Annotated in this window: 52 protein-coding genes; 20 read left to right on the top strand and 32 right to left on the bottom strand. The window is 51.6% G+C overall.

All coding sequences use genetic code 11. The features are described 5' to 3' along the window. Window positions 1-181 precede the first annotated feature (181 nt). The 6 genes from ABT56_RS04010 to ABT56_RS03985 are packed head-to-tail and all read right to left on the bottom strand — an operon-like array spanning window position 182 to window position 7,742. A complete protein-coding gene (locus tag ABT56_RS04010; RefSeq protein WP_047877580.1) occupies window positions 182-2,002 on the bottom strand; it encodes an extracellular solute-binding protein in 1,821 nt (606 codons plus the stop codon). Between the two features lie 43 nt (window positions 2,003-2,045). Beyond that, window positions 2,046-2,882, bottom strand: a complete 837-nt coding sequence (locus ABT56_RS04005) for an ABC transporter ATP-binding protein (protein ID WP_084722149.1) — start codon at window positions 2,880-2,882, stop codon at window positions 2,046-2,048. A gap of 23 nt (window positions 2,883-2,905) precedes the next feature. Next, on the bottom strand, window positions 2,906-3,772 hold the full coding sequence (locus ABT56_RS04000; protein WP_084722148.1) for an ABC transporter ATP-binding protein: 867 nt from the start codon (window positions 3,770-3,772) through the stop codon (window positions 2,906-2,908). Window positions 3,773-3,787: 15 nt separating this feature from the next. After that, the gene (locus tag ABT56_RS03995; RefSeq protein ID WP_047877579.1) at window positions 3,788-5,641 is read right to left on the bottom strand and encodes an extracellular solute-binding protein; all 1,854 of its coding nucleotides are present in this window, start codon (window positions 5,639-5,641) and stop codon (window positions 3,788-3,790) included. Window positions 5,642-5,667: 26 nt separating this feature from the next. Next, complete coding sequence (locus ABT56_RS03990) at window positions 5,668-6,714, bottom strand: ABC transporter permease (RefSeq protein WP_047877578.1); 1,047 nt, start codon at window positions 6,712-6,714, stop codon at window positions 5,668-5,670. Between the two features lie 2 nt (window positions 6,715-6,716). Then, window positions 6,717-7,742, bottom strand: coding sequence for an ABC transporter permease subunit (locus ABT56_RS03985; protein ID WP_047877577.1), 1,026 nt, complete (start codon window positions 7,740-7,742; stop codon window positions 6,717-6,719). Window positions 7,743-8,560: 818 nt separating this feature from the next. Here ABT56_RS03985 and ABT56_RS03980 point away from each other — a divergent pair. From ABT56_RS03980 to ABT56_RS03950, 7 genes are all read left to right on the top strand, one after another. After that, on the top strand, window positions 8,561-11,134 hold the full coding sequence (locus ABT56_RS03980; protein ID WP_047877576.1) for a TonB-dependent receptor: 2,574 nt from the start codon (window positions 8,561-8,563) through the stop codon (window positions 11,132-11,134). 72 nt (window positions 11,135-11,206) lie between these two features. Further along, window positions 11,207-11,974 (top strand): DUF3450 domain-containing protein, encoded by a 768-nt coding sequence (locus ABT56_RS03975; RefSeq protein ID WP_047877575.1) that lies wholly within the window; start codon window positions 11,207-11,209, stop codon window positions 11,972-11,974. Then, entirely contained in the window at window positions 11,974-13,335 is a 1,362-nt protein-coding gene (locus tag ABT56_RS03970; protein ID WP_047877574.1) for a MotA/TolQ/ExbB proton channel family protein, read from the top strand. The genes ABT56_RS03975 and ABT56_RS03970 overlap by 1 nt, the downstream gene beginning before the upstream one ends. A 9-nt stretch (window positions 13,336-13,344) precedes the next feature. Next, window positions 13,345-13,872 (top strand): MotA/TolQ/ExbB proton channel family protein, encoded by a 528-nt coding sequence (locus ABT56_RS03965; protein ID WP_047877573.1) that lies wholly within the window; start codon window positions 13,345-13,347, stop codon window positions 13,870-13,872. Window positions 13,873-13,897: 25 nt separating this feature from the next. Beyond that, on the top strand, window positions 13,898-14,305 hold the full coding sequence (locus ABT56_RS03960) for an ExbD/TolR family protein (protein WP_047877572.1): 408 nt from the start codon (window positions 13,898-13,900) through the stop codon (window positions 14,303-14,305). Window positions 14,306-14,309: 4 nt separating this feature from the next. After that, window positions 14,310-14,942 carry an energy transducer TonB gene (locus tag ABT56_RS03955; protein WP_047877571.1) on the top strand — a complete coding sequence of 211 codons (633 nt, stop codon included), beginning with the start codon at window positions 14,310-14,312 and terminating at the stop codon, window positions 14,940-14,942. 16 nt (window positions 14,943-14,958) lie between these two features. After that, complete coding sequence (locus tag ABT56_RS03950) at window positions 14,959-16,176, top strand: tetratricopeptide repeat protein (protein ID WP_047877570.1); 1,218 nt, start codon at window positions 14,959-14,961, stop codon at window positions 16,174-16,176. A 284-nt stretch (window positions 16,177-16,460) separates the two neighbouring features. Here ABT56_RS03950 and gmhB read toward each other — a convergent pair whose 3' ends face one another. Next, a complete protein-coding gene (gene gmhB, locus ABT56_RS03945) occupies window positions 16,461-17,015 on the bottom strand; it encodes a D-glycero-beta-D-manno-heptose 1,7-bisphosphate 7-phosphatase (protein WP_047877569.1) in 555 nt (184 codons plus the stop codon). A 327-nt stretch (window positions 17,016-17,342) separates the two neighbouring features. On the opposite strand from gmhB, the gene metN reads away from it, so the two are divergent. The 3 genes from metN to ABT56_RS03930 are packed head-to-tail and all read left to right on the top strand — an operon-like array spanning window position 17,343 to window position 19,929. Further along, the gene (metN, locus tag ABT56_RS03940) at window positions 17,343-18,377 is read left to right on the top strand and encodes a methionine ABC transporter ATP-binding protein MetN (RefSeq protein WP_047877568.1); all 1,035 of its coding nucleotides are present in this window, start codon (window positions 17,343-17,345) and stop codon (window positions 18,375-18,377) included. Continuing rightward, window positions 18,367-19,053 carry a methionine ABC transporter permease gene (locus ABT56_RS03935; RefSeq protein WP_047877567.1) on the top strand — a complete coding sequence of 229 codons (687 nt, stop codon included), beginning with the start codon at window positions 18,367-18,369 and terminating at the stop codon, window positions 19,051-19,053. Before metN ends, ABT56_RS03935 begins: the two co-directional genes overlap by 11 nt. Before the next feature lie 60 nt (window positions 19,054-19,113). Next, on the top strand, window positions 19,114-19,929 hold the full coding sequence (locus ABT56_RS03930) for a MetQ/NlpA family lipoprotein (protein ID WP_047877566.1): 816 nt from the start codon (window positions 19,114-19,116) through the stop codon (window positions 19,927-19,929). A 70-nt stretch (window positions 19,930-19,999) separates the two neighbouring features. Here the strand turns inward: ABT56_RS03930 and ykgO are convergent, their stop codons facing one another. Together ykgO and ABT56_RS03920 are read right to left on the bottom strand one after the other, a co-directional pair. Further along, the gene (ykgO, locus tag ABT56_RS03925; RefSeq protein ID WP_047877565.1) at window positions 20,000-20,143 is read right to left on the bottom strand and encodes a type B 50S ribosomal protein L36; all 144 of its coding nucleotides are present in this window, start codon (window positions 20,141-20,143) and stop codon (window positions 20,000-20,002) included. An 11-nt stretch (window positions 20,144-20,154) separates the two neighbouring features. After that, window positions 20,155-20,412 carry a type B 50S ribosomal protein L31 gene (locus ABT56_RS03920; protein WP_047877564.1) on the bottom strand — a complete coding sequence of 86 codons (258 nt, stop codon included), beginning with the start codon at window positions 20,410-20,412 and terminating at the stop codon, window positions 20,155-20,157. Between the two features lie 130 nt (window positions 20,413-20,542). On the opposite strand from ABT56_RS03920, the gene tsaA reads away from it, so the two are divergent. The 6 genes from tsaA to ABT56_RS03890 all read left to right on the top strand — a co-directional run bounded on the left by tsaA (window position 20,543) and on the right by ABT56_RS03890 (window position 25,923). Then, window positions 20,543-21,232 carry a tRNA (N6-threonylcarbamoyladenosine(37)-N6)-methyltransferase TrmO gene (gene tsaA / locus ABT56_RS03915; RefSeq protein ID WP_047877582.1) on the top strand — a complete coding sequence of 230 codons (690 nt, stop codon included), beginning with the start codon at window positions 20,543-20,545 and terminating at the stop codon, window positions 21,230-21,232. 140 nt (window positions 21,233-21,372) lie between these two features. Beyond that, window positions 21,373-23,088, top strand: coding sequence for a proline--tRNA ligase (locus ABT56_RS03910; protein WP_047877563.1), 1,716 nt, complete (start codon window positions 21,373-21,375; stop codon window positions 23,086-23,088). Window positions 23,089-23,205: 117 nt separating this feature from the next. Continuing rightward, window positions 23,206-24,330 carry a patatin-like phospholipase family protein gene (locus ABT56_RS03905; protein ID WP_047877562.1) on the top strand — a complete coding sequence of 375 codons (1,125 nt, stop codon included), beginning with the start codon at window positions 23,206-23,208 and terminating at the stop codon, window positions 24,328-24,330. A gap of 195 nt (window positions 24,331-24,525) precedes the next feature. Continuing rightward, a complete protein-coding gene (locus ABT56_RS03900) occupies window positions 24,526-25,383 on the top strand; it encodes a GGDEF domain-containing protein (RefSeq protein WP_047877561.1) in 858 nt (285 codons plus the stop codon). Between the two features lie 145 nt (window positions 25,384-25,528). Continuing rightward, window positions 25,529-25,735: a YaeP family protein gene (locus tag ABT56_RS03895; RefSeq protein WP_047877560.1), complete on the top strand. Its 207-nt coding sequence runs from the start codon at window positions 25,529-25,531 to the stop codon at window positions 25,733-25,735. After that, window positions 25,735-25,923, top strand: a complete 189-nt coding sequence (locus ABT56_RS03890) for a DUF4250 domain-containing protein (protein WP_047877559.1) — start codon at window positions 25,735-25,737, stop codon at window positions 25,921-25,923. The genes ABT56_RS03895 and ABT56_RS03890 overlap by 1 nt, the downstream gene beginning before the upstream one ends. 69 nt (window positions 25,924-25,992) lie before the next feature. Here the strand turns inward: ABT56_RS03890 and ABT56_RS03885 are convergent, their stop codons facing one another. The 20 genes from ABT56_RS03885 to rpsB all read right to left on the bottom strand — a co-directional run bounded on the left by ABT56_RS03885 (window position 25,993) and on the right by rpsB (window position 48,847). Further along, window positions 25,993-27,204, bottom strand: a complete 1,212-nt coding sequence (locus ABT56_RS03885) for an aromatic amino acid transporter (RefSeq protein WP_047877558.1) — start codon at window positions 27,202-27,204, stop codon at window positions 25,993-25,995. Between the two features lie 200 nt (window positions 27,205-27,404). Beyond that, window positions 27,405-27,713, bottom strand: coding sequence for a c-type cytochrome (locus ABT56_RS03880; RefSeq protein WP_047877557.1), 309 nt, complete (start codon window positions 27,711-27,713; stop codon window positions 27,405-27,407). A gap of 53 nt (window positions 27,714-27,766) precedes the next feature. Beyond that, window positions 27,767-29,125 (bottom strand): tRNA lysidine(34) synthetase TilS, encoded by a 1,359-nt coding sequence (gene tilS / locus ABT56_RS03875; RefSeq protein ID WP_047877581.1) that lies wholly within the window; start codon window positions 29,123-29,125, stop codon window positions 27,767-27,769. Between the two features lie 133 nt (window positions 29,126-29,258). After that, window positions 29,259-30,218 carry an acetyl-CoA carboxylase carboxyl transferase subunit alpha gene (accA, locus tag ABT56_RS03870; RefSeq protein WP_047877556.1) on the bottom strand — a complete coding sequence of 320 codons (960 nt, stop codon included), beginning with the start codon at window positions 30,216-30,218 and terminating at the stop codon, window positions 29,259-29,261. A gap of 54 nt (window positions 30,219-30,272) precedes the next feature. Next, window positions 30,273-33,752: a DNA polymerase III subunit alpha gene (gene dnaE / locus ABT56_RS03865; protein ID WP_047877555.1), complete on the bottom strand. Its 3,480-nt coding sequence runs from the start codon at window positions 33,750-33,752 to the stop codon at window positions 30,273-30,275. A gap of 131 nt (window positions 33,753-33,883) precedes the next feature. Further along, window positions 33,884-34,489 (bottom strand): ribonuclease HII, encoded by a 606-nt coding sequence (rnhB, locus tag ABT56_RS03860; RefSeq protein WP_047877554.1) that lies wholly within the window; start codon window positions 34,487-34,489, stop codon window positions 33,884-33,886. A 1-nt stretch (window position 34,490) separates the two neighbouring features. Continuing rightward, a complete protein-coding gene (lpxB, locus tag ABT56_RS03855; protein ID WP_047877553.1) occupies window positions 34,491-35,630 on the bottom strand; it encodes a lipid-A-disaccharide synthase in 1,140 nt (379 codons plus the stop codon). Between the two features lies 1 nt (window position 35,631). Then, window positions 35,632-36,420 (bottom strand): acyl-ACP--UDP-N-acetylglucosamine O-acyltransferase, encoded by a 789-nt coding sequence (gene lpxA / locus ABT56_RS03850; RefSeq protein ID WP_047877552.1) that lies wholly within the window; start codon window positions 36,418-36,420, stop codon window positions 35,632-35,634. Continuing rightward, window positions 36,420-36,872 (bottom strand): 3-hydroxyacyl-ACP dehydratase FabZ, encoded by a 453-nt coding sequence (gene fabZ / locus ABT56_RS03845; RefSeq protein ID WP_047875842.1) that lies wholly within the window; start codon window positions 36,870-36,872, stop codon window positions 36,420-36,422. Before fabZ ends, lpxA begins: the two co-directional genes overlap by 1 nt. Window positions 36,873-36,981: 109 nt before the next feature. Continuing rightward, window positions 36,982-38,001 (bottom strand): UDP-3-O-(3-hydroxymyristoyl)glucosamine N-acyltransferase, encoded by a 1,020-nt coding sequence (gene lpxD, locus ABT56_RS03840; protein ID WP_047877551.1) that lies wholly within the window; start codon window positions 37,999-38,001, stop codon window positions 36,982-36,984. Window positions 38,002-38,257: 256 nt separating this feature from the next. Continuing rightward, window positions 38,258-38,767 (bottom strand): OmpH family outer membrane protein, encoded by a 510-nt coding sequence (locus tag ABT56_RS03835; RefSeq protein WP_047877550.1) that lies wholly within the window; start codon window positions 38,765-38,767, stop codon window positions 38,258-38,260. 19 nt (window positions 38,768-38,786) lie between these two features. Continuing rightward, window positions 38,787-41,189 (bottom strand): outer membrane protein assembly factor BamA, encoded by a 2,403-nt coding sequence (bamA, locus tag ABT56_RS03830; RefSeq protein ID WP_047877549.1) that lies wholly within the window; start codon window positions 41,187-41,189, stop codon window positions 38,787-38,789. A 35-nt stretch (window positions 41,190-41,224) separates the two neighbouring features. After that, window positions 41,225-42,580: a sigma E protease regulator RseP gene (gene rseP, locus ABT56_RS03825; protein WP_047877548.1), complete on the bottom strand. Its 1,356-nt coding sequence runs from the start codon at window positions 42,578-42,580 to the stop codon at window positions 41,225-41,227. Next, the gene (ispC, locus tag ABT56_RS03820) at window positions 42,577-43,773 is read right to left on the bottom strand and encodes a 1-deoxy-D-xylulose-5-phosphate reductoisomerase (protein ID WP_047877547.1); all 1,197 of its coding nucleotides are present in this window, start codon (window positions 43,771-43,773) and stop codon (window positions 42,577-42,579) included. Before ispC ends, rseP begins: the two co-directional genes overlap by 4 nt. A gap of 95 nt (window positions 43,774-43,868) precedes the next feature. Then, window positions 43,869-44,717 (bottom strand): phosphatidate cytidylyltransferase, encoded by an 849-nt coding sequence (locus tag ABT56_RS03815; RefSeq protein ID WP_047877546.1) that lies wholly within the window; start codon window positions 44,715-44,717, stop codon window positions 43,869-43,871. 132 nt (window positions 44,718-44,849) lie between these two features. Then, window positions 44,850-45,617, bottom strand: a complete 768-nt coding sequence (locus ABT56_RS03810; RefSeq protein ID WP_047877545.1) for an isoprenyl transferase — start codon at window positions 45,615-45,617, stop codon at window positions 44,850-44,852. A 77-nt stretch (window positions 45,618-45,694) separates the two neighbouring features. Continuing rightward, window positions 45,695-46,252 (bottom strand): ribosome recycling factor, encoded by a 558-nt coding sequence (gene frr, locus ABT56_RS03805; RefSeq protein ID WP_047877544.1) that lies wholly within the window; start codon window positions 46,250-46,252, stop codon window positions 45,695-45,697. Window positions 46,253-46,334: 82 nt separating this feature from the next. After that, on the bottom strand, window positions 46,335-47,063 hold the full coding sequence (gene pyrH / locus ABT56_RS03800; RefSeq protein WP_047877543.1) for a UMP kinase: 729 nt from the start codon (window positions 47,061-47,063) through the stop codon (window positions 46,335-46,337). Window positions 47,064-47,157: 94 nt separating this feature from the next. Further along, window positions 47,158-48,003: a translation elongation factor Ts gene (gene tsf / locus ABT56_RS03795; protein WP_047877542.1), complete on the bottom strand. Its 846-nt coding sequence runs from the start codon at window positions 48,001-48,003 to the stop codon at window positions 47,158-47,160. Window positions 48,004-48,118: 115 nt separating this feature from the next. Further along, window positions 48,119-48,847 (bottom strand): 30S ribosomal protein S2, encoded by a 729-nt coding sequence (rpsB, locus tag ABT56_RS03790; RefSeq protein ID WP_047877541.1) that lies wholly within the window; start codon window positions 48,845-48,847, stop codon window positions 48,119-48,121. Window positions 48,848-49,162: 315 nt separating this feature from the next. On the opposite strand from rpsB, the gene map reads away from it, so the two are divergent. Then, a complete protein-coding gene (gene map, locus ABT56_RS03785) occupies window positions 49,163-50,038 on the top strand; it encodes a type I methionyl aminopeptidase (RefSeq protein WP_047877540.1) in 876 nt (291 codons plus the stop codon). A 142-nt stretch (window positions 50,039-50,180) separates the two neighbouring features. Beyond that, window positions 50,181-52,802: a bifunctional uridylyltransferase/uridylyl-removing protein GlnD gene (gene glnD, locus ABT56_RS03780; protein WP_047877539.1), complete on the top strand. Its 2,622-nt coding sequence runs from the start codon at window positions 50,181-50,183 to the stop codon at window positions 52,800-52,802. A gap of 134 nt (window positions 52,803-52,936) precedes the next feature. On the opposite strand, the gene ABT56_RS03775 is transcribed toward glnD, so the two are convergent. The 3 genes from ABT56_RS03775 to ABT56_RS03765 all read right to left on the bottom strand — a co-directional run bounded on the left by ABT56_RS03775 (window position 52,937) and on the right by ABT56_RS03765 (window position 54,582). Further along, window positions 52,937-53,398, bottom strand: a complete 462-nt coding sequence (locus tag ABT56_RS03775) for a flavodoxin (protein ID WP_047877538.1) — start codon at window positions 53,396-53,398, stop codon at window positions 52,937-52,939. A 116-nt stretch (window positions 53,399-53,514) separates the two neighbouring features. Next, window positions 53,515-54,258, bottom strand: a complete 744-nt coding sequence (gene truC, locus ABT56_RS03770) for a tRNA pseudouridine(65) synthase TruC (RefSeq protein WP_047877537.1) — start codon at window positions 54,256-54,258, stop codon at window positions 53,515-53,517. 6 nt (window positions 54,259-54,264) lie between these two features. Continuing rightward, the gene (locus tag ABT56_RS03765; protein WP_047877536.1) at window positions 54,265-54,582 is read right to left on the bottom strand and encodes a YqcC family protein; all 318 of its coding nucleotides are present in this window, start codon (window positions 54,580-54,582) and stop codon (window positions 54,265-54,267) included. A gap of 202 nt (window positions 54,583-54,784) precedes the next feature. On the opposite strand from ABT56_RS03765, the gene ABT56_RS03760 reads away from it, so the two are divergent. Further along, on the top strand, window positions 54,785-55,828 hold the full coding sequence (locus ABT56_RS03760) for a DUF3549 family protein (protein WP_047877535.1): 1,044 nt from the start codon (window positions 54,785-54,787) through the stop codon (window positions 55,826-55,828). A gap of 35 nt (window positions 55,829-55,863) precedes the next feature. Then, window positions 55,864-56,193 carry a DUF3301 domain-containing protein gene (locus tag ABT56_RS03755; RefSeq protein ID WP_047877534.1) on the top strand — a complete coding sequence of 110 codons (330 nt, stop codon included), beginning with the start codon at window positions 55,864-55,866 and terminating at the stop codon, window positions 56,191-56,193. The last annotated feature ends 60 nt before the right edge of the window (window positions 56,194-56,253 follow it).

The raw sequence follows: 56,253 nt of genomic DNA, 5'->3' as shown, positions 1-56,253 counted from the left end.
CGTTGTCCGTGTCAGTGAGGCGGCATTATAGAGACTTCGAGCGCACTGGCAATACCCAAAATGAAATAAATTCAACGAAACAAACCAAACGAACAATAAACAACCAAAAGTGTTTAATCAGTATAAAAAACAACAGGCGCAGCGATACGCTACACCTGTTGTTTGAACGATATAATAGGATTTACGGCTTGTATCGCTTATCCACCACCGTCACAGGCTCGAACGCTTGCCCCTTCTTAACCGCCTTCAACGTTGCCTTCTTCACATCCTGATCTATCCAATAGACGCCGAAATCATCCAACCGACCGATAGTAAACAGCGCTTCGGTCTTCTTCTGCATCGGATTGGCCGGATATTTCATCCAACGCCAGTAACCCTCTCGAATATACGGAGACATCACACCAGGTACGATTACTGTCGCATCATGAACCTGCTGCTGAATTTCACGAGACAACCTTTCTTTTTCGCTCGTCGAAAAGACACTACGGTATTGCATAATCAACACATCCAACTCAGGCGTACTATAGTTGGTAAAATTATTGTTCTGAGGCTTGCCTGCATTTGCGCTGTGGAAATACTCCCAATACTGTGGGCGGGGGGCGGTTCCCATGCTGTGATAAGATATCTCATGCTTTTTCTCAAGCACGTACTTAAATGCCGACGAACCATCCACGAGATTCATGGTCAACTCCAAGCCGGCCGCCTTCGCTTGCTCTTTCAAATATGCCAATCGCGGGGTGACAATCTGGTGACTATAGGTCACAGCAAAACTCAAACGCTGACCTTTAGCATTGCTCCTGATCCCATCGCTGCCAACATGAGTAAAACCAGCTAATTCAAACGACTTAATTGCCGACGCAATATCAAAAGGCAGAGGAGATAAATCCGTATTCGTAAATGCCCCCTGACCAATACCTAGCCCATTAGGCTTACGGCTATAATCCCCGCGGAAAATATTTTCATTCAAGCCATCTACATTCAATGACAGCGCAATACCCTTACGCACATTGATATCATCAAGCATCGGCCTGGCGGTATTCAGCCAAAAACTTCCGGCTCCGATCTCCATCTGGTTATATCCCCAAAACTTATGGATATAACCTTTCTTGAAAGGTTCAGACTGACTCTTGTCATACCAAAGCTCTGCACGCCCCAGCCTATAGATATCAAGATCGCCCTTTTCAAAGTGCTTAAATGCAATGTCGTTATCACGGATCACTTTGATACGCACTTTTTCTACATTATAGCGATTCTGGTAATACCGGTTACTGTACCCCCACCAATCCTCGCCGACATGCAGCATGGTAATCGACTTACCTTTCTTGATTTTGCCAACGTAATAAGCCCCCATTGTAGGCTCTGGCTTAAAGTTAAATCGGCGGACAAAATTATCATCGACGCCATCGTTATTCTTATCTGCTCTCGGCTTGAGAAAATGTTCGGCGCGTGGTTTCAGGCGGTGCGTAAAGTATAAAAGCGCATCATGATCCATTTCCTTACTGAATACGATTTCAACGGTATGATCATCAAGCGCATCAATGCGTTCAATTTGCGTGCTGTAATAGGTATTGAACCACGGATCAATAATGTCTTTCGAGCGATAGAGCTTAAGCATATAGCTAAAATCTGACGCTTTCAGGGGCTTGCTGTCTGACCATTTCGCCGCTGGATTCAATTTCAGATAAATAGTCTTATCATCGTCCCCAAAAGCCCAGTGAGTAGCAATATCAGGGATGTATTTGAGCGTATCAGGATGGCGCTGCAGCAATTGTGGCTGCTTATCTAACAACCACACCCGAAATGCCCCATTTCCATCAGGACCAACCGTCCGAAATGTTTGGGGGAAACTAGCGATGGAGGTACGCAATGTCCCACCGAACTTCGCCTCTGGAGATGCAAATAACGGCTCATCATTATTGGTCAACCATTCCACATCATCTGGCAAGGCGGACCATGCAACGACGGGGAACAGCAGAGTTGTCGCTAATAACGTCCTTTTCATCTTTTCTCCTTCCTGTTGAAAGCCTGATTTTTATTATTTGCTGTTAAGCGACATTGGGCTTATTTTCCAGACGTCGTTTACGCTTGCGGTTTTTCGGGTGGGTGATCGGTATCGCCGACAACAAGGTCTTGGTGTAATCCGCTTGAGGATTGCTGTAAATCTCCTGAGCAGGTCCCATCTCGACAATTTTGCCAAAATACATAACAGCAACACGATCAGAGATATGCTTCACCACCGACAGATCATGAGAGATAAAGATAATAGCCAGATTCATCTCTTTTTGGAGTTGTAGCAAAAGATTTAGGATTTGCGCTTGCACCGAAACATCCAAGGCCGATACCGACTCATCACAGATCAATAATTTGGGTTTTAATGCAATCGCACGGGCGATACCTATCCGCTGTCGCTGGCCACCGGAGAACTCATGGGGATAACGATTAGCCGCTTCAGCAGGAAGGCCAACCTTGACCAGCAGTTCTTCCACCCACTGCTTGCGCTCTGTCGATGTACCAATTTTATGAATCACAAAAGGCTCTTCAAGAATCATACCTACGGTATGGCGCTGGTTCAGAGACTCCATCGGATCCTGAAAAACGATTTGAAGATCCTTTCGCAAAGGACGCATCTCTTTTGTCGACAAGCCTGTAATATCTTTGCCTTCAAAATAGATCTTGCCCTCCGTCGGTTCATACAATTTGAGGATCGTCCGTCCCAATGTGCTTTTTCCACAGCCTGATTCACCAACCAGCCCTAATGTTTCTCCCTGGGCGACAGAAAACGAAACCCCGTCGACAGCTTTAACTGTATAGCCTTTTTTAAATAATCCTTTACCCGAGACAAAGTGCTGCTTGAGGTTCTCAATCCTTAATAGCTCTGTCATTACATCCTCCCTCTGTCACTAGGCTATCCCTTGAATTCCGGAAACAAGGTGGTATCAATCGGTTTTATTTCTATTGGTTGCTTTGGCTGGCTGTCCAAACTTGGCATCAATCCCATCAACCTCTCGGTATACGGATGCTTGGGGCTATCAAAAAGATCAAAAATATCCGCATATTCCACCACTTTACCGCCATACATCACAGCCACATCATCACAAATCTCGGCAACAACGCCCAAGTCATGGGTAATGAAAATCACCGACATCCCAGTTTCCTCCTGCAACTCATCTATCAGTTCCAAGATAGAAGCCTGAACGGTCACGTCCAGCGCAGTCGTCGGCTCATCACAAATAAGTATGTCAGGTTTGCACGCCAGTGCCATCGCAATCATCACCCGCTGGCGCATCCCCCCGGACAAATTATGCGGATACTCCTTCAGCCTTTTTTCCGGCATAGGAATTTTGACTTTCTTGAGCATATCGAGCGAATACTCGTCACGCTGGGCCTTATCCAAATCAGGGCGATGCAGCTCGAGGACTTCATTAATCTGGCGACCAACCGTATGGACCGGGTTCAGTGCCGTCATCGGATCTTGGAAAATCATCGAAATACGGTCGCCACGCATGGCGTACATTTCCTCGGCGGGCAATGTCACCAGATCTGTTCCTCGATAAAGGATCTGCCCTCCGACAACTCGCCCATAGGGCTTGGGTAGCAACCCCATGATTGACATGGATGTCACGCTCTTACCGCATCCCGACTCACCAACAATCCCAAGAGTACGTCCTTTGCGTACGTCGAAGGTGACTCCATGCAGGATCTTTACCACACCATCATCGGTGGTAAATTCCGTTTCTAAATCCCGCACGCTCAAAATGATATCGTCCTGCATCTTTCCTCTCCTACTCTACGGCTTGTAGGTATCGTCAACGACAACAACCGGCTCAAACGTCTTCCCTTTTTTCATGGCCGACTTCGTTTCTTTTTTTACATCCAGATCAATCCAGTACGTACCCAACGTCAAATACAGAGAATTCGAAAACAGATAGTGGGTCTCCTTTGTCATCGCGGGCGTCGGGAACTTCATCCAGCGCCAATAAGCTTCGCGGGTGAACGGGGCCATATAACCAGGAACGACCAAAAAGGCATCCGCACTCATTTTCTGGATATCATGGGAAATTGCCTGCTTTTTCTTGGTATCAAACTCAGCAAGGTATGCCGCAATCTTCTCGTCCATCTCTGCCGAACGGTAATTGGTATGATTATTGGTTTGAGGCTTGGCATTGGATGAGTGCAAATACTCCCAGTAAGCCGGGATCTTGCCTCCCGACATGGTCAAATATGCCAGCTCATGCTTCTTCTCGAGAATATATTTAAACGCCGACGAACCATCGACCAAATTGAGGGTCAATTCCAATCCGGCTTGCTTGGCCTGCTCTTTCAAATATGCCACACGCGGGGTGCGGGCAGGGCTGCTATAGGTAACTGAAAATGTCAGGCGTTCGCCTTTACCGTTCAGACGGATTCCGTCAGCACCAATCTGGGTAAATCCCGCCTTTTCAAAATAACGAATTGCTTTTTGCGGCGCGAAAGGCGGCGGTGTCAAATTGCTCAGGCCATAGTCACCGTAGCCAGTGCCGAAACCATGCGGTTTACGAAGGTAATCGCCGCGCAATACATTTTTGATCAAGCCATCGAAGTCGGTCGCATAGGTGATCCCGCGACGGACGTTGATGTCGCCCAGCAGGGGGGTGGCGGTGTTCATCCACAAACCTCCGGCGCCCTGCACCACTTGGTTGTAGCCCCAGACTTTATGGATGTAGCCGTTCTGATAAGGTTCCGTATTGGATTTTTCATGCCACAGATCCGGCAAAACCAACATAAAGCTGTCCAAATCACCTTTTTCAAAGTGCTTGTTAGCTATATCCATATCCCGGATAACACGGATTCGGATCTTATCTACGTTGTACCGATGCTGGTAATATTTATTGCTGTACCCCCACCAGTCTTTCCCTACGTGCTTAAACGTAATGCTTTTGCCTTTCTTCACCTTATCGAGATAGTACGGCCCGGTTGTCGGCTCAGCCTTGAAGTTGTATTTTCGAACGAAATTATCATCAATACCGTCGTTATTCTCATCCTTGCCGACCTTAAAGAAATGCTCTGGACGAGGCTGCAAGCCATTGCTCGGCAAGTTGATCATATACATCAACTCATCATGGCTTTTTGCTACCTTGGCGCGGATCACTATGGTGTGATCATCTATTTTCTCAATAGTATCGATATGGTTGGTAAAAAAGTCGTTGTACCAAGGGTCGATGATGTCTTTCGAACGGTAGTACTTGAGCATAAACAGGTAGTCATCGGCCGTTACCCTCTCGCCGTCCGACCACGTCGCATTAGGGTCAAGCTTGAAATATACCGTTTTGTGGTCATCACCAAACGCCCAAGCCAAGGCCAACTGCGGGATCCATTTGCCGGTGATAGGGTGACTATGGGCAAGCTTGGGGACTTCATCCATAAAATAATGGCGCAAGCCCGAGTTGGCATCTGGCCCTACACTGCGAAGCGTCTGGGGAAAACTCCTCATATATGTACGGTAAGTACCGCCGCGTTTGGCCTCTGGCGAAGCAAACAAAGGCTCATCAAGGTTCGAGATCCAAGTCAAATCTGACGGTAATGCGGAGGAAAAGACTGACGGACTCAAAGTCACCATTGCGATTGCTAGCGCTGCAACCGTATGTTTATTGTTATTATTCATAATTACATCCTTGTCTCGCTGAGCTATTAAACATAGCGGGTAAATTTCTTCGGATCGAAAGCCGCACGAATAGCTTCGCCTATAAAAGTCACCATCACCAAAACCAATACAATCGATGCAACGACCGAAGAAACAATCCACGGCGAATCAAGGTTCGACTTACCCTGTTGGAGCAACTCCCCCCAGCTCGGTGTCGGTGGCATCAACCCCAAACCGAGATAGTCCAATGCCGTTAGCGCGGTAATATTGGCTGCAATAGTGAACGGTGCCAGTGTCACAATCATAACCATGGTATTGGGCAATATATGATTGAACAGAATGCGACCTGTCGATGCCCCCAAAGCCTTGGCAGCCATCACGTACTCACGGGCAGATTCCTTATAGGTCATAGTCCGCATGTACCACGTCATTCCCATCCATCCAAACAAGACATTGATGGCGACAAACAACGTAAATGTCGGCTGGGTAATGGACACCAAAATCATGATCACATACAGGAAAGGCACCATTGACCACACTTCGATAAGACGCTGGACAAAAAGATCAAACTTACCGCCGAAAAAGCCCATCGCACACCCTACCGCCGTACCGATAGCATACGAAATCGCCATGGTGAGCAAGGCAAACCCCATTGCGGTACGAAAGCCATAGACAAGTCGAGCAAGAATATCGCGACCAATAACATCCGTACCCAAATAGTGCTTATCCGCCGCACTCGGCGGGTTAGGCGGATAACTGCCTGACGAAAAATCCTGTTCATACGGATTCCAAGGCACTAACGGCATAATGACGTAGTTATCGCCATCTTCCTTGGCAAAGGTTTGTTGCAGGGCACGATAATCAGCCTCGCTCGCCGACGCCTGGCCGAACTCACTGCCGAAGCGGACCCCAGTAAGAACAGGAAAGCTATACTCACCGTTATACTTCACTACCAATGCCTTGCTGTTGATGAGCAATTCGGCAAAAAGAGACAACACCAGCAACACAGACAAAATCAGGAATGACCAATAGCCGCGTTTGATTTCTTTGAAGCGTTTAATCTTCTTCAGGGTAAGTGGATTAAGATTCAGCATGGCTACGCTCCAAACTTCACTCGTGGATCAACCAAGGCAACACACATGTCCGAAATAATATTGCCCACCAATAGCATCGCGGCATTGATAGCCACTATCCCCATCACAACAGGATAATCACGCTCCATGATCGATTCGTATCCCAACAAACCAATACCGTCGATATTAAAAATAACTTCGATGAGGAAAGATCCAGTCATGAAAAACAGCAAAGAATTGCCAAAATGACTTGCAATAGGGATCAGACTGTTTCGCAATGCATGCTTACGCACCGCTTTTTTAAATGGCAACCCCTTGGCAATCGCCGTGCGAATATAATCCGATGACAAATTCTCCATCAGGTTATTTTTCATCGTCATCGTGAGCGTGGCAAAATCACCAATCAAATAACAAATAAGTGGTAATACCGCATGCCACATTACATCCTTGGCACGTTCAACAAACGTTTCGTAATCATCAAAATCATCACCGACAAAGCCTCCCATCGGGAACCATTCCAAGTGATAACTAAATAAAGTAATAAGAAGGACGCCGACCACATACCCAGGCAAGGCATAGCCGACAAATATCAGGACGGAAGATCCAGAGTCAAACACCGAACCGTGCTTGAGTGCTTTGTAATAACCCAGTGGGATTGAAATGAAATAGCTAATAAAGAAGGTCATCCCGCCATAAAATAAAGAAACAGGCAAACGCTCAGCAATCATTTCTGAAACGGGTTCGTAATAACGGGTTGATTCACCAAGATCCAACACCATTAATTTTCCCAACCACTCGGTATATGCCTCAAATGCAGGTTTATCCAACCCATAAAAGGCATTGAGCTCAGCGATTTGATCTTCAGACAAGGCAGAATTCCCACCCGCAGATGTCATCGCCGCAGCACCATCACCCTGTGCTTGCATGTTTGCAAGCATCCGCTCGACAGGCCCTCCAGGTACAAAACGTGTAATAGTGAAAATTAGAATCGTAATACCAAGAAAGGTGGGGATAACTAACGCCATCCGGCGTAAAAAATATGACAGCATGCCTCAACTAACTCCATGTCTATTCGGCTTTAAATAATAAATACCACACCCAGCAATTAGATGATTAAAGCCACTAGCAGTGTGCAACGAATATTTCTGTTCATCCTGAACAATTCCAGTTTTTCAATGCCTCACAAGAGCATTAATTATTTTTTGTAGAGCCATAATTACAGTGAAATACACCTACCCTCAAGATAGGTTAACGATTTTGACCCAATGATGTCACATTTTTCAACAATGAGCATTCAATTGTAAAAAAATTATAAAAAACCAAAAAAAGCCAAAATCCAACACAGAACAGCATCCTGTAATAAGGATTATATATTCTCTACATTCAAGATAGATGAATAGATTAACAACCCCAAAACATTCCTAAGAGGAATAACTCATTGTTAACCCCTCTCGGTAAAAAGCACCTCCTCTCCCCGGGAAGAATACCCAAGTGGCATTCGCCGCATAATTTAACATCAAACCAACATGAATGATCATAAGCCATATACGGTTTGAATTATGGTTCATATCACTATTTTTACGAAAATACCTGAAATTAACGTCAGTTATGCCGAACGATGTCGAAACAACCCTCCGTACGGGATATAACACCGAACAGAAAACACTTAACAAAATAACAACTAAGTAAGATGTCTATTTTTAGGTTTTTATAATGTTTTGCATTTACTAACACATCAAACGCACTGGTTTGACTTCCTATTTTTGCTTCATGTATACCTTGGCTCGCAACGTTAACGAAAAGTTAATGTTTGTTGAGGCCAAAGATTGGCCGATAGGCAGGAAGAAGAAAAAATGGAGCAGCAAGGATGAATAAGAAGACAACAGCATTATCTGTTGCCATTGGCCTTGCACTGGGCTCAACCCTTTGGGTTCCAGTTGCACAGGCAGAAGAGCAACAAGTAGAACAACTGCAGAAAATGAAAGTAACCGGCTCTCGGATCTCGACAACGGACATGGAAGGTCCGTCACCACTGACCGTGATCAGCAGCAAGGATATCGAGTCAAAAGGCTTCAACAGTGCCCAAGATATCCTTAACAGCTTGACCCAGAATACTGGTGGCGCTCTAGCACAGACTAATTCATTTTCTTTCACGCCAGCTGCACAGTCTGTGAACCTTCGAGGCCTAGGCGCTTCCCGTACCCTGGTATTGATTGACGGACGTCGTCTACCCCAGTATCCACTGGCAGAAAATGGCACATCGAACTTTCAAGATATCGGACAGATCCCGGTAGGGGCGATCGAACGTGTCGAAGTGATGACTGACTCAGGCTCGGCCATCTACGGCTCTGATGCCATTGGTGGCGTCGTCAACTTTATCCTGAAAAAAGACTTCGATGGCGTTTCGGTTAAAACCCGTTACGGTGACGCAACAGACGGTGACTACCAAAACGGTCGTATCGATATTGTTGCAGGCAAGGATTTTGACGATAAGCGCGTATTGTTCATCGGCCAGTTCGCCGGTAATGAAATGCTCCAGCAAACGGATCGAGACTGGGCTGGCGATGACGGTTCGAACCGCTCTCAGCTAAGCGGATACTCAAGCTACGGCGCAAACTTCTACGGTACAGACGGATCTCACCTGCGCCCGGATGACTGTAAAGCCGTTGTCGGTGATGCCGGTATCGAGCGTGCCGACGGCAAGTGTGGTTTCAACCGTTCGGCCTACCGTTCCCTCAAGCCAGAGAACAAGCAGGTAGACCTACTGCTTCGTGGTGAATACGACATCAACGACAACATCACAGCCATGGCCGAAGCGCGCTACGGTTACAAATCTACCGAATCGACGTTCGAACCCAATCCGTACAGTGTCAAGGTTGATGATACCCACTTTCGCGGCGCCGGTGAGTACAATCGCCGGATGGTTGAATTCGGCGGACGCGAGAGCAACACCGAAGCACAATCTTTCGGCCTGACCACGGGATTGACCGGCCTGCTCAACGACGCCTACGACTGGGAAATCTATGCCAGTTACTCAGAGCAGACCGTCGATACCGACAACCCAGCAATCTACACCACTCTTGACCAAGCCGTTCAGGATGGGGATGTCGACCTACTCGGCCCAATCTCTCAATCGGTTGTCGACAAATATTCGGGGACATCCACCAAAGAAGCCTACTCCAAGCTGTACTCGATCAACGGCTCGTTTGCCGGGGATCTGATCGAGCTGCCAGCAGGCACCTCCGGTTTTGCCATCTATGGCGAATGGAACCGCACTGATTACCTTGAAACCATTGATGCCGTCACGGCAGCAGGCGGGTTCTCGGGGCTTGGCGGCACATCCGGTGGCGGTGACCGTGACCAGATCGGTCTGGGTGTCGAAGTGCTGATCCCGATCATCGATGAGCTGGAAATGACCCTTGCTGGCCGCTATGACCACTATTTCGATGATTCGGCCACAGGCGGCGCATTTACACCCAAAGTCGCGCTGGCCTACCGCCCGACGGATACCCTGCTGTTACGTGGTAGCTACGGTCTCGGTTTCCGCGCCCCGGATCTGAAGCGCCTGTTCGGTGAGGCGACCAAAGGTTTCGGCTCTGGTTTTGACCCCGTTCTGTGTGAGGCTGCCGGCGGTAATGGCCCTAACCAGTCCATCCCAGAATGTGACACGCAATACTTCGATATTGTGAACGGCCCGAACTCGGAGCTCAAAGAAGAAACCAGTACCAATATCAACCTCGGTATTGTCTGGGAGCCCGTGGACGACCTGGGCATTACCCTTGACTGGTACCACATCGAGATGGAAGACGTGGTCGATGCCCCCACCTATCAAGACGTCATCAACGACCCTGGCAAATACCCAGGTACCGAGGTTAACCGTAACCCGGATGGCACGATTAACTATGTCTCCTACGGTCCTGTCAATCAGGCGATGAAAAAACGTTCCGGGATCGATCTGGCCGTCAGCTACGGCTACGACAGCGATGATTATGGCTCGTTCTCATCACGCTTGGCTCTGACCAAAATCCTGATCGCCGAAGAGCAGGAAAACGACAGCGAGCCGGTGATCGACGAGACTGATTTCGAGCCGGAGTACACCGCGACACTGAACCTTGGCTGGAACTACAACGAGTACGCCGTAAACCTGTTTGGTAAGTACCGTGACAGCATGTGTTCAGAGTATGCAAACCAGTACTACTTCGATACCTGCCAAGATGCCAAGGATGCGGGGTTCAATGCCGACATTTCCAGCATGACCACGTGGAACCTAACGGCAACGTACGAATTCAACGAGAACGGCCGAGTCACACTGGGCGCAATCAACCTGTTTGACAAGACGCCACCCGCTGATCCGCTCAGCGATACGTCTCCGTTCTATGCCTACACCTACGATGATCCAGTCGGCCGACAGGTTTATATCGAAGGTTCATACGACTTCTAATAACAAACCCGGCGCGGGTAGAGCCCGCGCCCTTTTTTACAGACTGACTAACACAATGACAAGGATGCAACTATGACCTTAAAGGACTTTGGCGTTAGTGCGATGACTGCCGCCATGCTCACAATGAGTACCGCGGCCTTGGCCACTAACTCAGGCGCTGTGGTTGCGACACAGGCCAAAGCGACCAAAACGGCAGAGGCTTCACAGGCAAAAATCGACAAGTATGCCGACAGTACTGACGCCATGCTCGCCGAATACAAGGGCCTGCTGCGCCAAATTGACAGCATGAAAGTGTACAACGAGCAAATCGGCCGGATGGTGAGCTCACAGCAAGAAGAGCTGGATTCGCTCAACCGCCAGATCGCCCAGATTGACCAGACGGCGATGGAAGTGGTGCCGCTGATGCTCAAAATGATCGATGCCCTCGACGAGTTCGTCGCCCTTGATCTGCCATTCCAAAACGAAGAGCGAATTACCCGCGTAGAAGAACTGCGCGCGCTGATGGATCGTGCTGATGTCACCACATCCGAGAAATTCCGCAAGGTAATGGAGGCCTACCAAATCGAAGAGGGCTTCTCCCGCTCAATTGAATCCTACAAGGCCAGCTTGGAACGCAATGGCGAGACCGTTACGTTCGACTTTCTTCGCATCGGCCGCACCGCCCTGCTCTACCAATCACCTGACGGCGGTGAAACAGGCTTGTGGAACCAGCAGACCCGCCAATGGGAAAAACTGCCGCAAAGCTACCGCATCGCGGTACAGCAAGGACTGCGTATTGCCAAGAAGCAAGCGCCACCAGCTCTGATTAAGCTACCAGTGTTCGCCGGGGAGGAAGGATAATGAAAGGATTTAAATCACTAACCGCAACCCTGCTGACCGGCCTGATGCTTACGTCGCCGGTTCAGGCTGCAAACCCGGCATCGCTTTCCGAACTGCTGAAAACCGTCAAGTCAGACAGCATCGTAGAATCAAAGGAAAACAAGCAACGCGAGGCTGAGTTCAGGGCCAACCGCAACCAGCAAGCCGCATTGCTCAAGCAGGCTCGTGCCGAATTGGCGGCAGAAACCAACCGTGGCGACGAGCTCAAGGCCACGTTCGATGTCAACGACAAGGAACTGACCGTCCAAACCGAAACCCTGCGCCAGCGCTCCGGTACGCTGGGCGAAATGTTTGGTGTCGTCCGCCAGTATGCGGGCGAATTCAAGGGCCTGTTTGCCGCTTCGCAAAATGCCGTGCAGTTCCCAGAGCGTGATGTGCTACTGACCAAGCTGTCCGAAAGCAAGGAGCTACCTTCTACCGCTGAACTCGAAAACTTCTGGCATACCATTTTGCAGCAAATCGTCGTATCAGGCGAAACCTCAACCCTGCCGGCCACCGTCGTTTATGGCGAAGGCAAAGAGGCCGTACGCGATGTCACATTGATCGGAGAGTTCAACGCCATCGCCGATGGCAAATACGTGACCTACGTTACCCAGACAGGCAAGTTCGAAGAGCTGTCACGCCAGCCAAGCAAGAACATCATGCGTAATGTTCCGGGCTTCGAAGCCGCCAGTGGTAGCTATGAACCGCTATTTATCGACCCGTCACGCGGTGTGATCCTGTCGCTGCTGGTACAAAGCCCGACCGTCCAAGAGCGTATCGACCAAGGGGGGATTGTCGGTTATGTGATCCTCGGCATGGGTGCACTCGGTGCGCTAATCGCCCTGTTCTGCTTCCTGCGCCTGACGCTGATCGGCAGCAAGATGCGTAGACAAACCAAGACAGATACGGTTATCCCAGGCAACCCTCTGGGCGAAATCATCGAAGCCTATCAGGGCCACAAAGGCGACAACCTCGAGGATCTGGAAGCCAAAATGGATGAGGTCATCCTGCGCAATGCACCAAGCATCGAGCGCTTTGTCGGCGCAATCAAACTATTCGCCTCGGTTGCTCCGCTGCTCGGCCTACTCGGCACCGTGATGGGGATGATCGGTACCTTCCAGGCCATTACCCTATTCGGCACCGGTGATCCTAAGCTAATGGCCGGCGGTATTTCCGAAGCACTGGTTACCACCATGCTGGGTCTGGTCGTTGCTATCCCGCTGCTGTTCTTCTACACCCTGGTACACAGCAAGAGCCGCCGCTTGGTACAAATGCTTGAAGAGCAAAGTGCTGGCTTTATCGCACGCTATCAGGAAAAACTGCACGCTGCCGACAGCTAAGGAGGCACTATGTGGTGGATAATCGAAGAGCTTGAATCAATCAGGCGCTTCCTGGGGATGGGCGGCGATGTACTCATGGCCATCTTTGTACTCAGCTTCATGCTGTGGAGCGTGATGCTCGAGCGCTGGTTCTATTTCGCCGCCGTCCTACCCCGGGCCATAAAAAAAGCCGAGGCCGCATGGACGGCCCGTCACGAACACAAGAGCTGGAATGCCAAGGCAATCCGTCAGGAAATCGTGTCGATGCAGGATATCGAGAACAAGCGCGGTCTGCCGATCATCAAAGTGCTGATCGCACTGTGCCCACTACTCGGCCTGCTCGGTACCGTCGTCGGTATGATTCAAGTGTTCGATATTTTGGCGGTAACAGGAACAGGCAGTCCCCGCGCAATGGCGTCGGGCATCTCAAAGGCAACAATACCAACACTGGCAGGCATGGTCGCCTCGCTCTCGGGGCTGTTCTTCAGCTCCCGACTCGACCACCTCGCCAAAGTCTCCACCCAGAAGCTGGAAGACAAGTTGAAGCATATTGCCTGAGTAAACGGAATTAGAGGTATAGGTCATGAAAAGACGTTACAGCAGTGACAGTAGTGACGAAGCAGCTATCGATATGACCCCGATGCTCGACATCGTGTTTATCATGCTGATCTTCTTTATCGTAACAACGTCCTTCGTCAAGGAGGCCGGTATTGATGTCAACCGCCCCAGCGCCAACACGGCGCAAACAGTGAAGAAAGGCAACATCATGGTTGCTGTCGGAGCCGCCGGCGATGTCTGGGTGGACAAGCGACGGGTAGAGGTCGACGCGGTACGCGCCAACATCGAACGCCTACGAGCCGAAAGCCCGGATGGTGCGGTGGTTATCCAGGCCGATGAAGAAGCCAAGTCCGGCGTGGTCGTGAAGGTCATGGATCAGATCAGAATGGCAGGTGTCCAAAGCATCTCCATCGCCGCAACCAATAAGGATTAGGCCTATGCGGTATCTGGTCTCATTAGCACTGGCGCTCGTTGTCTCCCTCAGCCTGTTCTGGGGAATGGACAAGCTGGTAAACAAAGAGCGCCACGAACTGGTGTCGAATGATGACTTACGTATGGTTGATTTCATTCGCGTCAAATCAGAAGAGAAAATACAGGAGAAAAAACGCGAACTGCCAAAACCTCCGCCACCCAAGCGGCCGCCCCCGCCACCGGAGATGAAAGTCACCTCGACGGTCAAGCCAGTTATGGAGCAGATCCCGATGGATATGCCCAAACTGGACCTGCCCGTCAACGTCACCGGCGGCTCGGTCCTAGGTCATTACAGCCAAGGGGGCGGAGCCCAAATGGCCGGTAGCGGCGGGCCGGTGCCTCTGGCAACGTTCCAACCACAAATGCCTCGCAAGGCGGCCAAAAGTGGCTTGGAGAAAGGCATGGTACTGCTTGAGTTCACCGTCAATGCCCGTGGCGGCGTCGAGGATATCAAAATCCTCAAAGAGAACCCGCGTAGGCTGGGGCTCGGACGCGCTGCGAAGAAAACTGTCGCGAAATGGACATTCAAGCCAAAACAAGTGGACGGCAAACCGGTCGATGCTCGCCTTTCACAAGAAATCGAGTTTTCCGTGAACTAAGGATAAGGAGTCAACAATGAACAAATGTTACCAACACTTGCTGGCTTCGTTTTTCCTCGTAACCGGTGCCCTCGCGGCACCGGCTACGGCCAGCACCCCCGAGCTCAGCGATCGTACGTTTCGAACCGTCAACAAAGTTCAGGAACTGATTGCCACCGAACGCTACGGCGATGCCATTGCCAAGCTTAACGGGGCTCTGGAAAACACCCAGTCACGCAAATACGACAGGGCTGTCCTGTTGCAGCAAATGGGGTTCTTGTACTCCCTCAAAGACAATTACCCCAAGGCGGCACAGTATTTCGCCAAAGCGCTTAAACTCGACGCCCTGCCCGTCCCCGTAGCGCAGCAAGTACGCTACAGTTTGGCCCAACTCTACCTCGCCGAAGAGAAGTACAAACAATCAGTCGTGACCATGAAACAGTGGTTCAAGATCGCCAAAACGACAGAAGAAAAACCGCAGGCCCATGCCTATATCACCCTTGCCAGCGCCTATGTTCAGCTGGGTGATTACAGAAATGCGATTACACCAACCAAACAAGCTATCGCGATGACCAAAAAGCCCAGTGAGTCTTGGTACTTGTTGCTGGTTGCCTCCCATTACGAATTGAAGCAGTACAAGAGTGTCGCCGGGGTGCTTAAAACCCTAACAACCTTGTACCCGCAGAAAAAACGTTACTGGATGCAACTATCTGGCGTCTATATGGAGCTGAATCAGGAGCGAAACGCACTGGCAACGCTGGAAGCGGCCTACAAGATGGGGTTACTTGATGACGAGAAGGAGTTTCTGCGCCTGGTCAATTTCCAAGCCTACCGAGGCGTTCCGTTCCGGGCAGCTACTACTCTGAAAAAGGAGATGAGCAACGGCAATATTACCGCTGACAAGAAAAACTATGAGCGACTGGGCAGCTTTTGGCAGCAAGCCAAAGAGCTCGACGATGCGATAGTCGCCTATCGCAAGGCATATGATTTGTCACCTAGCTTCAAGAACCAAATCATGATCGCCCGACTGATGATTCAAGCCAAGCAATTCAAATCGGCCACGCAGTTTGCGGCCAAGGCTGCACCGGGGGCATCTGCCGATGACCGTGCCGAATTGGCTTACCTTCGCGGAATGGCATTTTTCGAACTCAACCAGCCAAGCAGTGCCCTGCAGGCCATGCAACTGGCAGCGAAATCCAATGACATGAAGGCGGTTGCTACCCCTTGGATCGCCTTTCTCAAAGAGCAAGGCTGATCCCCGACCCTGCTGGCCGTGACGAATGACGGCTAGCAGTCCCCCCATTAATTCATGTGTGAGTCAGTCACACACTTTGGGAAGCACTTGCTTCCCTTTTTTTCGTCTTATCCCCCTCGTCAGGCCGAGGACGAGAAAAACCGAGCATCACCTATAAACCATGGTTTGCCGTGGCAGAATTATTCTCAAATTAGTCAAACTCACCACATTTATGTTCAATCTGTCATACACAAAAAAAGCCGCATCGGCGGCTTTTCATATTCACACTTTGGCTGAGCGCTATATCAACGTGCAGCAAGCCATGCTGGTACATCAGCAACGCTATCTAGTACAACGTCTGCCAACGTCTCGCCTTCTTCCGTTACCGGTTTGCCGGTGCGCACAAGAATTTTGGTCGCAACCTCCGCCGCGGCAGCCGCTTTCATGTCATCGGTCTTGTCGCCGATCATCACCGACTGGGACATATCGATTTTCAAGAAGTCACGAGCCGAGATAAACATACCCGGTTTAGGCTTACGGCAGCTGCAATCTTGCAGGTATTCACCCTTGCCTTCTGTGGCATGATGCGGGCAGTAATAAATGCCGTCGAACTCAACGCCATTGTCTGCGAAATTCCAGTCCATCCACTCAGTCAGGGTCAGGAACTCATCTTCGCTATACATCCCGCGGGCAATACCGGCCTGGTTAGTGACCAGCACTAGCAGGTAGCCCATATCTTTGAGCTTCTTGCACGCTTCGAACACACCTTCTACATATTCAAAATCATCGACGGTGTGGACATAGCCATGGTCGATATTAATAACGCCATCACGATCGATAAATACTGCTGGTTTGGCCAAGCGAAAGCCCTCTGTTTTATGGAAATTTCAATGATGGCTCAAATTATGGCATGGCTGCCCTTGGGATTCACCTGCTTTGATGGCTTACGTACCATCAAGCCCCTCCCGCCCATCAAATAGCAATAAAGACATTTAGACGTCCAGACGTAAAAATATCTATTGACTTGCTTTATCTTAACCAATAGCATCGAAACAAATAATGCGATTGACAAACAAACTGTTTACATTGCAATAATTATGCAAACACACGCTACAGCACCACAATATATCGGCAGTAGTCAGGATTGACCATACACAAATGACTCGATATAGGATTCAGGACGAACGATGATAGAAATAAGCAGAGTTAACAAGGTGTTCTATCAAGGGGAAAAGGAGATCCACGCGCTGCGTGATATCAACCTGACCATAGAGCAAGGCACCATCTTCGGTGTCATCGGTTCTTCGGGTGCCGGCAAGAGCACCCTGATCCGCTGCGTCAATCTACTTGAGCGGCCCACCAGCGGACAGGTGATCGTCGATGGCATTGATCTAACCCAACTTCCCGGCAACGAGCTGACTCAAGCGCGTCGCAAAATCGGGATGATCTTCCAGCATTTCAACCTGCTGTCATCCCGGACGGTGTTTGACAATGTTGCCCTGCCGCTCGAGCTGGCCTCTTTACCCAAGCCCGCTATCCAAAGCAAGGTTCACGAGTTATTGGATCTTGTTGGCCTTGGCGACAAGCATGACAGCTACCCGTCCAACCTCAGCGGTGGCCAGAAGCAACGCGTTGCGATCGCCCGGGCCTTGGCGTCGGATCCCAAAGTACTGCTGTGCGACGAGGCGACCAGTGCCCTTGATCCAGCCACCACCCAGTCAATCCTCGAGCTGCTCAAAACCATCAACCGTCAGCTTGGCCTAACTATTTTGCTGATCACCCATGAAATGGATGTCGTCAAAGGAATCTGCTCGGAAGTCGCGATTATCGGTGATGGCGAACTGGTCGAAAAAGGGCCGGTCGGCGATATCTTCGCCCACCCTAAAACGGAACTGGCGCGCAACTTCATCCGCTCGACATTGGATTTGTCTATTCCCGAAGACTACCGCGCCCGGATGATGGCCCAGCGGACAGACAACAGCTACCCGCTCGTCAGGCTGGAATTCACCGGTACCTCCGTGGATGCCCCGTTGATCTCTCAGGTTGCCCGCGAGTTCAATATTGATGTCAACATTCTAAGCGCCGACATGGACTACGCCGGCGGCGTCAAGTTCGGCCTGATGCTGGCCGAGTTCTTCGGCACCGAACAAGCCGCAGAGCAGGCTATCGCCTTCATGCGCGACCATAACGTTAACGTGGAGGTACTTGGCTATGTGGCTTGATTCCCTAACCCTATGGTGGGCCGACAACCAGCGGCTGGTCGAATTGCTCATTGATGCCCTAGGCCAGACCCTGATCATGGTATTTGCCTCAGCCCTGATCGGCTTTGCCATCGGTATCCCGGTCGGGGTTGCGTTGCACCTGACCAAGGCCAACGGCCTGCTTGCCAATCCGGCCGTGAACAAGGTGCTCGGGGCCGTGGTCAATATCGGCCGGTCGATCCCGTTCATTATCCTGCTGGTTGCCATTATCCCGTTTACACGGTTCGTGGTCGGCAGCTCAATCGGCACGGCGGCAGCCATCGTCCCGCTGACTGTCGGCGCGATCCCTTTTATTGCCCGCCTCGTCGAAGGGGCACTGCTCGAAATACCCAGCGGGCTGGTCGAGGCCGCCCAGGCAATGGGGGCAACCCCGCGCCAAATCATTACCAAGGTACTGCTGCCTGAGGCCCTGCCGGGGATTATCAATGCCATCACCATCACGCTGGTTACACTGGTGAGCTATTCGGCAATGGCGGGTACCGTCGGGGGTGGCGGTCTCGGTGACGTCGGTATCCGCTATGGCTACCAACGCTTCGACGGCACGGTCATGATGATTACGGTGGTGATGCTGGTGATATTGGTTCAGCTGATCCAATCCATCGGCGATCATCTGGTCAAGCGTTGCGACCATCGCTAAGCACTAACACAACAAAAATCCAACTAGTATTACGGAAACCCCAATTCAAGGAGAAGTATCATGGCGTTTAACCTAAAGAACCTGTTTGCCGTTGCCGGCCTGGCATCGGCCCTTGTCCTGACCGGCTGCGGTGAGAAAGAAGCGGCTGTCGACAACAGCAAAATCAAAGTTGGGGTCATGGCCGGTGCCGAAGAGCAAGTGGCCGAGGTGGCGGCCAAGCAGGCCAAGGACAAATACGGGCTGGATGTCGAGCTAATTACGTTTACCGACTATATCTCGCCGAATGCGGCGCTCGAGGAAGGTTCTATTGATATCAATGCGTTCCAGCACAAGCCGTACCTTGAGCAGCAAGTCAAAGATCGCGGCTACAAGTTTGCCGTTGCCGGCAACACCTTTGTCTACCCGATTGCCGCCTATTCCAGCAAGATCAAATCACTCGATGAGCTCAAGGACGGTGCTCTGATCGCACTGCCAAACGATCCAACCAACCTTGGCCGTTCGCTGCTGCTGCTCCAGCAACAAGGGCTACTAACCCTCAAGGACGGGGCAGGCTTGACCGCGACCGTACTTGATATTGTCGACAACCCGAAAAACCTCAAGATCAAAGAGCTTGAAGCAGCCCAGCTGCCACGCTCGCTGGATGATGTTGATCTGGCAATCATCAACAATACCTATGCCAGCAGTATCAACCTGACCCCTGAGCGCGACGGCGTCTTCGTCGAAGACAAGGAGTCCCCATACGTCAACCTGATCGTTGCCCGCGAAGACAACGTCAACAACGAGAATGTTCAGACCTTCATCAAGGCCTACCAATCCGACGAGGTTTACAACGCCGCGCAGGATATCTTCCAAGGTGGTGTCGTCAAAGGCTGGTAAATCCAGCCATTCCATACCATTTGACCTATCGCGCCCCTCCCTTGCAGAGGGGCGTTTTCATTATGAGGTGCTATTTTTTCTTTTTCGTTCCGCCCTGTACGGCCTTGAAGCGCGGATTCGATTTGCAAATGACGTATAGGCGACCACGACGTTTGACAATCTGGCAGTCGCGGTGCCTCATTTTTGCACTTTTCAATGAACTCAATACCTGCATCTTTTCCTTCCTTATTTTGATTGGCCGAACTGGCCGAAACGGCGGGTGAAATTAGCCATCCGGCCTTCGCTCCTGACTATCCTCTGCTTACCGGTACAAAACGGATGGGAGGCCGACGAGACATCCAAGGTGAAATAGGGGTATTCCTTGCCGTCCTCCCAGACAATGGTCCGATCGGTAGACAAGGTCGACCCCACCACGAAGTATTGGTCGGCACTGGTATCATGAAACACCACCTTGCGATATGGCGGGTGAATACCGGGTTTCATACTGCTCTCCTTCTGGCGATTAACTCACGAATTGTTATGTTATAACATATTATTTGATAGTTATTCTCAATAAAGATCAAGTACTATTTTTATGGTATGGTCTGCGCAACACTGTTTTGGGCCTGATGCAATGCAATACCAGATTGAGCCAATCGGGGTGATACGCTCCCCCTACAAAGAAAAATTTGCCGTTCCTCGCCAGCCGGGGCTCGTGCCGAGCGCCCGCTCGGAAATCATCCTGCAGGGAGAGGCCAATGCCCTAGAGGCCGTCAGGGGCATTGAGCAATTCAGCCACCTTTGGCTGTTATTTCTTTTTGACCAGAACCTCGAGGCAGGATGGCGCCCAACCGTGCGGCCACCACGGCTGGGCGGCAACGAGCGTATCGGTGTCTTTGCCAGCAGGGCGACGTTCCGCCCCAACGGCATCGGGATGTCAGCGGTAGAATTGATCGGCGTCCGCCAGCAAGGCAGTAATGTCATCATCGAGCTAGGTGGGGTGGATCTGGTTGACGGGACACCAATCATCGATATCAAGCCCTATATCCCTTATTCCGACAGCCTGCCACAGGCCGTGGGCGGTTTCGCCAGCGAGCAGCCAGCCACGCTGGCAGTGCATTTCAGCGAACTGGCCGAAAAACAGCTCAACGGCAAGGAGCTTGCTCGCCAGCGGGCTGTCATCGAAGAAGTGCTGGCCCAAGATCCCCGCCCGGCCTATAAGAAAGGCAAGGTCGACACCAAGGAATATGCCGTTCACCTGTTCGACTATAATGTTCGCTTCAGGGTCGATGATGACGGGATCACCGTCCTTGCCCTACACTAAGTCGCACAAAATATCTGCCACCTCCAGCTTGTTCCCTTTGGAGAAAGGGGATTTGACTGGTAAACTACGCAGTTACTGCCTAGGTGGCGGCGGGTTAATCCCATTTCCCTTATTTCTCTATCAACCAACGGATACCATCAATGCGTACCAGTAATTATCTTCTTTCTACTCTGAAGGAGACTCCAAACGACGCAGAAGTAGTGAGCCACCAGCTCATGCTACGTGCAGGTATGATCCGTAAGCTGGCTTCAGGTCTTTACACCTGGCTGCCTACTGGTCTACGTGTATTGCGTAAAGTCGAAAACATCGTTCGTCAAGAGATCGACAATGCAGGCGCAATCGAAACTCTGATGCCCGTTGTACAGCCGTTTGAACTATGGGAAGAGACTGGTCGCTCTGAAAAGATGGGCCCGGAACTGCTTCGCTTTACTGACCGCCATGTTCGTCCGTTTGTACTTAGCCCAACAGCAGAAGAAGTTATCACTGCATTGGTGCGCAACGAAGTAAGCTCGTACAAGCAGCTACCTATCAACCTGTACCAGATCCAGACTAAATTCCGTGATGAGCGCCGCCCACGTTTCGGCGTAATGCGCGCACGCGAATTCTGCATGATGGATGCATACAGCTTTGACATCGACAAAGCAGGCCTAGAGAAATCTTACCAAGCGATGCACGATGCCTACTGTAAAGCGTTCGATCGCATGGGCCTTGAATACCGGCCTGTACTGGCTGATTCAGGCGCTATCGGTGGTAACGGCTCTCAGGAGTTCCACGTACTGGCTGAAAGCGGCGAAGACCTAATCGCATTCTCTACAGAATCTGATTACGCAGCGAACATCGAAAAAGCGGAAGCGGTAGCTCCTGCTGTTGAGCGTGCAGCGCCAACCCAAGAGATGACGCTGGTTGATACGCCAAACGCGAAGACTATCGCGGAATTGGTTGAGCAGCACGGCCTGCCAATCGAAAAAACTGTCAAAACACTATTCGTTAAAGCCTCTGATGAAATCGACGCACCTATCGTTGCGCTAATCATCCGTGGTGACCACGAGCTGAACGAAATCAAAGCTGAGAACCTAGCAGAAGTTGCTTCTCCACTAGAGATGGCAACCGAAGAAGAGATGCGCGAACTAATCGGTGCAGGCGCAGGCTCTCTAGGCCCAGTAGGCCTTGAACTACCGTTCATCGTTGACCGCACTGTCGCGGTAATGAGCGACTTCGGCGCTGGCGCGAACATCGACGGCAAACACTACTTCGGTATCAACTGGGGTCGTGACGTTGAACTAGGCCAAGTTGCTGACCTGCGTAACGTTGTAGAAGGCGACCCAAGCCCATGCGGCCAAGGTACCCTGATGCTTAAGCGCGGTATCGAAGTAGGCCACATCTTCCAGCTAGGTACGACCTACTCTGAGAAGATGAACTGCGGCGTTCTAGACTCAAACGGTAAGAATGTGATCCTAGAAATGGGCTGCTACGGTATCGGTGTATCACGTGTTGTTGCATCTGCTATCGAACAGAACCACGACAAATACGGTATCATCTGGCCAGACGCACTTGCACCATTCCAGGTTGCAATCGTACCGATGAACATGCACAAGTCTGAGCGTGTTCAGGAAGCGGCAGAGAAGCTATACGCGGAACTGACTGCAATGGGTATCGACGTCCTATTCGATGACCGTAAAGAACGCCCAGGTGTGATGTTCTCTGATATGGAATTGATCGGTATCCCTCACACTATCGTGATTGGCGACCGCAGCATGGACGAAGGTAACTTCGAGTACAAGAACCGCCGTTCTGGTGAGAAGACCGCCGTTGCCATGGCTGACATCGTTGAGCATATCAAAGCACAACTTGCTTAATTAGCTAACGAACTGATTGTAAAAAGCCTCCTTCGTGGAGGCTTTTTTTATGGTGCTTTTTTCATATATAGTTAAGTTAAAAGAAGACTATATGCAAGCATAACGCGGGAAAGGCGAATGAGGACGACCTCGCCAAAAATCAGTTTACTGTTAACCGGTGGTGGTGCACGCGCGGCTTATCAAGTGGGCGTGCTCAAGGCCATCGCCGAATGGTACCCTCGGGTTCATCATAGCCCTTTCACTATTTACAGCGGTACCTCTGCAGGAGCCATCAATGCCATGGCATTAGCCTGCTATGCCTCAAGTTTTCGCCTCGGCGTCAAAAAACTAGAATGGATTTGGTCGCGGCTCCATAGCCGGCGTATCTTTGCCACCAGCCCTACCGGCATGCTGGGTTTTCTTGGCCATCAATGGTTCGCCAGGTTGCAAGCCCACCACCATGCCCGCCCACCATTTGGCCTGCTCAACAACCGTCCTCTGCGCCACCTGCTCAATCAAGTCAACAACTACAACCGAATCGAAAAACAGATTTCCGCCGGCAACCTCCACGGAATCGCGATCACCGCCTCCAGTTATAAAAGTGGCGATTCGGTCAGTTTCTTCCAAGGTCAAAACAGCATCGAACCTTGGGACAGGGCACGCTCAAAAGGCCGCCGCACTTTGTTAAATACGGATCACCTACTGGCCTCGGCAGCCATCCCTATCGTATTCCCGGCAACGAGGATCGGCCAAGCCTACTATGGCGATGGGTCTATCCACCAATTAGCCCCCCTACGGCCATCATTGAAAATGGGGGCCGACAAAATCCTGATTATCGATCTCATCAACCAAAAGCTCGAACAACCCGATCACACCCGGGCTCCCGGCCTTGCCGCGCTCGGCGGGCACTTAATGGATACCATTTTCAGCGACACCCTTGCCGCCGATCTGGAAAACCTGTCGCGAACCAACACCCTGCTGGGGAACTTCAGCCCAAGCGAACAAAAGCAACATAAAATGCGGATTATCGACCATATCCTCCTTTGTCCCAGCAAATCATTTGAGCCCCTGGCAAGAGCCCATTATGGCCAGCTTCCCCCCATGACCCGCACCCTGATGCGCCTTATCGGGATCAGCCCGAAGGACGATGCCGCCATTACCAGTTACCTACTATTCGAACCCGGCTATATTCAGGCCCTGATCGACATGGGCTATGAAGACACTCTGGAACATGAAGCCATTTTACGCCACTTTCTGAACTAAAAAAGAAGCCCGCAAGGCACTGCCGAGGGGATATCATCTCCTGCCTGATAAACACCAATGAGATCCCCCCTCTCCCTCTAACTCCTTAATTTTGAGGTAATTTGTCATATATATTTGAAACAAATACAGTCAGGCTATTGAAAAAGCGTAATAATTCCCTATAGTTATCTTCCTTTATGATTTTTTGATACGGGTATGGGTCCACTTCACTGGAATTCAATCACTGCAGGCTCCAGCACCAAACCAAGGGCCAAACCTCTTGGAGCTGATCAGCGCCTGTTAATCCTACAAAAGCTTCAGGGCAAGCTTGATTTGCCGATCCTGTTCGAAATATTTGCCCGAGAAATCGAAAAGCAAATTGATATCACCCGCTTGATTTGGGAATTTGATGGTACATCAACCCAAATCCGTGGCGGTGATGCCAGCGAACACCGCCAAACATTCCTATTGCGATTCAACGGCAATGAATTAGGCAAGCTGCAATACCACACACCTTATGCGCTCGATCAAGACGAAATAAGCCTGCTGCATACCTATCATCGCCTGTTTGCCGGACCACTCACCAATGGTATCGAATACCGCAAAGTGAAAAACATGGCACTGCAAGATTGTCTGTCAGGCCTCGGCAACCGAAGCTGTTTTGAACAGGACCTGACCCACGCTATCGCAGTCAGCGAGCGCAAAACTGTCGGCCTGGTGCTGGTCATGTTCGACCTCGATAACTTCAAGCAAGTCAACGACCGCTACGGCCACCCAGACGGTGACCGGGTCATCCGCCAATTCGGCAATCTGCTAAAGCAGACAATCCGTGCATCCGATCGCTGCTACCGTATTGGCGGTGATGAGTTTGCCGCCCTGCTCCAACCTGCCACCAGCGATTCAGCCATGCAGGTCTTTTCCCGAATCCTGCAACTAACACAACAGGACACAATTCTACAAACCTTGAAGATTGGTTGCTCCTGCGGGTTTGCCGAATACCAAAAAGGCGATACCGCCAGTGCCTTACTTGAGCGTGCCGACCGTCACCTTTATCAAGATAAGCGCACGCGCTAACAGGCCGCTGGTTCAAACACTGCTGACTCTGGTATAGTTTTGCCTATCGCCCTAGCACTGTGACAGTGGGTTTTCGCAAGCCTTTCCCAATCAATAATATCCCGATTGTGCAGGCAGGCGAAAACCATGCAAATAAGGAAAGACCATGAAAGTTTATGATTGCTGCGAGCTGGTCAGAATGACCTATGCCCAAATCGGTGGTGGCGAGCTTGGCTATATTCCCAATGCGATTCACTGTGCGGTAAACGCGCTAAACGCCATCGCAGCTGATGAAAATCTACCGAAAGACACCCGTGAGCGTGCCGCTTTCGCAGCAGCCAATTTGCTAATGAGTGACCACGAGGACGCCTAATGAACTTGAGTAATTTCGAGAAAATGGATCCGATCATGCTGATGAGCATCGTCAACATGAAGATCCGCGATGAATTCGGTGATCTGGATGCGTTGGTAAAATACTACGACATCGACAAAGACGCTCTTGTTGCCAAGTTGGCCACGGCGGGCTTTGACTACCTGCCGGATGCCAAGCAGTTCCGCTGAGCCTCTTGCCCGTACTGGGCACAAAAAAAACGGAAGCCGCAGCTTCCGTTTTTTATTCCCTGCGGCAGGTTAGCCCCTAAAGACGGGTAGCACATTGACCATTGCCAACAGGTGGAACGCTGCGGTCAGAACCCCGAATGCAATCACCACATTGATGGTCAGACTCCCTCCCGGTACCACAAAACCCTCTTGTGCCGGTACACGCTGACGCAGTGCTTTTGCCAACATCGCCGGGATAATACATGCCCAGATGGTGGCGGCTGCACCCGCCAAGCCAATGGCGGTAACAAAACCAAATGGGGCAATCAGGGAGAACACTAAAGGTGGCAGGAAAGTCACCGCCCACGTTTTTAGTCGACCGCTACGGGTATCCTCGAAACCGAAGAAATCAGCCAAGTAGTCAAATACACCCAAGCCCACACCGATGAATGAAGATACTACGGCAGCAATCGAGAAGATATTCAACGCCTGCTTGATGCTGGTCGAATCAATACCGTTGGTCAGTGCCGACAACAGCGCATCGATACCCCCTCCCGCTGTCACCACTGGGCCAAAAGCCTCACGCGGCAAGTTGCCGAAAATACAGATCACCCATACCAGATAGAATGTCAGTGCAATCGCAGTACCAGCAAGGATCGCTTTCTTCGCACGGTGCTCATCCTGGTAATAGTCGCGCATCGTGCTCACTGAATGGTGGTAGCCGAATGAGGTCAGTGCCACTGGCAACAAGGCCAGCGCATACGCGGAGTACGAGGTCTCTGTCTCGCTGACCGAGAACAGCGTAGGTACGCTGATTTGCGACGCCAAACCTGAGATCCCAAGGGCAAAACTGATCATCATAAACAAAATGAGCACAATGGAAATACGGTCTACCGCGCGGGTTGAGTGCAACACGAATGCCGAACACAATGCCACAAACAGGACAGAAGCCAGTTCACTACTCACCCCCAGCATACCACTGAAAATATCGCCCGATGTTGAGATGTAGGCATAAAGTAGAATACCGCCCACGAAATATAACGACAGGTTATTGATAAAATTTACTTTTTTACTCAGCACGTCTTTCGCAACCGTGTTGAAAGACGACTTGAAGTCATAATGCTTCAACGCTTCTAGCAGCAACCAACCAGACAGGGTCATCATGATCATGGTGACGGAAATAGCAATCACGCTCCATAGCGTCCACGCCCCCGCGCCTGCGCTGGGCAATCCCAACATCCCGGCCCCGACGCAAACACTGGCGATAATACATGCTCCCCCAAGCGTGGATGGTTTACTCATAACGACTCCTAGACAACGTTTATGTATCAGCGTGCTAGTACAATAATATGCTCTGCAAAATTAAGCAACCACAGAGAATGACTTTGCTCAAAATCTCACCACGCAGTGTGATATTTTCTTACATGGTGATAGTTCAACAAAAAAAACGCCGGTTGATATTCTCCTAAGGTATCAACCGGCGCTTTGTCGAAGGAGTGAGATTATTTCATTTGAGCAAAATATGCCGCTACGTTAGCGATATCTTCGTCGTTAAGCATCGCAGCCTGAGGCTGCATCACCATCGCCATGGCACCACTGCGTTCCTTGTTTTTATAGGCTTTCATCGCGTTAACCAAATATTGCTCATTCTGGCCTTTCAGGTTCGGATACCCAGGGATCACAGCAATACCATCTGCACCATGACAAGCCGCACAAACGGCAGCCTTGGCTTTGCCCGCAGCAGGATCACCAGCCAAAGCTGGTACGGAAATCACGGCAGCTAACATTGAGATGACTATGGCTTTCTTCATACATTCCTCGTTATTATTTTTCCAGTTCCGTGTTGTAATAATAAGTGACAATATTATTGTGACTTCTTTTGCCATTGATTGCATTTTTTTGATGGCAGATACCAAACGAGTTCGCATTCACCATCTACGTAATCCCGATTGACACCCAATCCGGCAACAGCCACTAACTGGTCGCCATAAAAGACCAAGGGCATCCGCCGCCGGTTCCAACTCGGTACACCAGCTTCTTGAAATAGCTTTTTGAGTTTACGACGGCCAGCCCGGCCGGCCGGCCACATGTCCAACCCTGCCGGTTCGAACCGGATCGTCACTTTTTCATCAGATCTAGGGCGACGGATCCGGGCCGACCAACGTGCTTGGGGATTAGCAATCTCCCCGATGCTCGTCCACGCCAATTCCCCTAACCCCGAAGGCAGATCGCACCTTTCTCCCCCAGGCCATTCAAGTACGCATCCGGCCAGTGACGGCCATTGCTCAACCAAGTACAAGGCATTTTGGAATCGACGGACGGAGAGCGATGCCCAGCATAACTGCGGATTAGCGTCTTCCCTCGCCGTCACAACGCTGTGCCAAATTTGTTCGAGTTGAGCCTGTGATGGCATTTGAGCCCCGAGCACGGAGAGCCACTGCCTGATGAGTGCTTTCCCCTGCCGCTCGCTACCGAGCTCCGCAATCTCCAGCCCGCGATCAGGCCTCATGGCTAGGGCTAAGCGATCTGCCAATAATTCCTGAAGCAATGCTTCCTGCTCACCGCACAGCTGGGCACTGCGTGCCACCGCCTTGCGTATCCCCGGCCAGCGCTCCGTCAACAATGGCGTAATACGGTGGCGCAAGAAATTACGGTCGTAGCGCTCGTCACGATTGCTCTCATCCTCAACCCAAGACAGGCCGTATGTACAACCGTAAGATTCAATCACCGAGCGGGGGATACCCAATAGCGGACGACAGTGTGTCCCCTTAGCGAATGGGGTGTAAGCCGGCATTGCCGATAAGCCCGCCGGGCCACTACCGCGTTTCATCGCCAAGATGAACGTCTCTAGCTGATCATCGGCATGCTGGGCGGTCAGCAAAACCTCACCGGCACAGATATGCTTTGCCAGCGCCTGATAACGAGCATCGCGGGCCGACTGCTCAATACTCACCCCTGCACCGACGGCAACCTGTACATGCTCGACCACACAGGGTATCCCCGCCTCCTCCGACCATGTCCGGCATTGCTCGGCCCAGTGGTCGGCATTCGAACTCAGGCCATGATGGACATAAACAGCAACACAGCTCCCGCTATTTTGCAGCAAGAAGCGCCTCATCAGATCCAACAAAACCCGAGAATCCAATCCCCCGCTCAGGGCCAATACATAACGCTGGCCGATGGGAAACCGGGCCAACGCTTCATTCAAAACGTCCAATAACATCTTGCCAATCCGCTTTTTCAAGTCCGGCCAGTATACCAGAAGAGCCCGTACCATCGCGTAGCAGGGTACAAGGCAAAAAAAACGGGCCAGCATCTAGTGCTGACCCGTCATATTACAATTAACCGCTCGGTACTTAGCAGTAACCGTAGCTCATCAGACGCTCGTAGCGACGATCAAGCAACGTCTCGGTGTCCAATGCGTCAAGCTCAGCCAATGTGGCCAACAACTGCTGCTTTAGTGACTGGGCCATCGCTTCCACATTACGGTGCGCGCCGCCAAGCGGCTCCTCAATGATATTGTCGATCAGCTCCAGCTCCTTCAAGCGGCCAGCAGTCATCCCCATCGCTTCTGCGGCTTGCGGCGCCTTGTCTGAGTCACGCCACAAAATAGACGCACACCCTTCCGGAGAGATCACCGAATAAGTTGAGTACTGCAGCATATTGACACAGTCACCGACACCAATCGCCAGCGCACCGCCAGAACCGCCTTCGCCGACAACGTTACAGATCACCGGCACTTTCAGGCCTGCCATCACCTTGAGGTTGGTCGCAATCGCTTCTGACTGTCCACGCTCCTCGGCACCGACGCCCGGATACGCACCCGCAGTATCGATAAAGGTAATGATTGGCATCTTGAACCGCTCGGCCATCTTCATCAGACGAAGTGCCTTGCGGTAGCCTTCTGGTTTTGGCATACCGAAGTTACGCAATACCTTCTCTTTGGTCTCGCGGCCCTTCTGGTGACCAATCACCATCACCGGGCGGCCGTCCAAACGGGCAATACCGCCAACCAATGCTTTATCGTCGGCAAACGCACGGTCACCCGCCAGCTCATCGAACTCGCTGAAGATATGCTCAACATAATCCAGCGTATAAGGGCGCTGTGGATGGCGTGCCAACTGGGCCACTTGCCATGCGCCAAGATCACCGAAGACTTTCTTGGTCAGCTCAAGGCTTTTCTTTTCCAGTGACTCAATTTCTTTGTCCAAATCCACCGATGCCGATGCATCGCGCTGCGACACGTCACGCAGTGCTTCGATTTTGGCTTCCAGCTCTGCAATCGGCTGTTCAAACTCAAGGAAGTTCAGGCTCATACCACTTCAATCCTTTCCCCATATCCGTCACCTAACGGCGCATAACGGGTTATATTAATTAAACTCAAGCTCAACTTGCTTCTCACCCAGCAACATTTTCAGATCTGCTATCAATTGATCTGCCGGGGTAACGCGCCATTCTGTTCCCAACGTCAGTTTGGCGCGCGCATTTGAGCGCTGATAGTAAATATTGACCGGCACAGTACCAGCCCGGTGCGGTTCCAGCGCTTGGCTGAAACGCTCAAAAAACTTTTCATCAATTTGCCGTTCAGTGAGCGAGATCGCAACCCCTCTTAGGTGCTTTTCACGCGCATCTGAGATATCAAGCACTTCACGGGCTGACATTTTAAGGCCGCCATTGAAATCATCAAAGCTGACCTGTCCCGAAACCACTAATATACGGTCTTTTTCAATCAGCTCAAGGTATCGGTCAAGCGCCTCGGAATAAAGCATGACCTCCATCCGACCGCTGCGGTCATCCAGAGTCAGCAGACCAATCCGGGTTCCGCGCTTGGTGGTCATGACCCGTGCGGCGATCACCAGCCCGGCCACGCTCACCACTTTGTCACGCCCCGTCGGATGGGCATCCTTCAGTCGCCAAGTCGTGTAATGCTTAAGCTCTGACAGATAGGCATTGACTGGGTGCCCAGTCAAATACAGCCCCAAAGTATCTCGTTCACCCTCTAGCCAGACACTCTCCGGCCACTCAGGGATGTTGGCATAGGCATGCTCAACCTCTTCCGGTGCCTCGGTCAACACCCCGAACATATCCGTCTGGCCAAATGCCTCGGCCTGATGGTGTTGACTGGCAGCCTTGATGGCATCGTCTAATGAGGCCATCAGGGTAGCACGGTTCGGGCCCAGGCGATCCATGGCACCAGATTTGATCAGCCGTTCAAGCACTCGCTTGTTGACCTTCTTAGTATCAATCCGGGCACAGAAGTCGAACAGATCCTTGAAGTGACCACCTTTTTCACGGGCGGCAATAATATTTTCAATCGGGCCCTCGCCCACCCCCTTGATCGCCCCGATACCGTAGACAATAGCCCCGTTGTCATCAACGTTGAAACGGTAAAGGCCCTTGTTAACATCCGGCGGCAGCAATGTGAGCTTCATCCGCAGACACTCGTCAACAAGGCCGACGATCTTGTCGGTGTTGTCCATATCAGCGGTCATTACCGCAGCCATGAATTCTGCCGGGTAATGCGCCTTGAGCCACAAGGTCTGGTATGACACCAGCGCGTAGGCTGCCGAGTGGGATTTGTTGAAGCCGTAACCGGCGAATTTCTCCACCAAGTCGAAGATCTTCATCGCCAACTCACCGTCGACGCCGTTCTTGATCGCCCCCTCCTCAAAGGTGGCCCGTTGCTTGGCCATCTCTTCCGGCTTTTTCTTACCCATCGCACGACGAAGCATATCGGCCCCGCCTAGCGTATAGCCAGAAAGCACCTGAGCGATCTGCATGACCTGTTCCTGATACAGGATGATACCGTAGGTCGGGTCAAGAATTTCCTTCAGTGACTCATGCTGCCACGTCGCATCCGGGTAAGAGATCTCCTCCCGCCCGTGCTTACGGTCGATAAAGTTATCTACCATCCCCGATTGGAGCGGACCCGGACGGAACAGGGCCACCAGGGCGATCATATCTTCGAAGCAGTCAGGCTGCAGGCGCTTGATCAGATCCTTCATCCCGCGAGATTCCAGCTGGAATACCGCTGTTGTCTCCGAACGCTGCAACATATTGAACGACTTGCTATCGGCCATCGGGATCGCGGCGATATTGACCGGCTCTTCACCCTGCGCCTCTAGGCGCGGGTTAATCATCCCCAGCGCCCAGTCGATAATTGTCAGGGTTCGCAGACCCAAGAAGTCAAACTTAACCAGACCGGCGGTTTCCACGTCGTTCTTGTCAAACTGGGTTACCGGGTTGCCCCCTTCCGCATCGCAGTAAAGCGGAGCAAAGTCGGTGATCGTGGTCGGCGAGATCACCACGCCCCCGGCGTGCTTACCGGCGTTACGCGTCACACCCTCGAGAATGCGGCACATATCAATCAGATCTTTGACTTCCTCGTCGGCGTCATAAATCTGCGGAAGCTGCGGCTCGGCATCAAACGCCTTGGCCAAGGTCATGCCCGGCTCGGCCGGAACTAGCTTGGATATACGGTCAACAAAGCCGTACGGGTGACCAAGTACCCGGCCCACATCTCGGATAACTGCCTTGGCCGCCATGGTACCGAAGGTGATGATCTGAGATACCGCATCCCGGCCGTACATCTCGGCCACGTGGTCGATAACCTGATCGCGCTTATCCATACAAAAGTCGATATCGAAATCGGGCATGGAAACACGTTCCGGGTTAAGGAAACGTTCGAACAGGAGGTCAAATTCCAACGGGTCAAGGTCGGTGATATCCAGTGCATAGGCCACTAGCGAACCGGCACCCGAGCCACGGCCGGGACCTACCGGTACCCCGTTATCCTTCGACCACTGGATAAACTCCATTACGATCAAGAAGTAACCGGGGAAGCCCATCTGGTTGATCACCTTGAGCTCGATCTCCAGACGTTTATCATACTCAGGGCGGCGCTTAGCTCGCTCCTCTTCATCGGGGAACAAGAATGCCAAACGGCGTTCGAGACCTTCTTTGGACTTCTCGACCAAGAAGTCCTCGATGGTCATATCACCCGTTGGGAAGTTCGGTAGGAAATACTCGCCAAGTCGAACCGTAACGTTGCATCGCTTGGCAATTTCAACACTGTTTTCAATCGCTTCTGGAATATCAGCGAACAACTCACACATCTCTTCTTCGCTGCGCAAGTACTGCTGGTCGCTATACAGTTTCGGCCGGTTTGGATCGGCAAGGGTATAACCATCATGGATGGCCACCCGGATCTCATGGGCATCGAACTGATCGGCCTTGATAAATCGTACATCGTTGGTCGCCACAACAGGCAGGCCCGCCTCCTCGGCGAGTTCCACCGCAAAATGAAGGTAAGCCTCTTCATCCGGACGGCCGGTACGTACCAATTCGAGGTAATAGGCATCAGGGAAATGCGTCTGGTAAAACGCCACGCATTTGTCGGTTAGTTGCTTGTTGCCCTTGAGCAACGCCTTGCCGACATCACCACTCTTGCCACCGGAGAGCAGAATAAGCCCTTGCTTATGGCCAATGAGCCATTCCTTATCAATCACCGGTAGATGCTGGACGTGGCCACGCTGGTAGGCCTCAGAAATCAACAGGGTCAGGTTCTTGTAACCCTCGTTGTCAGCAGCAAGGATGGTCAAGTCACAAAGCTCATCGCCCATATCGTCAGACATGACTTTGAAATCAGCGCCGATAATCGGCTTCATGCCGGCACCATGCGCCGCAAAATAAAATTTCACCAAACCGCAGAGGTTGGTGAAATCGGTCAGGGCCATGGCAGGCATGCCCATCTCCGCTACTTTTTTTACCAGCGGCGGGACTTTAGACAGGCCGTCGACCATAGAGAAGTCACTGTGGACACGGAGGTGGATAAAACGAGGTTCTGCCATGACTTACCAGAGTTGCGTTGGTGACAAACAAGATGGCGATTATAGCCTAAAGCGCCATCTTCTTCAGCGGCTTTCCCCCCGTGGGGGCGGGCAAAAAACCGCCAGTCGGTATAATGAAGTGTAGCGCGGGATTACTCGATACCGAGAATACGTTTAACCGGCTTGAAACTCTTGCGGTGCTGATCGATCACGCCGTGCTCGGCCAGTGCCTCAAAATGCGCCTTGGTCGGGTAGCCCTTGTGCTTGGCAAAACCGTACTGCGGATACTGGGCATCGAGCTCCTCCATCTCGCGGTCACGGGTCACCTTGGCCAAAATCGAAGCAGCACTGATCTCTGCCACCCGCAAATCACCCTTGACGACGGCCTGCGCCGCCATCGGCAAATCGGGGACCTTGTTACCATCAACCAGAACGAAGTCCGGTGTCACCGATAACCCCGCCACGGCGCGCTGCATCGCAACCATTGTTGCCTGAAGGATATTCAGTTCATCAATCTCCTCCGGCTCACAGCGTCCCAGCGACCAAGACAATGCTTTCTCTTTGATTTCATCAAACAGCACGTTGCGCTTCTTCTCGGTCAGTTTCTTGGAGTCCGTCAACCCTTCAATCGGATTGTCCGGATCAAGAATCACCGCCGCTGTCACTACCGCACCCACTAGCGGGCCACGACCCACTTCATCAACCCCAGCAATAGCACTGGCGAGAGGGTACTCAAAAGGTTCGAATTCTTTAGCCATCTTACTTATCTATCAATTTAAGTACTGCATCAGCTGCCTTGCGGTCAGCATCACAGCGAATCAACTGGTGCAGGCGGGTAAACTCCGCCATCAGCTCGCTATTATCGGCCTCGAGGAAACGGTTAACCTCCGTTGCCAGCTTCTCCGGCGTGCAGTCATCCTGCAGCAGCTCCGGTACGAGTTCGCGGTCAGCCAGAATATTGGCCAGCGAGACATACTTGGTCTTGAGCATCCGCTTAGCCAGCCAAGCTGTCAAAGGCTTGACCTTGTAGCCAACAACCATCGGCCGCTTAACCAGCATACACTCAAGGGCAACCGTGCCTGATGCCAACAACACTGCATCCGATGCGATCATGACATTGCGGGCAGTATCATCCACCAATACAAAGTCGAGTTCGGGCGCTGTATGCTGCCACGCTTGCTCAAACTGGGCGCGGCGCTTTTGGTTTACCAAGGCCACCACAAAACCCAAATCCGGGTGTTGCTGCTTCAGCAAGCGGCAGGTCTCAATGAATGGCGGTGCCAATAACTCCATCTCGCCACCCCGACTGCCAGGCAGCACGGCCAGCCAGCGTTTGCTGCTGTCTAAACCCAGCAGTTGCTGCGCGGCGCGCTGATCGGTTTCCAGCGGGATCGCATCTGCCATGGTATGGCCGATGAACTCACACGGAACATTGAATTTGTCGTAGAAGGCTTTTTCAAACGGCAGGAAGGCCAAGACCAGATTGGTCGCCGCTTCAATTTTGAAGATGCGTTTCTGACGCCATGCCCACACTGACGGGCTGACGTAGTGCACAGTTTTGATCCCGGCATCTTTCAAATCACGCTCCAGGCGCAAGTTGAAGTCCGGCGCATCGATTCCGACAAACACATCGGGCGGGTTATCGGTGAAATACTTGACCAATTCACCCTTAACCTTGAACAGGCGAGGCAAACGGCCTAGGACTTCGACAATCCCCATCACCGCCAACTCTTCCATGTCAAACAAGGTTTCACAGCCTTCGGCCTGCATCCGCGGGCCGGCAATACCGACAAACTCCGCATCCGGATACTGCGCACGCACGGCTTGCATAAAACCGGCACCTAAAATATCGCCGGAGATTTCCCCGGCGACAATTCCTATTCGAAGTGGCTTCGTCATATCAGCGAATAATACCGCGTTCTGAATTATTGATAGCGTCGAGGAAAAGCCCTACCGACGGCCATTCTTCTGCCATTTCAGCCAACACCGGCTTCACTTCGGCCAGTGTCTTACCTGAACGGTAAAGCTCCTTGTATGCACGGCGCAGTGCGTGCAGTTCCGGCTTCTCGAAGCCATTACGCTGCAGACCAACAAGGTTTAGGCCAAATGGCGAGGCATGGTTACCCTGCGCCAATACGTACGGCGGCACGTCCTGAACGACGGCCGAACAACCACCGATGTAGCTGTACGCACCCACGGTACAGAACGGGTGGATCGCCGACAGCGCCATCACGCCCGCGTAATCGCCCACAGTGACATGGCCACCCAAAATCGAGTTATTACCAATATGGGTATGGTTACCAATCACCACGTCGTGCGCCACGTGCGCGTTCACACACAGCAAGTTGTCGTTACCGACAATGGTCACGCCTTTGTCTTGTACCGTACCACGGTGGATCTGAACACTTTCACGGATCACATTGCGATCGCCGATTTCTAGGCGGGTCGGCTCACCGTTGTATTTCTTGTCCTGACACTCTTCACCGATGATGGCGTACGGGAAAACACGGTTCTCGTTACCCATGGTCGTTGGACCTTTGATCACAACGTGGGACATGATCTCGTTGCCTTCGCCGATCACGACATCTTTCGCGATGTAAGTAAACGGACCAACCGTGGTGTTAGCACCGATCACCACACCTTCTTCAATCACCGCTGATGGGTGAATTTGCGCAGTTTCGTGGATCATCAGAATTCTCGTCTTGCACATTTCAGCTCAGCAGAACACACCACTTGGTCGTCCACTTTGGCCACACCGTTGAACATCGCAATGCCACGGCGCTCTTTCAGAAATTCCACTTCGATGATCATCTGATCGCCCGGGCCTACCGGCTTGCGGAATTTCGCGTTATCGATACTTGCAAAGTAGTAAAGCTCATTTTCCGCTGGTGCACCAAATGTTTTGAAAGCCAACAGGCCGGTCGCCTGCGCCATCGCTTCTAGGATCATCACACCAGGAAATACTGGCATTTTAGGAAAATGGCCAGTGAACTGCGGTTCGTTGACCGACACGTTTTTAATCGCCGTCAGGGTCTTGCCCTCTTCGTAATGCGTTACGCGATCAATCATCAGGAACGGGTAACGGTGAGGAAGAAGCTCTTGAATCTCGGTGATATTCAGCGTTTTATTTTCGCTAGTCAAAACTGAATTCCTGTCTTGTCAAAGATTAAAATTATTGTTCAGCTGGAAGTCAACGCGACCCGCTCCGGGCCGGCCGCGGCAAGTGGATACTGACGAATAGTCCGCGCTATCAATCAGCCAGTTTCTTCTCAACAGCTTTAAGACGTTTGTTCATCTCGTCAATTTTCATGACGCGCGCAGCGGTCTTGCGCCACTCTTTGTTTGGCTGAAGCGGGATACCGGAAGAGAACATACCCTTCTCTTCGATGCTACGCATTACCATACCCATGCCGGTGATGGTCACGCCATCGGCAATTTCAATATGGCCGTTGAGCACCGATGCACCACCAATAATACAGTATTTGCCAATTTTGGTGCTGCCAGCAACAATAGTACCACCCGCCATCGCCGTACCATATCCGATCTGCACGTTGTGGGCGATCTGCATCTGGTTGTCGATAATCACGTTGTCTTCAATGATAGTATCTTCCAACGCGCCACGGTCAATGGTGGTACAGGCACCGATTTCAACACGGTTGCCGATACGGACGCTGCCCAGTTGAGGGATCTTGACCCACTCACCTTTGTCATTGGCATAGCCAAAACCATCAGCACCAATAACCGTACTAGACTGCACCAGGCAGTCACTACCCAGTTCAACACGGTGGTAAATAGTTACGTTCGCCCACAGTTTGGTTCGGGCACCGATAACCGCATCTTTGCCGATGAAACAGCCAGCGCCGATCTGGGCATGGTCACCGATACGGGCCCCTGACTCGATCACCGCATTATGGCCAACTGACACACCTTCACCGATAACGGCATCCTCGGCGATATAAGCCGATGGCGCAATGTCGACAGCAGCAGCAGGTGTCGTATCTAGCAGTTGGGCAACCTTGGCAAAACCCAAGTACGGATCGTTCATGATCAACACGTTGCCAGCAAAGCTATCTGCATCATCGGCTTTTAGCATCACCGCCGATGCCGCGCAATCTACCAACTGCTTGCGGTATTTACTGTTTGAAAGGAAAGTAATTTGACCTTCGCCAGCCTGTCCCATCGCAGCAACCGATTCGATCACCACGTCTCCATTTCCACGCAGCTCTGCATCCAGTTTTACCGCGATTTCAGCAAGAGTAATTCCAGCCATTCGTAACCTTTATATTATCTATTCTTTATTGGCGTAGTTATACCAACCGGTAATTCTATCCTGCCAGTTCGCAAACCCAGAATATCATTCCGCTTGGTAAGACCCGTTGAACCCGCCTTTCCCCACCAGCATATCAAAACTGGCGGCCAAACCAGGTAGGTATAAAAACAAAACAAGTCGAAAGATGGAGTTTACCAAAGTCCCCCCCATACTTTCGACTTTAAGCGCTTCTTTCTCGGCAGTTTTGGCAAAAGCCTTACTTAACGGCCGAAATTACCTTAGATGACAGATCATCTTTCGGGTTGGCATAAAGCACAGCATTGGCATCAACCACTAGGTCATAACCTTCGCGCTTGGCAACATCCTGAATCGCAGTACGGATTTTCTTAACCAATTTCTGCTCTTCTTCTGCACCACGGCGGCGCTGATCTTCCTGAAGGGCTTTTGCTTTCAGTTTGTAATCAGCATCCAGTGATGCCAACTCACGCTGGATTTTGGTGCGCTCACTGGCGCTCATCAGCTCGCCATCACGCTTCATCTTCTCGACTTTACTCTTCATGCGGCCTTCGATACCACGCAGCTCGTCGATACGGTCCTTGAACTCTTTACGCAGTTTTTCAGCGACATTATAACGCTGAGCCAGCTGACCCATGGCCTGACCTGTTGCGACATAGCCCACTTTCTGGGCAGCTTCAGCAGCATTGGCATACATTGATGACGATAGAATAACAAGGCTCAGGCCTGCTGCTTTCATCCACTGTTTCAAAAGGTATCTCCTCAAATAATTAGAATGTTCGACCGATGGTGAATGTGAAGAACTCTTCATCGTCACCCTCGTATTTCTTGATTGGCTTGGCAACCGAGAATACAAGCGGCCCCATCGGCGACATCCACTGCAACGCAGCACCATAAGACGCACGAATCAATGACGGATCAGAATAGTCCTGAATGTATCTCGCATCGGTATCATACAAGTCATATTCTGTATCCCACACGCTACCGGCATCCACAAACACACTCGTACGGATCTGGTTACGTACTTCGTCCGATGCCAACGGCGTCGGAACAATCAGCTCGACACTGGCCAATGCCACGGCGTTACCACCGGCTGCATCATCAGTACCGATCAAGTTCGGGTTGTTACCGCCTGAATAATCAAGGTAAATCGCTTTCGGACCTACCGTGTTAGAACGGAAGCCTCGCAGCGTCGAGAAACCACCCGCATAGTAGTTTTCATAGAACGGTAGCAACTGATCACTGCCGTTATCCGTGGTTCCATAACCATTACCGTAGCCCAGGCGGCCGCGAAGCAACAAGCTGAAATCATGATCCTTAGTCAGCGGGTAGTACTGGCGCACATCGTACTGAGCCTTGAAGAACTGGGCGTCCGAACCCGGTACCGTCATACGGAACGAGGCCCGCTGATGGCTACCCGCCGTAGGAAAATAGCCGCGGTTCAAGTTGTTGCGCGTCCATGATACCGACCAGTTGAAATCATCCAGCTCGATCACGTTATCACCGATGTTGAAGCCGTGGATCCGCTTGAATTTCTCGATCTGGTAGTATTCTTGGGTATTGGAGATCTTGTTGTGATCGTAACCGACACCGAACTCGAAGAAGTTTAGCTCATCGAACGGGAAACCCCAGGTCAGACTTGCGCCATAGCTCTGGTTGGTATAGTCCGAGATATTAGCGTCAGACGCTTCAAACTCGTTATAGTAAACCTTGCCGCCCAGACTGATGCCATCAAGGGTGAAGTAAGGGTCACGGTATTCCAGGCTGACGTTCTTCTGGTAGTCGTTCATCATGGCGTTAATGCCAAAACGGTTACCTGTACCAAGGAAGTTATCCTGCTGAATACCGGCCTGGAAACTGATCCCCGACTCGGTACCATAACCGATACCAAAGTTGATATTACCGGCATTGGCTTCTTTGACCGTGTACTTAATATCAACCTCGTCGTCGCTGCCCGGCACTCTGACCGTCTGAACATCCACCGTTTCAAAGAAACCAGTTCTGCTCAAGCGCTCCTTGCCCCGCTCAACCATGCGCGAGTTAAGCCAGCTACCTTCCATCTGACGCATCTCACGGCGCAGTACTTCGTCCTTGGTTGAGGTATTGCCCGAAAAGCTGATATTACGAACATAGATACGCTTACCCGGCTCGACATTAACAATCAGCGATACCTGCTGGCTGTCATCGTCATAATCGGGAATCGTATTAACCTGTGGGTAAGCGTAGCCCAGCTCACCGAGCTTGCGCTTGAGCGCCTCTTCCAATGCCGTCACCTTGGCGCCATTGTAGATATCGCCGCCCTCGATCGTTACCAACTGTTCGAGTTCATCGCGCTTACCGAGCAACTCGCCGCGAATCTGGACATCCTTGATGCTGTATTGATCGCCTTCGTCGATATCAAGGGTAATGTAGACCCCTTTCTTGTCCGGTGAAATAGCCACTTGGGTGGCATCGAGACGGTATTTCAAATAGCCATTATTGAGGTACAAAGAGCGTAGGGTTTCGAGATCCCCAGCCAATACCTGCTTCTGGTATTTTTTGTCGGCGAAGAAATTCCACCACGGCACATCAGCCTGCAGGTTGAATTTATCGCGTAGGTCTTCATCGCTGAATACCTCATTGCCGACAAAGTTAATTTGCTGAATTTGCGCCGAGACCCCTTCGGTAAACACGAATTTAAGGTCGGCACGGTTTCGCGGCAACGGTGTAACAACCGCCTGAACCGACGCATTGTATTTACCGACACTGTAATAGAAGTCTTCCAGTCCCTTCTCTATCTTGCTCAGGGTCGTACGGTCCAGCGACTCACCAACCTGGATACGGGAAGCATCGAGGTTTTCCTTGAGCTGCTCTTCCTTGATCGCCTTGTTGCCAGAGAAAGTAATGCTGGCAATGGTTGGACGCTCCTGCACTTTGATCAGCAAGACGTCCCCATCTCGGAACACTTTGATATCTTCAAAGTTGCCGGACGCAAACAAAGATTGGATCAGTTCTGATACATCCTTTTGCTCAATGGTATCGCCAACCCGAACAGGCATCTGCAGCAACGCCGCACCTAGAGTGACACGTTGCAGACCTTCAAAGCGGATATCATCTACTACAAATTGTTCCGCACTCTGCGCAACACTGCTGCCTAGCAGCATTGATGCAACCAACAGTTTCTTCATCGCCATTACTGTTCTGATTATTCCTTGCTAAAACGCTCTTATTAAAGGCGGGTAAAATCATTAAATAGCGCAACCGCCATTAGTACCACCAAAATGGCGGACCCCACTCTGTAACCTATATCCTGAACACGTTCAGAAACAGGACGACGCGTTACCGCTTCGATAGCGAAGAACATCAAATGTCCCCCGTCCAACACGGGTAACGGTAATAAATTCACAATCCCCAGATTAACACTGATCAATGCCAGGAACCCAAGGAAGTACACTACACCATAATCAGCCGTCATTCCCGCCCCCTTGGCAATGGAAATCGGACCGCTCAGGTTTTTCATCGCAACATCACCGGTAACCAGTTTGGCTACCATATCAAATGTCACCATCACTAACTGCCAGGTTTTTTCTGCGGCTTTACCCACAGCTTCCACCGGGCCGTACTGCAAATTAATCCGGTAAGACTCAGGCCAAGGTTCGACTTTAGGCGCAAATCCGGCATAACCAATAAGCTCACCGTCTTTGCCTGCTTTGGCTTTTGGCTGCAACAACACCGTTACCGGTTTGCCATCGCGACGAACTTCGATATTCATCTCTTTGCCTGGGTGGGCACGGATGGCTTCAACCACCTGCATCCAATCACTCACAGGCTGACCGTTAATTGCGGTAATCTCGTCATTTAACCGTAAACCTGCCGCAATTGCTGCACCATCATCCACAAGTTGTGAAATGGTCAAAGTAATTTTTGGTGAATACGGCGTGATCCCCAAGGTTGTTAGTATCCGCTCACTTTCTGGATCAAACGACCAATTCGTTAAATCCAGCGTCTTTTGAACCTCATACTCACCATCTGGACCACTGACTGTCAGCGTCATTTGCTTGTCGCCGATATGCGAAATCATCGCCATATTGGCGGTTTCCCAGTCTGCGGTTTTGATTCCCGAAATAGACTTTAGTTCCATCCCATCGCGAATTCCCGCTTGGGCCGCGATCGATTGCGGCGCGACCTCACCAATGACCGGCTTCACAGCAGGCACACCGATCAAATAAACAACCCAGTAAGCAAAGATAGCAAACAGAAAATTAGCCAACGGCCCCGCAGCAACAATAGCACTGCGCTGCCAGAGTTTTTTGTTATTGAATGCCTGATTCCGGCGCTCGGGAGCAACTTCCTCAACCCGCTCGTCGAGCATCTTCACGTACCCCCCCAGCGGGATCATCGCGAGGGTATATTCGGTACCATCCTTGCCGACCTTGCGCCACAGTGACTTGCCAAAACCAATTGAAAAACGCTCGACAAACACACCACAACGGCGAGCTACCCAAAAGTGTCCAAATTCATGTACTGCAATCAGGACCCCTAGGGCAATCAAAAACGCGCCGAGGTTCCATAAAAATCCTGTCATAACGCTACCTTACGTATTGCTTCATGTGCCAGTGCCCGAGCCATTCTATCTAGCTCAATCACGCTTTCCAAGTCTGTCGGCTCCGCCCAATCTGCCCGCTCTAGCACTTGCTGGTTAATGGCGGCAATATCGGTAAAGCCAATTTGGTTGGCCAAAAACGCAGCCACAGCAACTTCATTACCGGCATTAAGCGCGGTTGTCGAGGCCTGACCAGCATAACAAGCATCCATCGCCAGTTTAAGGCACGGATAACGGGAAAAGTCCGGTTTAAGGAACGTAAACTCGGCCACCTGGCTAAAGTCTAAAGGTGCAACCCCTGCATCTACCCTTTCAGGATAGGCCATCGCACAGGCAATCGGGGTACGCATGTCCGGCAGGCCCATTTGGGCAATCACCGAACCATCTTTATACTGAACCATCGAATGGATCACCGACTGCGGGTGGATAATCACATCCATTTGATCGCGGCTTGCATTGAACAGCCAGCGGGCCTCGATGTACTCCAGCCCCTTGTTCATCATGGTGGCTGAATCAACAGAGATTTTCGGCCCCATCGACCAGTTCGGATGGGCAATAGCCATCGCTGGCGTCACAGCTGCCAGTTCACTGATCTCCGTATAGCGGAACGGGCCGCCCGAACCGGTCAGCAAAATCTTGCTCACTCCGGCACCCGCCAAATCGCAATGCCCCATATTGCGCTGGATATCGGCTGGCAGGCTTTGGAATATCGCATTGTGCTCACTGTCGACAGGAAGCAATTCGGCACCGTATTCACGGCACGCATCAACAAACATCTGGCCCGACATGACCAAGGCTTCTTTGTTTGCCAACAGAATACGCTTGCCCACTTTCACCGCGGCCATCGTAGGCAACAAGCCGGCCGCACCGACCACCGCTGCCATCACGGTATCAACCTCATCGAGCGCCGCCACTTGGCACAGCCCCGACTCACCAGCCAGTACCTCTGTTTTGATATTGTGCTGCTTGAGCATCACTGCCAAAGCCGAAGCCGCCTTGTCACACGCCATCGCAGCATACTTCGGACGCCACTGCTGGCATAGTTCGAACATTTTCTGGCTGTTACTACCTGCAGCCAAAGCCACCACGTCGAACAAATCAGGGTTTTGGCTGATCACAGCAAGAGTGCTGCTACCAATAGATCCCGTCGCACCAAGAATCGTTAACTTACGCATAATATCACTAACAACAGTTACTAAATTGAATAGGCCGTTGAGCCAAGGAAGCCCGTAGAGTAAGTCTCTACTTACCGCTACGGGCTGATTCTATCTTATACTAACCACAGATAGAGCAGGGCGAAAATAGGAAGGGCAGCCGTCAAGCTGTCGATACGGTCAAGAATGCCACCATGACCGGGAAGAATGCTGCCACTATCTTTGATGCCAGCAACACGCTTAAACATACTCTCAACTAAATCACCCATTACCGACGCGATAACGGTGATCACCGCGATAGTAAGCAAGCTACCCGCTGAGCTAAATGGGATCGCCATAAGCGATGCCAGCCCCCAAGTTACCACGACAGCCAAAGCTGCACCGCCGACCAAGCCTTCGATAGTCTTGTTCGGGCTCACTGAGGGTGCCATCTTATGTTTGCCAAAATTCTTCCCGGCAAAGTAGGCACCGGTATCTGCCGCCCACACAAGGAAACAGACCAACAAAACCAGTTGGGCACCGTAATACGGCGAATCAGGGTAATTGACGGCGCGTAGCATCAGCACGCTCCAGAAAAAAGGCAACAGCGTCAGCAAGCCAAAAAGATGTTTGAAAAAAGAGTAATTAGACCACAATCTGACACTTGAGGGATAAGTGACGGTTAGCAGTGCTGCAACCAGCCACCAGAGGCCACCTGCCAGCAGGATGCCCTTATGGGTAGAAGCCAGAGCAGAAAGAGCCTGCGGGTCTGTAGGGATAACCAATAGCGATCCCAACAACGCAATCACAGGCACAGCCATTGCCAACTTGCGTGATTTCGTTTCGACAAACTGGGTCCACTCCCAAAAGCCCAGCAAGGTTATTGCTGCCATCGCGGCAATAAACGCAGGGAATGGCAAAAAGAAAATGCCTGCAATAACCAAAGGAGCGAGGATTAGAGCGGTAATGATACGTTGCTTTAGCAAACTACGTCCTCTCAATTCTTATCATTAATTCGGCCACATTACCTGTGGCTCTATGGTTACCCCTGTAACCAGAAAAGGCATCCGCAGCCCAATGGCTCATAGCAGGATGCCCTAATCAAATATGTATCTCTCTTATTGAGGATCCATTAACGCTTGAATTTGCTCACCAGTACAGCCAAAACGGCGTTCACGATTGACAAACCAAGCCACCGCGTCCGCCAAGCTGCTTTCATCGAAATCAGGCCAGTGACGCGGGGTAAAATACAATTCTGCATAGGCGGTTTGCCATAGCATAAAATTACTTATCCGGCATTCACCACTGGTGCGGATCAATAGATCCACATCCGGCAACCCGGCTGTAGACAGCCCTTGCGAGAGCATCTTTTCGTTAATATCCGATGCCATCAAGCCGCCGTCAGCCGCTTGTTGGACAAGGCGCTTGGCCGCTTGCAGTATATCCCACTGGCCACCGTAATTCGCGGCGACATTGAGTGTCATACCGGTATTGTCAGCCGTCAGTGCTTCAGCCTCAGCAATTTTCCGCTGAAGGCGCTCGCTAAAACGCGCGGTATCACCTATTACTTGTAGACGGATATTGTTCTTGTGCAGGCGTTTGACTTCGCGTCCCAGCACGGTAATGAACAGCTCCATCAGCAGTGAAACTTCGTCTTCCGGGCGGCGCCAGTTTTCACTACTAAATGCAAACAGTGTTACGACCTGAATACCCAGTCGCTTGGCGGCTGAGACGGTCTTACGTACGGCTTCAACGCCCGCTTTATGGCCAAATACGCGAGGCTTCCCTTTGGCCTTGGCCCAGCGACCATTCCCATCCATAATGACAGCAACATGCTTTGGCAAGCTATCGGCACAAAGTGCAGGTTCGATGTTGTGCTCTGCCATACATCTCCCTCAAAAAAAAGCGCTGTGCTGCCCGCACAGCGCTCTAGACAGTTTCAAGCTAAAAGAAGACCGAAGTCTTATACTTCCATCAGCTCTTTTTCTTTTGCTTCCAAGATCGCGTCGATGTCCTTAACGGCAGCATCAGTCAGCTTCTGGATGTCATCCTGTGCACGGCGATCATCATCTTCAGAAATTTCTTTGTCTTTCAGCAAGCCTTTAACGTCAGCGTTAGCATCGCGGCGGATGTTACGTACAGCAACACGGCCCTGCTCTGCTTCAGCACGTACGATCTTAACAAGATCACGACGACGCTCTTCGGTCAGTGCTGGCAACGGAACACGGATAACCGTACCTGCAGACATTGGGTTCAGGCCTAGATCTGACATCATGATTGCTTTTTCAACTTTCTGAGTCAGTTCTTTGTCGAATACAGTGATTGCCAGTGTACGCGAATCTTCAGCGATTACGTTAGCAACCTGACGTAGCGGTGTGTTTGAACCGTAGTACTCAACTTGGAGACCGTCTAGCAGGCTTGGGTGAGCACGGCCAGTACGAACTTTAGATAGCTGGCTTTTTAGCGCTTCAACGCTTTTGCCCATACGCTCTTTAGCGTCTTGTTTAATTGCATCAATCACGATTTAAACCCTTAATGATTCGGATAACGAGGAGGAGCCGGTATGCTCCCCCGCAAGCAGGGCCTAAGCCCTGCCATAGAACTTATTGGTTGCTGATCAGCGTACCTTCCTGCTCACCCATCACCACGCGGCGAAGTGCGCCAGGCTTGTTCATGTTGAACACGCGGATTGGCATACCGTGGTCACGTGCCAAAGTAAAGGCAGCAAGATCCATCACTTTAAGTTCTTTCTCAAGAACGTCCTGATAACCAAGCTTATCATAAAGCACTGCATCTGGGTTTTTAACTGGATCTTCTGTGAACACGCCATCAACTTTTGTCGCTTTCAGCACGACATCGGCCTCGATTTCGATACCGCGTAGACACGCTGCCGAGTCGGTTGTGAAGAACGGGTTACCAGTACCGGCAGAGAAAATTACCACGCGGCCCTGACGCAACTGGCTGATTGCATCTGCCCAGTTGTAGTTGTCACACACACCGTTTAGAGGAATTGCTGACATCACTCGAGCGTTCACATAGGCACGATGTAGAGCGTCACGCATCGCCAGGCCGTTCATTACGGTTGCCAGCATGCCCATGTGGTCGCCCACAACTCGGTTCATACCTGCTTCTGCAAGGCCGGCACCGCGGAACAGGTTGCCGCCGCCAATCACCAGGCCAACTTGCACACCTAGCTCGATCAGTTCCTTGATTTCCTGAGCCATACGGTCAAGAACTTGTGCATCAATACCAAAACCTTCTTCACCTTGCAGCGCTTCGCCACTCAGCTTAAGCAGAATTCGTTGATAAGTCGGTTTAGGATTAGTGGTCATTAGAGATACCTTCCAGGCTTACAAATTAAGATATGGAGTTGTAAAAAGACCGCAGCCAAGGCCACGGTCTTCTTTTTAAGCAATTCGCGAAAGATTAACCTTTCTGCGCAAGTGCTACTTCTTCAGCAAAGCTCAGGCCTTCTTGTTTCTCGATACCTTCACCTACTTCTAGGCGAACGAAAGTAGAAACAGTTGCGCCAGCTTCTTTTAGAACTTCGCCAACAGTTTTCTTAGGTTCCATGATGAATGGCTGGCCAGTTAGAGAAACTTCGCCAGTGAACTTCTTCATGCGGCCTTCAACCATCTTCTCAGCGATTTCTTGAGGCTTGCCTTCGTTCATCGCGATCTCAACCTGAACTTCGCGCTCTTTAGCAACGACTTCAGCTGGAACGTCAGATGGGTTCACGTATTCTGGCTTAGAAGCCGCTACGTGCATAGCGATGTGCTTAAGAGTTTCGTCGTCGCCGTTACCAGCAACAACTACAGCGATACGTGCGCCGTGAGAGTAAGCAGATACTTTCTCACCAGAGATGTATTCTGCACGACGGATAGAGATGTTCTCACCGATCTTAGCAACAAGAGCAACACGCTGCTCTTCGAATTGAGCTTGAAGCTCTTCAACTGAAGCTTGGCTAGCTAGTGCTGCGTCAGCAACTTCGTTAGCGAATGCTAGGAAGTTACCGTCTTTAGCAACGAAGTCAGTCTGGCAGTTTACTTCAACAAGTGCTGCTTTACCGTCAGCATCTTTGATGATGATAGTACCTTCAGCTGCTACGTTACCTGCTTTTTTAGCAGCCTTAGCAGCACCGCTCTTACGCATGTTTTCGATTGCTAGCTCGATATCAGCATTAGCTTCTACTAGGGCTTTCTTACAATCCATCATACCTGCGCCAGTACGCTCACGCAGTTCTTTAACTAGGGCAGCTGTAACTGTTGCCATTGTTATATCCTCAGTTTTGAATACTTGGTGTAAAAATCAGGGGCCATGATCGGCCCCTGGTAACCATTCTTAGTTTACACAAGGTAACTTAAGATGCTCAAAGGAGCTTTGGCTATTACTCAGCTTCTACGAAACCGTCTTGCTCAGCTTGAGCAACGATATCTTGGTTGCGAGCTTCAGTTACAGTTTGAGCTACTGCGCCAGTGTAAAGCTGTACTGCGCGGATTGCGTCATCGTTACCAGGGATAACGAAATCAACGCCGTCTGGGTTAGAGTTAGTATCTACTACTGCAAATACTGGGATACCCAGGTTGTTAGCTTCTTTAATTGCGATGTGCTCGTGATCAGCATCGATTACGAATAGAGCGTCTGGTAGGCCGCCCATGTTCTTGATACCGCCAAGTGACTTCTCAAGCTTCTCCATTTCACGAGTACGCATTAGCGCTTCTTTCTTGGTTAGCTTGTCGAAAGTACCGTCTGTAGACTGAACTTCAAGGTCTTTTAGACGCTTGATTGACTGACGAACAGTTTTCCAGTTAGTCAGCATACCACCCAACCAACGGTTGTTTACGTAGAACTGGTCACAGTTAACTGCAGCTTCTTTGATTGATTCGCTGGCTGCACGCTTAGTACCAACGAAAAGAACCTTGCCCTTGCGAGCAGCAATCTTGTTGATTTCTGCTAGAGCGTCGTTGAACATTGGTACAGTTTTCTCAAGGTTGATGATATGAACCTTGTTACGAGCACCAAAGATGAACGGCTTCATCTTAGGGTTCCAGTAACGAGTTTGGTGACCGAAGTGTACACCAGCCTTAAGCATGTCGCGCATTGATACAGTTGCCATTGAATATTCCTCTATGGGGTTAGGCGTCCACATATCCCATCTTACCGACCCAGAATAACGCCAAGCGTTACAGCCTCGCGAAAAGCTGCTGGGCACCCCGGAAGATGTGCCGATATGTGTGAGTGATTAAATAAGGTTTTCGTAATGTGAATAACTGAATCGAAACCCAATTACCCAATTACGGCGCGCTTTATACCATATTTTAGCAACCAAAATCCAGCCTAAATCTATCCACTGGCAATGTTCCGGTTTCCATCCACCGCCCTCGCTGATACCATATGAGGGATAGAAAACAGTCAACGTAGAGAAGATTGAATGAGCATTAAGATCAAAACGGCTGAAGAAATTGAGAAAATGCGCGTAGCAGGCAGCCTAGCCGCCGACGTTCTGGAGATGATCGAACCTCATATCAAAGAGGGTGTGACCACCGACGAGCTGAACCAAATCTGCCACGATTACGCATTGGAACGAGGCGCCTACTCGGCCCCGCTCGATTACCACGGCTTCCCGAAATCTATCTGTACGTCGATCAACCACATCGTATGCCACGGCATTCCAGCCAGTCAGGACGAAATGGGCAGCAACGGCCAAATGAAGCCAGCTGTACTTAAGAACGGTGACATCATCAACGTCGACATCACTGTAATCGTACCAAACGATCCTGACGCCGATCTGAGCGTACGTCCTGAAGGCTACCACGGCGACACCTCGAAGATGTTCTTCGTTGGCGATGTCACTCCGGCTGACAAGCGCCTGTGCCGCGTAACACAAGATGCCCTGTATGAAGGTATGCGCCAAGTCAAGCCAGGCGCAACAGTGGGCGATATCGGCACCGCAATCGAAAAATTCATCAAAGCCAACAACAAGAAAAACCCACTGCAGAAATACTCCATCGTGAAAGATTTCTGTGGCCACGGTATTGGCTTTGAGTTCCACGAAGAGCCTCAGGTTGTCCACTACCGCAACAGTGACCGCACCAAGCTAAAAGCAGGCATGTGCTTCACCATCGAGCCAATGATCAACGCCGGCCGCTTCGGCTGTAGCGTCGATGTTGCCGATGACTGGACTGTCTACACAGCGGACGGCAAGAAATCAGCCCAGTACGAGCACACAATTGTCGTGACTGATACCGGCTGTGAGGTTCTGACCCTACGCAGAGACGACACCATTCCTCGCATGATGCACAACTAAGCCTCATTCGTTGATCAAACCGGCCTCCACGGCCGGTTTTTTATTGCCTCTCTTTTTATCGCTGCAACACAAACCCAATTAGGCTGTTTCAAACCGAGCGTGTTAGGGTTATATCAATATCCATCAATGCGCACGGACAGCAATGACACTAATCCCGCTCCTCTTAGCAACTGATTCGGCAGAGAGCCGCACCGATACCCTGCGTGAGGCCCTCGAAAACTTCACAGCCCAACAGAAAGCGCAATTTATCGCTCATGTTCCGGTCACTACACTCGTCGAAGCCCGCGCAGGCTTTATTGACCGACTACTGACCGAACTATGGGGAGTGTTCGGCCTTGATGGCCACCCAACGCTGTCACTTGTTGCCGTCGGCGGCTACGGACGGGGTGAGCTACACCCATTATCAGATGTTGATATCCTGCTACTCAGCCAAGAGCCTCTTGACGAAGCCACCGGCAACCTCGCCAGCGCATTCCTCACCCAGTTGTGGGATCTCAAGCTTGATATCGGCCATAGCGTTCGCACCATTGACGAATGCATCGCCATCGGTCGCGAGGATCTCACCGTCGCCACCAACTTGCAGGAATCACGCTGGCTATGCGGCAATAGCGACACCTTCCTAGAGCTTGAAGAACGGGTCAACGACGGTAGCTTCTGGCCCAGCGATAGCTTCTATCAAGCAAAACTGAACGAGCAGAAAACCCGCCATGCCCGATACCACGATACCACCTACAACCTGGAACCCGACATCAAATCCAGTCCTGGCGGGCTGCGGGATATCCACACCCTGAGCTGGGTGGCCCGACGCCATTTCGGAGCCACGAGCCTATTGGAAATGAGTCGATTCGGCTTTCTGACCGATGCCGAGTACCGCGAACTGGTCGAGTGCCAAGACAGTCTGTGGCGGATCCGCTTTGCCCTTCATAGTGAACTACGCCGCTACGATAACCGCCTGACCTTCGGCCACCAAGCCTCGGTAGCCGAACTGCTCGGCTACCGCGGAGAAGGCAACCGCCCGGTCGAAATGATGATGAAAGATTTTTACCGAACCCTACACCGGGTTGCCGAACTCAACAAAATGCTACTGCAACTGTTCGACCAGGCGATCCTCAATAAGGGTGCGGAGCCTGATGCAATCCTGCTTGACGCGGACTTCCAACTGCGCGGCCAACTGATAGAGGCAACCAAACCCGCCCTGTTTCAAGCCCGGCCCGAGACAATTCTCGATATGTTCCTCCATATTGCCCGTAACTCGGAGATCGAGGGCATTGCCGCGCCGACCCTGCGCCAGCTGCGCACTGCCCGTCGCCGCCTCAACCGCTTCTTGATTGACATCCCGGCCGCGCGGGAGAAATTCATGGAGCTGGTGCGCCAACCCAACTGCCTACAGCGCGCCTTCCGCCTGATGCACCGTCACGGTGTGCTCTCTACCTACCTGCCGCAGTGGAGTCAAATCGTCGGTCAGATGCAGTTCGACCTGTTCCACGTCTACACCGTTGACGAACACACGGTCCGGCTGCTCAAGAATCTCAACAAGTTTGCCAACCCAGAAAATAGACAGCGCCATCCGATCTGCTGCGAAATCTACCCTCGGATTGCCAAAAAAGAAATCCTGCTGCTGGCCGCTATTTTCCACGATATTGCCAAGGGCCGTGGCGGTGACCACTCGGAGCTCGGCGGGATCGATGCTTATGAATTCTGCCTGCTGCACGGCCTGTCCAAGCCCGAAGCCAACTTAGTCAAATGGCTGGTCAACCAGCACCTATTGATGTCGGTAACCGCCCAACGCCGCGATATCTACGATCCCGAGGTGATAACAGCCTTTGCCAAGGAGGTCCGTGACGAAGAGCGCCTCGACCACCTTATCTGCCTGACGGTCGCTGATATCTGCGCCACCAACCAAGAACTGTGGAACAGCTGGAAGCGTACCTTGCTGGCCGAGTTGTACTATTCGACCCAGAAAGCGCTGCGCCGAGGGCTGGAAAACCCGCCTGATATGCGCGAGCGGATCCGCCACAACCAGCAAATGGCCTCGGCCCTGCTCCGCAGCGAGGGGTTCCCCCAACGCGACATCGACGTCCTCTGGCAACGGTTCAAGGCTGACTACTTCCTACGACACACCCATAAGCAAATCGCCTGGCATGCCGAGGCTATCCTCAACCATCAGGATCATGACAAGCCATTGATTCTGGTCAGCGAAAAAGCCTCTCGCGGCGGTACCGAGGTTTTCGTCTACTGCCAGGACAAAGCCAAGCTGTTCGCCATCGTGGTGACGGAGCTAGACAAGAAAAACCTCAACGTCCATGATGCCCAGATCATGACCAGCAAGGACGGCTATGCTCTCGATACCTTTATGGTTCTGGATCAAAATGGCCTGACACTAAGCGAATCTCGCCAAAATACCGTACGCCGGGCTTTGGTCAGCGCGCTGACCCACATGAAATCCGAGCGCAAGCGCAAACGCCCACTGCACAAACTTCAGCATTTCAATGTCCCGACCCAGGTCCATTTTCTACCGACAAAAACAGGGAACAAAACCATGATGGAGCTGGTCGCCCTTGATATGCCGGGGCTGCTGGCCCTGATCGGTTCGGAATTTGCCCGCCAAAAAATCAGCCTGATGGCCGCCAAGATCACCACGATCGGCGAACGGGCCGAGGACTTTTTCATCGTCACCAATGCCGATGGCGAACAGCTAAGTGAACAAGAACAGCAGCAGCTAAAAGATGCCCTGATAGCAAGGCTTGCCAAGCAGCCGTCATGATTTCAGGTAGGTTGCAGAACCGGAAATAATGCAGGAAGGTAAAAAGAAGGTATCAGTAAACAAATACGATAAAATGCGCGCGGCATGCCCGCGCGACGAATATGGGGTGCTGAGGATGAAAACGCATGCCAGGTTTAGGCCGCCTCGGCCTGAACCAGCCACTCCTGTAGCCACGGCATAACGACCTCCAGTGGATCAAAATGGATGCAAGCATCCACATCGAGACGGGGGGCCAACGGCTTGGCCTGTAGCTCGGTAAGCAAGGTATCGAACTGACGGCCAGCACCACAATAGCGGTCCTCACCGTAACTCGAATCGCCCATTGCCACCACGCCATAGCCCAGATCGGGCAGCAACGGGAAATGATCCCTGAGCATCTGGAACAACGGCAGCAGGTTTTCGGGGATCTCGCCCTGTCCGGTGGTCGAGGAAATCACCAGCACCCTGTCGCTGCGATAGCCAAGGAACTCATCGAGCGTCGCTACCGTAAACATTTCGGCCTCGTGGCCCTGAGCGGTCAAGAATTCCGTCACCGCATCAGCGACGTCTTCGGCACCGCCGAAAACCGAACCGACAAACACCCCTATCCTTGCCATTTCCGCTCTCCCTTGTCATTTCACCACCGCGCAAATGTGACTACGCGCCTTTTCAATCAGTGTGGTACACATCATGGGGAATAGCCAAGTCCATCGAAACAGATCGCGACAGAAGCCTACTCGCCGTCGGCAGCCATCAGCGATAGCGGCCAATCGAAAGCATCCATGACCCGACACCAGGAGGCGTCGACACCCGCGCGGATATCAAGCATCTCGCCAGTAACAGGGTGGCTGAGCTGCAGCCGAGATGCATGAAGCATCAAACGGTGGCAGTCATAGTGATCTCGAAAACTGCGATTATGGCGACCATCACCGTGGTTTACATCACCGATAATATGATGGCTAAGGTGGTGCATATGGCGGCGAAGCTGATGCTTGCGGCCTGTTTCCGGCAGCATCTCTACCAAGCAGTAACGGCTAGTCGGATAGCGACCAATCGCAATATCGGTCTGAACGGTGGCCAACGGCGCGTAGGCCGTTACCGCAGGCTGCGCCTCTTTGTCCTGATCTGCGTGCTTGTCGGCAATTTTGTCGAGCTCTTCTTTGAGCGGGTAATCCAACACCGCTGCTTCTCGGATCCAACCACGCACGACAGCATGGTAGGTCTTCTTGATTTCACGGCCGGCAAACTTCGGCATCATTTGCGACGCCATCTCGCTCGACAAGGCAAACAACAACACCCCCGAAGTTGGCCGATCCAGTCGGTGAAGAGGAAAGACATGCTGACCAATTTGGTCGCGGAGGGTCTGCATCACAAACCGGGTCTCGTGGCGATCCAGCCAACTGCGGTGCACCAACATGCCAGCCGGTTTGTTAACAGCCACCAGATACTCATCTTGGTATAAAATCTCGAGCTCCATTGCGCCCTACTCTCCAAATAATCGGTCAATATTACGTGTCACGGCCACGATAGCCTGATGCCCGTCGATCCCCTGCAGCGCCTCTTCGACATAAGGGGAAATTGCCATTGCCGAAGGCAACGGAAGCCGATTCTCCACCAGCATCCCCATCCGAGGAATAAATATCCACTGTAACCACTGGCTACAGCTCAGGGTATCAATGGCAAACGGCTCGGTGCTGCTCAACGCCTCTGATGATGGCGGAGACGACTCCCACAACCCGAGCGAAGACAAGGCTGCAGCCAGCTCCGTCAGATCGCGCTGGCATTGCTGGTAAGTATCCATATCCACTCCTGTTACGGCATTTAGCCACCAGACAAGGCCACCAGGTGGCCATACAGTGCGGAGCCCAAAAACCAGGCCTCGCCAAAGGGGGCGAAGAATAGCATTTTGTCGACCTCCGCCCAACACAACCTTGGGAATTTGTCCCTGTCCAAATCCTCTCTCTGATATACTCGAACCTCGATTTGGAACTTTGAGTATACCCATGGATAAATTTCACACCCTCACCGAGCTACTAGACAATGCCGGCTGCCAGTACAAGATTTTCGATCTAGGTCGCCGGGTCTGTGAAATCAACACCGAGCAGTTCAAGGCGGTCGAAGACAACCGTCAGCCTTATCCATGGCCCTTGCAACAACACGCCCACCTTGCAATCTCATTCTGGCAGGCCGGCAGCCCGCCGTGGATCTGGTTCCTTCGCCTGCCGCTCGACGAACGCGGCCTATTAAAACAAGCTGCCGTTGGCGACTTCATCAAATACGTCATCGAAGCGATGGGGGCTTCTCTCAGTCAGACCCCAACCGAAGAAGAACAGGAAAAACTGGCTGCCAACCCTTATACATTCAAGCCGACCGATGACAAAATGGCGATTTTCCACGCCCAGATCCGTTGTCAAATCGCACTGCCTGCCAGCCAATACTATGAACATGCCCAGCATTACATGAGTGGTGCTATCGGCTGGAATAACTGGCAAGGCGTCGGCCTGCAAGGGCTTGCGGATATCTGTGCCCGTCTGGATCAGGAAAACAATACAACGCTGATCAGGAAAGCGATCAGCAATATGCCGCTGTCACCGTTGTATGCGCTGCTCGGCTGCCTTGAGCACTGCCAACTGCCCAACTCATTAGCCAAGCGCCTAGCGGAACGCCTTGCTGCCGAGATCGCCGTCACAGAGCCCGATCTCTTTTTGATCAGTGCCCTGATCCGCAGTCTTGCCGGCACCGAACCCGCACTACTGAGCCAGGCATTGCACCAGATCCTAAGCCAACCGGCCCTGTGCCACCGTGAAATTCTCATTGCCATTGCCGGCCGCTGCTGGAACGGGCTCAATGACAGCAAGATCGCCGAAGATTTCCTGCTACGATTGGCCGAATGTGGCGACCAGGCCCTGTTCAACCAGTTATTTGCCGATCTCGTCATGCTACCGGCATTGCGTGGCATGATGTTGCAATTACTGCACGGGCAAGCCAACCCGGCACTGGTTGCCGCTATCGCAAAGCTACAGCAGCATGCCCGGGGCCAGCAGTAATTCCCGGCCTTTAATGACAAGGAACGCCACCCTATATGGATAACCTACTAGGTATTATGCTACTGGCCTTGGTCAGCTACCTGTTCTGGCAGCAACGGCGTCAGGCCGAGCTAGCCCAACAATGCATCCACCAACGCTGCGAGCAGCTCGGGCTACAACTGCTGAGCATTGCCCGCGGCAACCATCGAGTCAAAGATCCCAAAGGCCGTTGGTATTGGCATACCGTTTATTGGTTTGAATTTTCCGCCGATGGCGTCGATGCCTATCAGGGTTATATGATCATGAAGGGATTTCGCGCTGCGGGGTTTCATATTCCGCCACACCGAATGCCGGAGAGCCGAGAGCCTGACTACTGGCAAGGGTAATACGAAAAAAGCCATGGCAATGCCATGGCTTAAAAAAGAGCGGGCGCAACTTGCGTTGCG

Origin of the sequence: Photobacterium aquae (assembly GCF_001029445.1) — a bacterium.
GTDB lineage: Bacteria > Pseudomonadota > Gammaproteobacteria > Enterobacterales > Vibrionaceae > Photobacterium > Photobacterium aquae.
This window is presented reverse-complemented; position numbering and strand designations above follow the sequence as displayed.

Coding starts and splice junctions, on each gene's coding strand:
- ABT56_RS03890 (WP_047877559.1), top strand. CDS start 25,735: ATGAACTTGAGTAATTTCGAGAAAATGGATCCGATCATGCTGATGAGC.
- lpxA (WP_047877552.1), bottom strand. CDS start 36,420: ATGATCCACGAAACTGCGCAAATTCACCCATCAGCGGTGATTGAAGAA.
- ABT56_RS04000 (WP_084722148.1), bottom strand. CDS start 3,772: ATGCAGGACGATATCATTTTGAGCGTGCGGGATTTAGAAACGGAATTT.
- accA (WP_047877556.1), bottom strand. CDS start 30,218: ATGAGCCTGAACTTCCTTGAGTTTGAACAGCCGATTGCAGAGCTGGAA.
- ABT56_RS03910 (WP_047877563.1), top strand. CDS start 21,373: ATGCGTACCAGTAATTATCTTCTTTCTACTCTGAAGGAGACTCCAAAC.
- tsaA (WP_047877582.1), top strand. CDS start 20,543: ATGCAATACCAGATTGAGCCAATCGGGGTGATACGCTCCCCCTACAAA.
- rseP (WP_047877548.1), bottom strand. CDS start 42,580: ATGACAGGATTTTTATGGAACCTCGGCGCGTTTTTGATTGCCCTAGGG.
- ABT56_RS04005 (WP_084722149.1), bottom strand. CDS start 2,882: ATGACAGAGCTATTAAGGATTGAGAACCTCAAGCAGCACTTTGTCTCG.
- ABT56_RS03895 (WP_047877560.1), top strand. CDS start 25,529: ATGAAAGTTTATGATTGCTGCGAGCTGGTCAGAATGACCTATGCCCAA.
- ABT56_RS03950 (WP_047877570.1), top strand. CDS start 14,959: ATGAACAAATGTTACCAACACTTGCTGGCTTCGTTTTTCCTCGTAACC.
- ABT56_RS03880 (WP_047877557.1), bottom strand. CDS start 27,713: ATGAAGAAAGCCATAGTCATCTCAATGTTAGCTGCCGTGATTTCCGTA.
- ABT56_RS03755 (WP_047877534.1), top strand. CDS start 55,864: ATGGATAACCTACTAGGTATTATGCTACTGGCCTTGGTCAGCTACCTG.
- ABT56_RS03980 (WP_047877576.1), top strand. CDS start 8,561: ATGAATAAGAAGACAACAGCATTATCTGTTGCCATTGGCCTTGCACTG.
- rpsB (WP_047877541.1), bottom strand. CDS start 48,847: ATGGCAACTGTATCAATGCGCGACATGCTTAAGGCTGGTGTACACTTC.
- pyrH (WP_047877543.1), bottom strand. CDS start 47,063: ATGACCACTAATCCTAAACCGACTTATCAACGAATTCTGCTTAAGCTG.
- ABT56_RS03985 (WP_047877577.1), bottom strand. CDS start 7,742: ATGCTGTCATATTTTTTACGCCGGATGGCGTTAGTTATCCCCACCTTT.
- ispC (WP_047877547.1), bottom strand. CDS start 43,773: ATGCGTAAGTTAACGATTCTTGGTGCGACGGGATCTATTGGTAGCAGC.
- ABT56_RS03885 (WP_047877558.1), bottom strand. CDS start 27,204: ATGAGTAAACCATCCACGCTTGGGGGAGCATGTATTATCGCCAGTGTT.
- tilS (WP_047877581.1), bottom strand. CDS start 29,125: ATGTTATTGGACGTTTTGAATGAAGCGTTGGCCCGGTTTCCCATCGGC.
- rnhB (WP_047877554.1), bottom strand. CDS start 34,489: ATGGCTAAAGAATTCGAACCTTTTGAGTACCCTCTCGCCAGTGCTATT.
- ABT56_RS03955 (WP_047877571.1), top strand. CDS start 14,310: ATGCGGTATCTGGTCTCATTAGCACTGGCGCTCGTTGTCTCCCTCAGC.
- glnD (WP_047877539.1), top strand. CDS start 50,181: ATGACACTAATCCCGCTCCTCTTAGCAACTGATTCGGCAGAGAGCCGC.
- ABT56_RS03930 (WP_047877566.1), top strand. CDS start 19,114: ATGGCGTTTAACCTAAAGAACCTGTTTGCCGTTGCCGGCCTGGCATCG.
- ABT56_RS03990 (WP_047877578.1), bottom strand. CDS start 6,714: ATGCTGAATCTTAATCCACTTACCCTGAAGAAGATTAAACGCTTCAAA.
- tsf (WP_047877542.1), bottom strand. CDS start 48,003: ATGGCAACAGTTACAGCTGCCCTAGTTAAAGAACTGCGTGAGCGTACT.
- ABT56_RS03970 (WP_047877574.1), top strand. CDS start 11,974: ATGAAAGGATTTAAATCACTAACCGCAACCCTGCTGACCGGCCTGATG.
- ABT56_RS03760 (WP_047877535.1), top strand. CDS start 54,785: ATGGATAAATTTCACACCCTCACCGAGCTACTAGACAATGCCGGCTGC.
- lpxB (WP_047877553.1), bottom strand. CDS start 35,630: ATGACGAAGCCACTTCGAATAGGAATTGTCGCCGGGGAAATCTCCGGC.
- ABT56_RS03965 (WP_047877573.1), top strand. CDS start 13,345: ATGTGGTGGATAATCGAAGAGCTTGAATCAATCAGGCGCTTCCTGGGG.
- map (WP_047877540.1), top strand. CDS start 49,163: ATGAGCATTAAGATCAAAACGGCTGAAGAAATTGAGAAAATGCGCGTA.
- ABT56_RS03960 (WP_047877572.1), top strand. CDS start 13,898: ATGAAAAGACGTTACAGCAGTGACAGTAGTGACGAAGCAGCTATCGAT.
- truC (WP_047877537.1), bottom strand. CDS start 54,258: ATGGAGCTCGAGATTTTATACCAAGATGAGTATCTGGTGGCTGTTAAC.
- ABT56_RS03905 (WP_047877562.1), top strand. CDS start 23,206: ATGAGGACGACCTCGCCAAAAATCAGTTTACTGTTAACCGGTGGTGGT.
- ABT56_RS03995 (WP_047877579.1), bottom strand. CDS start 5,641: ATGAATAATAACAATAAACATACGGTTGCAGCGCTAGCAATCGCAATG.
- ABT56_RS03775 (WP_047877538.1), bottom strand. CDS start 53,398: ATGGCAAGGATAGGGGTGTTTGTCGGTTCGGTTTTCGGCGGTGCCGAA.
- ABT56_RS03765 (WP_047877536.1), bottom strand. CDS start 54,582: ATGGATACTTACCAGCAATGCCAGCGCGATCTGACGGAGCTGGCTGCA.
- bamA (WP_047877549.1), bottom strand. CDS start 41,189: ATGGCGATGAAGAAACTGTTGGTTGCATCAATGCTGCTAGGCAGCAGT.
- lpxD (WP_047877551.1), bottom strand. CDS start 38,001: ATGGCTGGAATTACTCTTGCTGAAATCGCGGTAAAACTGGATGCAGAG.
- metN (WP_047877568.1), top strand. CDS start 17,343: ATGATAGAAATAAGCAGAGTTAACAAGGTGTTCTATCAAGGGGAAAAG.
- ABT56_RS03920 (WP_047877564.1), bottom strand. CDS start 20,412: ATGAAACCCGGTATTCACCCGCCATATCGCAAGGTGGTGTTTCATGAT.
- ABT56_RS03900 (WP_047877561.1), top strand. CDS start 24,526: ATGGGTCCACTTCACTGGAATTCAATCACTGCAGGCTCCAGCACCAAA.
- ykgO (WP_047877565.1), bottom strand. CDS start 20,143: ATGCAGGTATTGAGTTCATTGAAAAGTGCAAAAATGAGGCACCGCGAC.
- dnaE (WP_047877555.1), bottom strand. CDS start 33,752: ATGGCAGAACCTCGTTTTATCCACCTCCGTGTCCACAGTGACTTCTCT.
- ABT56_RS03975 (WP_047877575.1), top strand. CDS start 11,207: ATGACCTTAAAGGACTTTGGCGTTAGTGCGATGACTGCCGCCATGCTC.
- ABT56_RS03935 (WP_047877567.1), top strand. CDS start 18,367: ATGTGGCTTGATTCCCTAACCCTATGGTGGGCCGACAACCAGCGGCTG.
- ABT56_RS03810 (WP_047877545.1), bottom strand. CDS start 45,617: ATGGCAGAGCACAACATCGAACCTGCACTTTGTGCCGATAGCTTGCCA.
- ABT56_RS04010 (WP_047877580.1), bottom strand. CDS start 2,002: ATGAAAAGGACGTTATTAGCGACAACTCTGCTGTTCCCCGTCGTTGCA.